At 38.3% G+C, this 57,671-nt stretch carries 52 protein-coding genes and 3 tRNA genes (2 of these 55 cut by a window edge); 13 read left to right on the forward strand and 42 right to left on the reverse strand.

All coding sequences use genetic code 11. The annotated features are described in order from the left end of the window. The 3 genes from LY28_RS09575 to LY28_RS09585 form a co-directional block, all read right to left on the reverse strand. On the reverse strand, nt 1-116 hold the beginning of the coding sequence (locus tag LY28_RS09575; protein ID WP_110461966.1) for a putative bifunctional diguanylate cyclase/phosphodiesterase. 1,786 nt of this gene lie to the left of the window's left edge; the window shows 116 of its 1,902 coding nt (coding positions 1-116); it begins with the start codon at nt 114-116; its stop codon lies off the left edge, out of view. 84 nt (nt 117-200) lie between these two features. Then, a complete protein-coding gene (locus LY28_RS09580) occupies nt 201-398 on the reverse strand; it encodes a hypothetical protein (protein WP_110461967.1) in 198 nt (65 codons plus the stop codon). Nucleotides 399-417: 19 nt separating this feature from the next. Further along, nucleotides 418-927 (reverse strand): YcxB family protein, encoded by a 510-nt coding sequence (locus LY28_RS09585; RefSeq protein WP_165835543.1) that lies wholly within the window; start codon nt 925-927, stop codon nt 418-420. Nucleotides 928-1,266: 339 nt separating this feature from the next. Here LY28_RS09585 and LY28_RS09590 point away from each other — a divergent pair, with 339 nt between their 5' ends. Then, nucleotides 1,267-2,403: an LCP family protein gene (locus LY28_RS09590; protein WP_110461969.1), complete on the forward strand. Its 1,137-nt coding sequence runs from the start codon at nt 1,267-1,269 to the stop codon at nt 2,401-2,403. Nucleotides 2,404-2,511: 108 nt separating this feature from the next. Here LY28_RS09590 and abc-f read toward each other — a convergent pair whose 3' ends face one another. The 5 genes from abc-f to LY28_RS09615 form a co-directional block, all read right to left on the reverse strand. Beyond that, nucleotides 2,512-4,188, reverse strand: a complete 1,677-nt coding sequence (gene abc-f / locus LY28_RS09595) for a ribosomal protection-like ABC-F family protein (protein WP_340162538.1) — start codon at nt 4,186-4,188, stop codon at nt 2,512-2,514. 363 nt (nt 4,189-4,551) lie between these two features. Then, the gene (locus LY28_RS19795; RefSeq protein ID WP_110461970.1) at nt 4,552-4,944 is read right to left on the reverse strand and encodes a DUF2752 domain-containing protein; all 393 of its coding nucleotides are present in this window, start codon (nt 4,942-4,944) and stop codon (nt 4,552-4,554) included. A 38-nt stretch (nt 4,945-4,982) separates the two neighbouring features. Beyond that, entirely contained in the window at nt 4,983-5,795 is an 813-nt protein-coding gene (locus tag LY28_RS09605) for a carbon-nitrogen hydrolase family protein (RefSeq protein ID WP_207658076.1), read from the reverse strand. A 176-nt stretch (nt 5,796-5,971) separates the two neighbouring features. After that, entirely contained in the window at nt 5,972-7,330 is a 1,359-nt protein-coding gene (locus LY28_RS09610) for a PFL family protein (protein WP_110461972.1), read from the reverse strand. Nucleotides 7,331-7,341: 11 nt separating this feature from the next. Beyond that, nucleotides 7,342-7,611 (reverse strand): ACT domain-containing protein, encoded by a 270-nt coding sequence (locus tag LY28_RS09615; RefSeq protein WP_110461973.1) that lies wholly within the window; start codon nt 7,609-7,611, stop codon nt 7,342-7,344. 502 nt (nt 7,612-8,113) lie between these two features. Here LY28_RS09615 and LY28_RS09620 point away from each other — a divergent pair. Continuing rightward, nucleotides 8,114-9,523, forward strand: a complete 1,410-nt coding sequence (locus tag LY28_RS09620) for a putative DNA modification/repair radical SAM protein (protein WP_110461974.1) — start codon at nt 8,114-8,116, stop codon at nt 9,521-9,523. Next, on the forward strand, nt 9,507-10,241 hold the full coding sequence (locus LY28_RS09625) for a TIGR03915 family putative DNA repair protein (protein ID WP_110461975.1): 735 nt from the start codon (nt 9,507-9,509) through the stop codon (nt 10,239-10,241). The genes LY28_RS09620 and LY28_RS09625 overlap by 17 nt, the downstream gene beginning before the upstream one ends. Before the next feature lie 103 nt (nt 10,242-10,344). On the opposite strand, the gene murD is transcribed toward LY28_RS09625, so the two are convergent. Next, nucleotides 10,345-11,742 carry a UDP-N-acetylmuramoyl-L-alanine--D-glutamate ligase gene (gene murD / locus LY28_RS09630; RefSeq protein ID WP_110461976.1) on the reverse strand — a complete coding sequence of 466 codons (1,398 nt, stop codon included), beginning with the start codon at nt 11,740-11,742 and terminating at the stop codon, nt 10,345-10,347. Between the two features lie 280 nt (nt 11,743-12,022). On the opposite strand from murD, the gene LY28_RS09635 reads away from it, so the two are divergent. Then, nucleotides 12,023-12,109, forward strand: a tRNA-Leu gene (locus tag LY28_RS09635). 72 nt (nt 12,110-12,181) lie between these two features. On the opposite strand, the gene LY28_RS09640 is transcribed toward LY28_RS09635, so the two are convergent. The 8 genes from LY28_RS09640 to LY28_RS09675 all read right to left on the reverse strand — a co-directional run bounded on the left by LY28_RS09640 (nt 12,182) and on the right by LY28_RS09675 (nt 19,877). Further along, nucleotides 12,182-12,979: a CheR family methyltransferase gene (locus tag LY28_RS09640; RefSeq protein WP_110461977.1), complete on the reverse strand. Its 798-nt coding sequence runs from the start codon at nt 12,977-12,979 to the stop codon at nt 12,182-12,184. Between the two features lie 343 nt (nt 12,980-13,322). Then, a complete protein-coding gene (locus LY28_RS09645; RefSeq protein WP_110461978.1) occupies nt 13,323-15,350 on the reverse strand; it encodes a bifunctional 4-hydroxy-3-methylbut-2-enyl diphosphate reductase/30S ribosomal protein S1 in 2,028 nt (675 codons plus the stop codon). Between the two features lie 12 nt (nt 15,351-15,362). Further along, nucleotides 15,363-16,037, reverse strand: coding sequence for a (d)CMP kinase (gene cmk, locus LY28_RS09650; protein ID WP_110461979.1), 675 nt, complete (start codon nt 16,035-16,037; stop codon nt 15,363-15,365). A gap of 1 nt (nt 16,038) precedes the next feature. Beyond that, complete coding sequence (gene aroH, locus LY28_RS09655; RefSeq protein WP_110461980.1) at nt 16,039-16,407, reverse strand: chorismate mutase; 369 nt, start codon at nt 16,405-16,407, stop codon at nt 16,039-16,041. 121 nt (nt 16,408-16,528) lie between these two features. Beyond that, the gene (locus tag LY28_RS09660) at nt 16,529-16,957 is read right to left on the reverse strand and encodes a HutP family protein (RefSeq protein ID WP_110461981.1); all 429 of its coding nucleotides are present in this window, start codon (nt 16,955-16,957) and stop codon (nt 16,529-16,531) included. Nucleotides 16,958-17,093: 136 nt separating this feature from the next. Further along, nucleotides 17,094-17,582: a hypothetical protein gene (locus tag LY28_RS09665; protein ID WP_110461982.1), complete on the reverse strand. Its 489-nt coding sequence runs from the start codon at nt 17,580-17,582 to the stop codon at nt 17,094-17,096. Nucleotides 17,583-17,680: 98 nt separating this feature from the next. Continuing rightward, a complete protein-coding gene (locus tag LY28_RS09670; RefSeq protein ID WP_110461983.1) occupies nt 17,681-18,934 on the reverse strand; it encodes a BaiN/RdsA family NAD(P)/FAD-dependent oxidoreductase in 1,254 nt (417 codons plus the stop codon). Between the two features lie 52 nt (nt 18,935-18,986). Beyond that, nucleotides 18,987-19,877, reverse strand: a complete 891-nt coding sequence (locus LY28_RS09675; RefSeq protein WP_110461984.1) for a MurR/RpiR family transcriptional regulator — start codon at nt 19,875-19,877, stop codon at nt 18,987-18,989. A gap of 463 nt (nt 19,878-20,340) precedes the next feature. On the opposite strand from LY28_RS09675, the gene LY28_RS09680 reads away from it, so the two are divergent. After that, entirely contained in the window at nt 20,341-20,985 is a 645-nt protein-coding gene (locus LY28_RS09680; RefSeq protein ID WP_110461985.1) for a hypothetical protein, read from the forward strand. 31 nt (nt 20,986-21,016) lie between these two features. Here the strand turns inward: LY28_RS09680 and LY28_RS09685 are convergent, their stop codons facing one another. The 4 genes from LY28_RS09685 to LY28_RS09700 all read right to left on the reverse strand — a co-directional run bounded on the left by LY28_RS09685 (nt 21,017) and on the right by LY28_RS09700 (nt 26,302). Further along, complete coding sequence (locus LY28_RS09685; RefSeq protein ID WP_110461986.1) at nt 21,017-22,411, reverse strand: tetratricopeptide repeat protein; 1,395 nt, start codon at nt 22,409-22,411, stop codon at nt 21,017-21,019. 255 nt (nt 22,412-22,666) lie between these two features. After that, entirely contained in the window at nt 22,667-24,211 is a 1,545-nt protein-coding gene (locus LY28_RS09690; protein WP_110461987.1) for an oxaloacetate decarboxylase subunit alpha, read from the reverse strand. 75 nt (nt 24,212-24,286) lie between these two features. Then, entirely contained in the window at nt 24,287-24,658 is a 372-nt protein-coding gene (locus LY28_RS09695; RefSeq protein WP_110461988.1) for a biotin/lipoyl-containing protein, read from the reverse strand. Nucleotides 24,659-24,751: 93 nt separating this feature from the next. Next, the gene (locus LY28_RS09700) at nt 24,752-26,302 is read right to left on the reverse strand and encodes an acyl-CoA carboxylase subunit beta (protein WP_110461989.1); all 1,551 of its coding nucleotides are present in this window, start codon (nt 26,300-26,302) and stop codon (nt 24,752-24,754) included. Between the two features lie 230 nt (nt 26,303-26,532). On the opposite strand from LY28_RS09700, the gene LY28_RS09705 reads away from it, so the two are divergent. Next, the gene (locus tag LY28_RS09705; RefSeq protein WP_110461990.1) at nt 26,533-27,024 is read left to right on the forward strand and encodes a DUF5362 domain-containing protein; all 492 of its coding nucleotides are present in this window, start codon (nt 26,533-26,535) and stop codon (nt 27,022-27,024) included. A gap of 56 nt (nt 27,025-27,080) precedes the next feature. Here LY28_RS09705 and LY28_RS09710 read toward each other — a convergent pair whose 3' ends face one another. From LY28_RS09710 to LY28_RS09730, 5 genes are all read right to left on the reverse strand, one after another. Next, complete coding sequence (locus tag LY28_RS09710; RefSeq protein WP_110461991.1) at nt 27,081-27,788, reverse strand: pseudouridine synthase; 708 nt, start codon at nt 27,786-27,788, stop codon at nt 27,081-27,083. Between the two features lie 294 nt (nt 27,789-28,082). Further along, nucleotides 28,083-28,547 carry a GerW family sporulation protein gene (gene ytfJ, locus LY28_RS09715; RefSeq protein ID WP_110461992.1) on the reverse strand — a complete coding sequence of 155 codons (465 nt, stop codon included), beginning with the start codon at nt 28,545-28,547 and terminating at the stop codon, nt 28,083-28,085. Further along, nucleotides 28,495-29,121, reverse strand: coding sequence for a DUF2953 domain-containing protein (locus LY28_RS09720; RefSeq protein WP_110461993.1), 627 nt, complete (start codon nt 29,119-29,121; stop codon nt 28,495-28,497). The genes ytfJ and LY28_RS09720 overlap by 53 nt, the downstream gene beginning before the upstream one ends. A 69-nt stretch (nt 29,122-29,190) precedes the next feature. Continuing rightward, on the reverse strand, nt 29,191-29,763 hold the full coding sequence (gene scpB / locus LY28_RS09725) for an SMC-Scp complex subunit ScpB (RefSeq protein ID WP_110461994.1): 573 nt from the start codon (nt 29,761-29,763) through the stop codon (nt 29,191-29,193). A gap of 27 nt (nt 29,764-29,790) precedes the next feature. Then, nucleotides 29,791-30,594 carry a segregation and condensation protein A gene (locus LY28_RS09730; protein ID WP_110461995.1) on the reverse strand — a complete coding sequence of 268 codons (804 nt, stop codon included), beginning with the start codon at nt 30,592-30,594 and terminating at the stop codon, nt 29,791-29,793. A 499-nt stretch (nt 30,595-31,093) separates the two neighbouring features. Between LY28_RS09730 and LY28_RS09735 the strand changes: the two genes are divergently transcribed. Next, on the forward strand, nt 31,094-31,741 hold the full coding sequence (locus LY28_RS09735) for a site-2 protease family protein (RefSeq protein ID WP_242981207.1): 648 nt from the start codon (nt 31,094-31,096) through the stop codon (nt 31,739-31,741). A gap of 155 nt (nt 31,742-31,896) precedes the next feature. Further along, nucleotides 31,897-32,370 (forward strand): helix-turn-helix domain-containing protein, encoded by a 474-nt coding sequence (locus LY28_RS09740; protein WP_110461996.1) that lies wholly within the window; start codon nt 31,897-31,899, stop codon nt 32,368-32,370. 57 nt (nt 32,371-32,427) lie between these two features. Here the strand turns inward: LY28_RS09740 and LY28_RS09745 are convergent, their stop codons facing one another. The 13 genes from LY28_RS09745 to LY28_RS09805 all read right to left on the reverse strand — a co-directional run bounded on the left by LY28_RS09745 (nt 32,428) and on the right by LY28_RS09805 (nt 47,723). Beyond that, the gene (locus LY28_RS09745; RefSeq protein WP_110461997.1) at nt 32,428-33,654 is read right to left on the reverse strand and encodes a D-alanyl-D-alanine carboxypeptidase family protein; all 1,227 of its coding nucleotides are present in this window, start codon (nt 33,652-33,654) and stop codon (nt 32,428-32,430) included. A 156-nt stretch (nt 33,655-33,810) separates the two neighbouring features. Next, the gene (locus LY28_RS09750; protein WP_110461998.1) at nt 33,811-35,118 is read right to left on the reverse strand and encodes a pyrimidine-nucleoside phosphorylase; all 1,308 of its coding nucleotides are present in this window, start codon (nt 35,116-35,118) and stop codon (nt 33,811-33,813) included. 107 nt (nt 35,119-35,225) lie between these two features. Beyond that, a complete protein-coding gene (gene xerD, locus LY28_RS09755) occupies nt 35,226-36,110 on the reverse strand; it encodes a site-specific tyrosine recombinase XerD (RefSeq protein ID WP_110461999.1) in 885 nt (294 codons plus the stop codon). Nucleotides 36,111-36,530: 420 nt separating this feature from the next. Beyond that, nucleotides 36,531-37,166: a stage II sporulation protein M gene (gene spoIIM / locus LY28_RS09760; RefSeq protein WP_242981208.1), complete on the reverse strand. Its 636-nt coding sequence runs from the start codon at nt 37,164-37,166 to the stop codon at nt 36,531-36,533. Nucleotides 37,167-37,283: 117 nt separating this feature from the next. Beyond that, nucleotides 37,284-37,832, reverse strand: coding sequence for an NUDIX domain-containing protein (locus LY28_RS09765; protein WP_110462001.1), 549 nt, complete (start codon nt 37,830-37,832; stop codon nt 37,284-37,286). 47 nt (nt 37,833-37,879) lie between these two features. After that, nucleotides 37,880-38,314 carry a ribonuclease HI gene (gene rnhA, locus LY28_RS09770; protein WP_110462002.1) on the reverse strand — a complete coding sequence of 145 codons (435 nt, stop codon included), beginning with the start codon at nt 38,312-38,314 and terminating at the stop codon, nt 37,880-37,882. Nucleotides 38,315-38,346: 32 nt separating this feature from the next. Further along, nucleotides 38,347-39,159: a pyrroline-5-carboxylate reductase gene (gene proC / locus LY28_RS09775; protein WP_110462003.1), complete on the reverse strand. Its 813-nt coding sequence runs from the start codon at nt 39,157-39,159 to the stop codon at nt 38,347-38,349. Nucleotides 39,160-39,382: 223 nt separating this feature from the next. After that, the gene (locus LY28_RS09780) at nt 39,383-40,978 is read right to left on the reverse strand and encodes an L-lactate permease (RefSeq protein ID WP_110462004.1); all 1,596 of its coding nucleotides are present in this window, start codon (nt 40,976-40,978) and stop codon (nt 39,383-39,385) included. A gap of 161 nt (nt 40,979-41,139) precedes the next feature. Continuing rightward, on the reverse strand, nt 41,140-42,129 hold the full coding sequence (locus LY28_RS09785) for a hypothetical protein (RefSeq protein ID WP_110462005.1): 990 nt from the start codon (nt 42,127-42,129) through the stop codon (nt 41,140-41,142). A gap of 413 nt (nt 42,130-42,542) precedes the next feature. After that, entirely contained in the window at nt 42,543-44,174 is a 1,632-nt protein-coding gene (locus LY28_RS09790) for an MBL fold metallo-hydrolase RNA specificity domain-containing protein (protein WP_110462006.1), read from the reverse strand. 132 nt (nt 44,175-44,306) lie between these two features. After that, on the reverse strand, nt 44,307-45,317 hold the full coding sequence (locus LY28_RS09795; RefSeq protein WP_110462007.1) for a M42 family metallopeptidase: 1,011 nt from the start codon (nt 45,315-45,317) through the stop codon (nt 44,307-44,309). 136 nt (nt 45,318-45,453) lie between these two features. Continuing rightward, complete coding sequence (locus LY28_RS09800; protein WP_110462008.1) at nt 45,454-46,509, reverse strand: M42 family metallopeptidase; 1,056 nt, start codon at nt 46,507-46,509, stop codon at nt 45,454-45,456. Between the two features lie 170 nt (nt 46,510-46,679). Next, the gene (locus LY28_RS09805) at nt 46,680-47,723 is read right to left on the reverse strand and encodes a M42 family metallopeptidase (protein WP_110462009.1); all 1,044 of its coding nucleotides are present in this window, start codon (nt 47,721-47,723) and stop codon (nt 46,680-46,682) included. A 331-nt stretch (nt 47,724-48,054) separates the two neighbouring features. Here LY28_RS09805 and LY28_RS09810 point away from each other — a divergent pair. The 4 genes from LY28_RS09810 (at nt 48,055) to LY28_RS09825 (ending at nt 52,934) form a co-directional block, all read left to right on the forward strand. After that, a tRNA-Ile gene (locus LY28_RS09810) sits at nt 48,055-48,131 on the forward strand. A 320-nt stretch (nt 48,132-48,451) separates the two neighbouring features. Then, a tRNA-Tyr gene (locus tag LY28_RS09815) sits at nt 48,452-48,536 on the forward strand. Between the two features lie 718 nt (nt 48,537-49,254). Next, nucleotides 49,255-51,105, forward strand: coding sequence for an ABC transporter ATP-binding protein (locus LY28_RS09820; RefSeq protein ID WP_110462010.1), 1,851 nt, complete (start codon nt 49,255-49,257; stop codon nt 51,103-51,105). Further along, entirely contained in the window at nt 51,105-52,934 is a 1,830-nt protein-coding gene (locus LY28_RS09825) for an ABC transporter ATP-binding protein (protein ID WP_110462011.1), read from the forward strand. Before LY28_RS09820 ends, LY28_RS09825 begins: the two co-directional genes overlap by 1 nt. A 158-nt stretch (nt 52,935-53,092) precedes the next feature. Here the strand turns inward: LY28_RS09825 and LY28_RS09830 are convergent, their stop codons facing one another. After that, the gene (locus LY28_RS09830) at nt 53,093-53,869 is read right to left on the reverse strand and encodes an MBL fold metallo-hydrolase (protein WP_110462012.1); all 777 of its coding nucleotides are present in this window, start codon (nt 53,867-53,869) and stop codon (nt 53,093-53,095) included. 192 nt (nt 53,870-54,061) lie between these two features. Here LY28_RS09830 and LY28_RS09835 point away from each other — a divergent pair, with 192 nt between their 5' ends. Then, nucleotides 54,062-55,363: a nucleotidyltransferase gene (locus LY28_RS09835; protein WP_110462013.1), complete on the forward strand. Its 1,302-nt coding sequence runs from the start codon at nt 54,062-54,064 to the stop codon at nt 55,361-55,363. Nucleotides 55,364-55,456: 93 nt separating this feature from the next. Here the strand turns inward: LY28_RS09835 and LY28_RS09840 are convergent, their stop codons facing one another. Beyond that, nucleotides 55,457-57,124: a ribonuclease J gene (locus LY28_RS09840; protein WP_110462014.1), complete on the reverse strand. Its 1,668-nt coding sequence runs from the start codon at nt 57,122-57,124 to the stop codon at nt 55,457-55,459. Nucleotides 57,125-57,224: 100 nt separating this feature from the next. Next, nucleotides 57,225-57,671, reverse strand: partial view of a glycosyltransferase family 4 protein gene (locus LY28_RS09845; RefSeq protein WP_110462015.1) — the 3' end only. It continues 744 nt past the right edge of the window; the window shows 447 of its 1,191 coding nt (coding positions 745-1,191); the start codon falls outside the window, past its right edge; the stop codon is at nt 57,225-57,227.

The following is a 57,671-nucleotide window of genomic DNA, read 5'->3' on the forward strand; positions in this document are numbered from 1 at the left end:
ATTAAACACAAGATACATGTTACAATTTTAAAATACGACATATATTTGCTTTCAAAGAGATGTTCCTTTTTTTCAAAATAACGATTTAAAAAATTGTCATCTGTCCTATTCGGCATATCCTAATCCCCCATAGATGTACTAAATATCCTTTATTTTACCATAGTATGCCATTAAAAGAAATAGTTATTTTACAAAATATATTAAACTTCCCTATCAGTTTCTAATTTTCTCTCATTTTGCCTGCGCTTTTTCTTGTTTTTTAATTCATTTTCTTGCACTCTGGTTCTGGGATTAATAACCCAGCTTCTCCTGATTTCCTTCATCAAATCTGTCATCTTACGCTTTTTCACCATATCAGTAAGCTCCTGAACTTCTTCTGTAATAAAAAAATCATTCAATACATAATTCTTCAAATTATTACATTTTATTCAATTTTTTTATTTTACTTGAAAATAATTTTTCTATTTGTTCAACCTCGGAAAAATTATTAAAACACCTCTTTGGGAAAATGTAATATATCATTTTAAAATCTGACAAAACAAATGTCTGGGGCGTTTCATAAAACCCCATAAATTTATTCCATTCAAAAATTTTTGTATCACTTTGATTAACAAGCTGTATCCCCTCGTCGGAAAAAATATAAGTATTCTCTTTTCTTTTCCTGTAATAATCCAAATAACTGCTGACCGGCCTTTTATATAAAATGGTATAGAGCAATACTGTCAACAGTAAGCAGACTGTTAATAATATTAAAAAATAATTATTAAATCCATTATTTATACCATAAATAATATTACCAATTATTATTATAATAGCAACAGGGAATATATTCCAGCTTTTTTTTACATAATTGATAATATAATATACTGCTTTTTTAACATCCTCGTCATTGCACAAAACCTTGACCTTTATCTGAGTATCTGACATATATTCACTCCTGATACAGCTATTTATTTTAAAATTTTTATAGTGCAACGGTGGCATCAAATCCATTATATACTAATTTCTGCTAACCAGCAACTTTATGTGTAACAATGTTTTTATTATTCACAGGCATGAAAATACAATTTCTGAGCATCTATAATAATAAGTATTATTATTTAGCCAATTATGATTTGAAAGCCCCTTATATTGTTTTTCAGGTAAATATTGCATTTAGGCCGGCTTTCCGACCTATAGCAGCTGATTTTTGTTTAAAATTAAATAGTTTACATATTACTAAACCTATAGTATATTGAATATAGATCGGAATAAGGAGTATTATTAATGAAGTCGGTAAAATTAATCTTTTTGTGCAGTTTTATAAGCGGTATTATTTTATTTTTTACAGGCATATTTTTTATGGCAGATATAAGGACAGCTTCTCCGGACAATCAGCAAACTCTTCCAACCCCATCAGGCAATACGACAGATACAGGCTTAAAGGATACTATCGACAGTTATGCCGGTAAGGATCCGATAAATTTTTTAGTGCTTATCAAAGAAGCCTCCGGTTTGAATACGGATACCATTATTATTGCCAACTATAATCCAGAAACAAAGCAAATAAGCCTATTAACAGTTCCCAGAGATACAAAGCCCAGCGGTAACGCATCCTATAAAATAAACTCCTTTTATTATTTAGGTTTAAAAAAATATGAAAATAAAAAAGAGCTTTCCCAGTATGAGGCAAAGCATAAAGCAACAGAATATACAGCTCAATCTATCAGCAATTTAACCGGTATATCCATAGATTACTACATTTATCTTGAGATAGATACAATAAAGGAAATTGTAGACCGATTAGGCGGAGTATACTTTGATATTCCGGCAGACCTGAAATACACCGATCCTACACAAAAGCTGTATATTAATTTAAAAAAGGGATATCAATTGCTTGACGGAGATAAAACAGAGCAATTTTTACGTTTCAGAAAGTCAAATTCACGTGCATCCTCTGAATGGAAAAAATATTACGATGGCTCTGATTTAAAAAGAACTGAAATGCAAATTAAATTCGTAAATGAGTTAATAAAGCAGAAGGTTAATTTATTGCAATTGCCAAAGCTTATTCCCATAATTAACTACGCCTTTGATAACGTAATAACAAATGTTTCTCTTTCAGATACGCTATCTCTGGTTAATGCCTTTACAGAATCGTCCAGACCTGAAATGAATACCTTTAAGCTATATGGTGTAGACAAAAGGATTGATAATATTGATTATTTTATCTATATAAATAAGGTGGAGAATACTAAGACAAACAAGGTTATTAACTCAAAGGAAGTATTTGACACCTATTTTGCATCGAAATCATATCTGGTAATTCCTGACAAGAACAAAAGCTACGATTTTGAATCTATTTTAAATAATCCGTCAAATTCAGAAACCGATACTTATGGAGATAATGCAGATAAGCCGTAAAATACTGCCGCATATATTCCAACCAACAATATGCACAGGTTGCCGTCGCGTTTACCGGCACCTGCGCATATTGCAGTTATATGGGTAACAGGGCTTTCTTATGGCAGGCTACAGCCCTCTAAGCTTTGCAAGCAGCTCCTGATATTCATTTTCAAGCCTTTCGTTATTTTTATCAGATTTTGATAACCTTGCCAGTACCTCGGTAATGCGCATCTGCAGCAAAAGCTTTTGCGTTTTAGTATTTTCCTGCCTTTTGGACATATTATTTTCATAGTCCCTTAATTTACCGTCAAACTCAATTATATGATTATTCTGAATTATAAGCAGCCTTTGCGCTATTGCGTTTACAAAGCCTCTGTCGTGTGAGACAAACAAAACAGTTCCCTCATATTCCGAAAGTATATCCTGCAAGGCTTCAATTGACCTCATATCAAGATAATTTGTAGGTTCATCAAGTATCAGAATATTTGCATTTGAAACAATGAGCTTTGCGAAGCTGACCTTTATTCTCTCTCCTCCGCTTAATACCCCGACTTTTTTATATACATTATCACCGGTTAAAAGCAGCCTTGCCAGTACTGTTCTTACAGTAGTTTCATCTTGTATGCTTTCCTCGATGGCATTTTCAAGAACTGTTTTTGAAGCATTCAGATTCTCCAGCCCTTGACAAAAGTATCCTATTTCAGCCTTTGGGACAATATTAATCCCGTCTGAATTTTCCTCTGCATTAAAAGCATTTGTTTTTTTCTCAAAAAAGCAGGAATAAATCCGGTTTAGCAAGGTGGTCTTGCCTGAACCGTTTTCTCCTATAATTGCCTGCTTTTTGCCATTATAAACATTAAAAGCAGCCTTATTATATAATTTTTTATCCCCATAGCCAAAGCTGAAATTATTACCGGAAATTATTATATTATTTTTCGGAGGATTTGTAAGTGAGAAATCAAGCCGGATACTTGGAGGTGTCATGGGCTTTTCCTTGACTTCCAGCTTGTTCAGCCTTCCCTCTGCTGCCTTTGTCGCACCGTGTATTTTTTCCTGCATCTCATTGGAATGGCGCCGGTGCAATCTTGCTTCAGAATTGCCCATCCTCGCAGGAGCTTTTTTGATTGCTTCAGCACGTGCCTTACGGTTTATTACAGCCTCTTCAAGATGCCTTTTCTCACTAATGTAGCTTTCATACTCGAATAATTCTCTGTTAATAATTTGCTGTCTTCTCTGCTCATAAAAGGAATAGTTTCCTTCAAAGCCCGTTATTTCTCCGTCAGCCACCTCTATTATTTTGTTGCATGTGCTGTCAAGAAGCTCTCTGTCATGGCTTATAAGCACAAGTGTTTCAGCCGCCAGAAGCTTTTTCCTTAAGATTTCTATTCCTTTCAAATCAAGATTTGCAGTGGGTTCATCCGCAAACAGCAGCAAGGTGTTCCTGCTGAGAGCAGCCGCTATTTTCAATCTGGTATGCTCTCCGCCGCTGACAATCAGCTTATTGACCTTATCCCGGACGTTAAATTCGCTCAAAGCCTTGTCGTCTGCCTCAAGTCCTGTATCCGGCATTTGCTTTATATATGCTATCTCACAGAATCTTTTTACTATACCCTCATCCGGAAGCTGTTCCCCGGCCAGAATATTCAGCAGAGTGGTTTTACCTGCACCATTACGTCCAACAACACCTATTTTGTCACCTTTTTTAATTTGAAGCTTCTCAAAAGATAAAATTTCCCTGTCACCAAAATTCATTTTAATATTTACAGCCTCTAAAATAAGCATAAAAAAATCTCTAATAAGCATAAAAAAATCTCTCCTTTTATTAGCCGGAAAGATTAAATAACAACTTTATAAAAACCTAGCCAGTCTGAAGCAAAAATACTTTCACAAAAAGCATCGGCATATCTTTAGATACTGCCGCTTTTCAGCAGAAATAAACTTTTTATCAGACTATATATGTGTTATTAACTAATCCAGCAGAAATAAGGGCATACTGCCCAAAATAAATCCCATTTGATTTGTAAGCTGAATCAGTCAATTCTCATTATCCCGCTACCTTGCCCTTTCAAATAGTTTTTTTCATGCGGCAAGGCATATATTGCCCGCTGCATCACATAAATTTCATGTATTTTTAATTATAATACAAAACTGAAACTTAATCAATTGTCAATATAAAGGAATAAAGTTTCTTATTATAAAATACAGTAAAAATATAAATATTACAACAGCCCAAAATCTTTTATTTCTCGGTAAAATACGAGCCGGCAGTCCAAATATATAAAATATCAGCTCCAAATATGCGAAAGCACCTACTATTATAAAGAACACAGGAGTAATATTGTATTTTAAGGAACCAAGCATATCTCCGTTCAGCAAATTCTGCACACTTCTGGTATTCCCGCAGCCGGGGCAATATATGCCAAAATAATTGTATATGGGGCAAGCGGGGAAATGTGTGCTCAAGTTATATATATAATTCTTAAATATATAAACAAGGGCGGCTGCAAAAATCGGCAGAACGCAAACAATTAATTTCATCAAAAAAGGCTTTTTGTGCATAATTCCCCCAGCTTAATCCGGCATAAATGAGCCAACGGTCAGTTAGCTTTTTCAGCAGATAGTTTTGCCACAGGTATTTGTTTCCGGATACTATCCACCAAATCCAAATTAATTTCAGAAATAATAACCTGTTCATTTTCATCTGCTCTCGATATAACTGTCCCCCACGGGTCGCAAACCATTGAGTTTCCATAAGCAATATACCCTGCCTTATTGTCCCTTGCGGGTGATACGGCTGCGTGGAACAGCTGATTGTCAAGAGCTCTTGCTCTTACCAGCAGCTCCCAATGTGCCGGTCCTGTTATCATATTGAAGGCCCCGGGTGTTATGATTATTTTCGCACCCGCTTTGCACATTTCACTGTAAAGTCCGCAAAAACGCATATCAAAGCAAATTGCAATACCTATTTTGCAGTATTCGGTATCCACAACAGTAACTTTATTCCCGCAGGATAATACATCAGACTCTTTAAAGGATATACTCTTCCTGATATCTATGTCAAAGAGGTGAATTTTTCTGTGCCTTCCGATGATTTTGCCAGTTCTGTCAAATACAGCACAAGTATTATAATATCGCTCTTTATCAAGCTCAGGAATTGAGCCTGCAATTACATATATATCATTATACTCCGCCGCCTTTGAAATGACTGATAGAGTTTCACTGTCTCTCAATTCCTCGGCATACAGAGGAAAGTTTTGCGTACCGTAAGGACACGTAAACATTTCAGGTAGCACAGCTATATTTGCATTCCTGTCTTTGCATTCTTCAATCATACGTGCTGCTTTTTCCAGATTATACTGCTTATCACCGGTAACCTTCATCTGACACAGACCAAGCCTTATATTATTCATCAAAACCTCCGTCTAACCCGCCCAATGGTTAAATATCAAATTATAAAATTATTTTACTGAGGAGCCTATCAATGGTTTTCCGCAAAAATATGCAAATAGCTGCCGGCATTTAATCGTCATGTCAACAGCTATTTTACTTTAATTCAGAATAAAGCATAATTTGCCTATATATAATTTTAATTTTTCAGACTGTGTAAAGGAGCCGGTATTCGTCCGCCTCTTTTTATAAACTCGGAGCTTCCGAATGAACTCACCTTCATTACAGGTCCGGAACCCAGAAGACCTCCAAACTCAACTATATCGCCTATTTTTTTGCCCGGGGCAGGTATAATTCTGACAGCTGTAGTTTTAGTGTTTACAACTCCGATTGCAGCCTCATCTGCTATAATTGCTGAAATTGTATCGGCTGATGTATCCCCCGGAACAACAATCATATCAAGTCCAACCGAGCACACGCAAGTCATTGCCTCCAGCTTTTCAAGGGACAGTGCACCGCACTTTACAGCTGAAATCATTCCTGCATCCTCACTTACAGGGATAAATGCTCCGCTCAAGCCTCCTACAGAGGAGGAAGCCATAACTCCTCCCTTTTTAACCGCATCGTTCAGAAGTGCCAGAGCAGCAGTAGTTCCGTGAGCACCGCACTTTTCCAGCCCCATTTCCTCAAGAATATAGGCAACACTGTCTCCGATTGCAGGTGTAGGCGCAAGGGATAAATCAACTATTCCAAAAGGTACCTCCAGCCTGCGGGATGCCTCTCTGGCAACCAGCTCGCCCATTCTTGTTATCTTGAAGGCAGTCTTTTTTATTGTCTCGGCAACCGTGCCGAAATCTGCTCCCTTAACCTTTTCAAGGGCACATTTTACCACACCCGGACCGCTGACACCTACATTAATAACACATTCCGGTTCTCCGATACCGTGGAAGGCTCCTGCCATAAACGGATTATCCTCAACAGCATTTGCAAAGACAACCAGCTTTGCACATGCCAAAGCTCCGTTATCTGCCGTAAGATCGGCACATTTTTTGATTACTCCTCCCATTTCTGCAACTGCATCCATGTTTATGCCCGCTTTTGTGGATGCCACATTTACGGAGGAGCACACCATTTTCGTAGTACTCAGTGCTTCGGGAATTGACGCAATAAGCTTTTTATCACCCTTTGTATATCCCTTCTGCACCAATGCGGAAAAGCCTCCTATGAAATTTACGCCGACAGTTTCGGCGGCTCTGTCCATTGCCTTTGCAAACCTAGTATAATCCTCACTCTCACAGCTTTCAGCAATCAAAGCTATAGGTGTTACAGAAATTCTCTTGTTTATTATCGGAATACCATATTCTTTTTCAATGTTTTCACCTGTAATAACAAGCTTTTCAGCATACCTTGTTATTTTATCATATATTTTATTACAAGAGATATTTATATCGGAATGACAGCAATCTCTAAGGGAAATTCCCATTGTAATTGTTCTTATATCTAAATTTTCCTTCTGAATCATATCTATTGTTTCAAGTATTTCAAAAGTTCCTAACATCTGCTCTCACCTCATATCCTATGCATGGAATTAAAAATATCTTCATGTTGAATCTGAATCTTAAGTCCCAGCTCAACTCCCTTTTTGTCAAGCTTCGCTGAAAGAACGTCAAATGGAATATTGCAGCCGGAAATATCAACAAGCGTAATCATTGTAAAAACATCCTGCATTATTGTTTGAGTTATGTCAAGTATATTTACATTACTTTCGGCAAGAATATTGCTTACTCCCGAGATAATACCAACCCTATCTTTTCCTAGCACCGTAATGACTGCTTTCACGATAAAATACCTCCAATTATATAAACTTATTTTCTGTACTGCTCAAATTGAAAATTCTTCCGTTACTCTGATTAAAACCAGAATTGATTATAATTATATTACTTTGTTATTTAAATATCAATTATAATTAATCTTATTAACTCAACTTTCCGTTAATAAATGTGAGTACCTGCTATTTCAACCGGAAAAGCCGGGCTGATAAAAAATAAATCCCTGCTTAACTCAGTTAAAAATGCCAAAATAAGTTTGTATTGTTATGACGAAATTACAGTATAATAACTGCGGAGCACTCTCCATCCACAGTATTTCCATGTGCCGATACTATGCAAACCGAAAACACAGAACATATGTTTGATTTTTAATATATTATATGCTATAATTTAAAAAACGGTAATTATACGGCTTTGGCAAAAGCTTTAATTTGTTATATAAAAATAGGCATGAAGGTTAGCCACAGTTGCTTTATAATATTTTGCGCCGGTGCCCGGCACGGGGGGGTAATATGAATTTATTTGATAAACTCGGTATACTTGCTGATGCAGCTAAATATGATGTTTCCTGCTCCTCAAGCGGCGGAACCAGAAATAATAAAAACGGGGTCGGCAACAGCCATGCTGCCGGTATATGTCATACCTGGTCTGATGATGGCAGATGTGTTTCTCTTCTTAAAATTCTGCTGTCAAATGAATGTATATATGACTGTGTATACTGCGTCAACAGGGCTTCAAATGATGTACCACGGGCGAGCTTTACTGCAGATGAGGTCATTGAACTCACAATGAATTTTTATAGGCGTAACTATATAGAAGGACTCTTTTTGAGCTCAGCCGTTCTGAAAAACCCCAGCCACACTATGGAATTAATGCTTGATATAGTCAAAAGGCTCAGAAATGAACATGGCTTCTACGGATATATTCACATAAAAGCCATACCGGGTGCCGATGAAAGGCTTATAAATCAAGCCGGCATGTTTGTTGACAGAATGAGTGTCAATATAGAGCTGCCGTCTGACAGGGGCCTTGAGGTGCTTGCACCTCAGAAGCCCAAAAAAGCTTTGCTAAAGCCTATGCAGCAGATAAGCAATAAAATAATCCAGCTCAGAGACGAGCGAAAAATATACAAAAGGGCAAGTTCCTCAGGCTCCTTAAAAAGAGAGCTCTTTGTTCCTGCCGGTCAAAGCACCCAGCTTATAGTAGGTGCCACCCCCGATAAAGATTTAAGTATCCTGAAGCTTTCTGAGGCCTTGTACGGCAGCTTTAATCTGAAGAGAGTATATTACTCTGCTTTTGTTCCCACCCTGACAGATCCAAGGCTCCCGGCTTTAATAAAGCCTCCTCTGCTCAGAGAGCACAGACTTTATCAGGCTGATTGGCTTCTGAGATTTTATGGGTTTTGTGCTGATGAATTACTCAGCAAAGCAAACCCTGACTTTAATCCTGAGCTTGACCCAAAGTCGGATTGGGCTCTCAGAAACCTTCATTTATTTCCGGTGGAAGTTAACTCTGTTGAATATCAAATGCTCCTGAGGGTTCCGGGCATAGGTGTTAAATCAGCCCAAAGAATACTTGCGGCAAGAAGGGCCGGCAAATTAAGCTTTGACAATCTAAAAAAAATCGGTGTTGTTTTAAAGCGAGCCGGACATTTTATCACCTGTCAGGGGAAAACCTATGATACTTACAGCCAGAACGAATCTCTTGTCAAGGAATCACTTATGTCTGCCAGACTGCTTCCTCAAAACAAAAAATATATACCGGGACAAATGTCTTTATTATCAACAATTAATGAAAGCGGAAGCAATGAAAGCATGTCAGATTTATATGTCTTTGATTCTCCTCAAAGCACAGAGCAATGGCTTAGTTACTACAACCAGCCGCAGGATGGGAGGCTTTTGCTGAGTGATATACATTTATGACGGAACATGGGATTGCTTTTTGACAGCAATCCACCATTATTATTATGACAGGCAGGATGTTGCCGATATGGAGTCTTCTGTCTCCTTTTGTGCGAATCTTATTGATGAATACCGGGAGATTAATACCGATATCGATAAGGCTAAAACGGTTGAACAGGCAATACTGACCAAAATATCCAGCGAAAGCCTTGATAATATAATCAGGTGTTTTTTTTCCGAAATCAAGGGGTGTGAAATGAGTATTCTGAATTATATAAAGCTTGGCTTTAAAATCGGCAGCAAAATAGACAGCATGCTTGGCACGCAAGCTGTTTTAGACGTTTTGATACCTGCACGAAAGGTAAAGGTTGAGTCACATCGTATGCTTGGTTTGCTCCGCTTTGAGCTCCTTGAAAATGACATTTATTATGCGCCTATCCAGCCTGACCACAATATAATTACCTTCATAGCACCGCATTTTAAAAGCCGTTTTGCAGATCAGAACTGGGTTATCCATGATATAAAGAGAAATCTTGCGGCTTTGTACAACAAAAAAAACATGATTATTTCATATATGGACCTAGACAATATTCCTGACCGTCATGCTGATGAGCTAAAATTTCAATCACTCTGGAAAAACTATTTTAACCACATTGCAATAAAAAGCAGAATAAATCCCAAGCTCCAGAAGCAGTTTGTCCCTAAGCGTTATTGGAAGCACCTTACAGAAAAGAAATAAAATAAGGAAATTCCTCTGCCACTCTATAATATATATCAGCCAATACTGATAGTTATTGATTGATATATATTATAAGCAGACAAAGACCCATTTATATATTGGCTTACTTCAGTTTATTAACCAGCTCCTTGAATGTATTCCCCCGGTGTTCGAAATTCTTGAACATGTCAAAGCTGGTACTTGCAGGTGATAAAATTATGCAGTCTCCCGGAGCAGCTTCCTCATAAGCTCGGCTTACTACCTCTTCATACGTGTTGCAATGAATTATTTTCACTTCACATTCACTATCCGTTTGATTTATATAGTTACATAATGCTTCTTCTATCTTGGGAGCAGTAGCACCAATCAATAAAAGGCATTTAACCTTTTCAGCTATTATCTGTCCTATTGAATCATATGGTATTCCTTTGTCTTTGCCTCCTGAAATCAGGATTACTTTATTTTTAAAGGTACTCAGTGCGGCTATTGTTCTTGATGGACTGCTGTCTATTGAACTGTTATAAAATTTAATGCCATTCAGCTCCCTTACAAGCTCAATCCTATGCTCAACCCCGTTAAATGAAACAGCTATTTTTTTGATAGTTTCAGGCTTGACATAATCTATGGTTGCAGCAGCTGCAGCCATATAGTTTTCAATATTATGAACGCCGGGTATTATAATGCTTTCAGCATCGACTATCTCAATCTCTTCATTTTCATTTTTTACAACAATCTTATTTTCTTTAAATATAACACCGGTATCAACTTTATTTAATCTGGAAAAGTATACGCATTTTCCTTTTGCCTCACTCCCAAAGCCTCTGGTAATGTCATTATCATAATTTAATATTAGTTTATCGTTTTCAGTCTGGTTTATAAAAATATTTTTCTTCGCATCAATATACTCGTTTAGTGACTTGTGTACATCAAGATGATTGGGAGAAATATTTGTTATTACAGAGACAGAAGGGCAATTCCCAATAGTCATAAGCTGAAAACTGCTTAGCTCAAGAACCACCTTGTCGGTTTCCTTCACCTTATCTATTTTACTTAATAGCGGTGTGCCGATATTGCCGCCTAACCAGCAATTGTAGCCCTCCTCTGTCAGTATTTTATAGATTAGTGTCGTAGTTGTTGTTTTACCGTCACTTCCCGTTACAGCAAATATCTGTGCAGGACAAAGGCTTATAAAAACCTCCATTTCTGAGGTAAGCTCAGCTCCTTTTTCTACCGCATTTAATAACTGAGGCAAGTCCGGTCTCATACCGGGTGTACGGAAAATCACGTCAAAGCCCTCAAGCTTCTCCAGATAATCACTGCCCAAGCTATACCGAACCGGAAGCTCATTAAGCTCTGAAAATGCATCAGATAGATTTTCAGAGGTATTTTTATCAAAGGCGGTAACATTGACACCTGATTTAACCAGATATTTTATTAATGGGATATTGCTGATGCCAATACCCAATACCGCTACCCTTTTATTTCTGATGCTGTTTTTAAACTGTTCCAGCTTATTGTTCATAATTATGTCCAGGCCCTATATATGACATGGCATCAAATACCGGCATGGACTCGCTCCCCCTTTTCTTTTTTTAGTGGATTACTGCATAATTGACCATAAAACAATATCTATCGTCCGAAGACCTGAACCAAAATTGACTTTAGTCAATTTATTCAATATTAGCTTCAATCCTCTATCATTTTAATGTTTTTATATTAAATAATCTATAATTTAATTTTTTTAAATCTTCTATTGCATTATTATTTCATTTATAGTAAAATACATATTGCAGTCAACTTACGCGGATATGGCGGAATTGGCAGACGCGCATGGTTCAGGTCCATGTGAAAGCAATTTCATGCAGGTTCAACTCCTGTTATCCGCACCAAAAGAGTTTGAAATTTATTTTTCAAACTCTTTTAATTTTTAACCCATTCTTTAAATTTTATAACTTATTTCCTTAGTTTAGAATATTAAAGTTAAAATTGTCTTCATCTTTCTCATAGAAAAATGTTTTAATAGATTTGAAGTTATATTTATTTGCCATAATCAATTGCTCAGTACTGCCGACAAATAAAATCCCCTGTGAATTCAAGGACATGTTAAATTTCTTGTAAATATCATTCTTTGCTTCATCTGTAAAATAAATAAGAACATTTCTGCAAACAATCAAATCAATTCCCTTTGGATATGTATCCCTTAAAAGGTTAAATTGTTTAAACTCAACACAGTTTTTTACTTCATCCTTAATTCTATAGCTGTCACCTATTACAGTAAAGTACTTTGACTTCATATCCTTAGGCAAGTTTTCCAGACTTTTAGATGAATACACACCCATTTGAGCCTTCTCCAAGGCCTCCAAATCAATATCCGTAGCAAGTATTTTTATAGAACTCAGCGGCAGCAACTTATTCAACACCATTACAAGAGTATACGGCTCGTCGCCTGTAGAGCAAGCAGAGCTCCAAATTGATATTTTTTTCTTTTTAATCAGAAGAAGAGGAAAAATTTCTTTTTCGAGGACTTCCCACTGATCGGGATTTCTGTAAAATTCCGAGACATTTATGGTAAGATATGTAACAAACTCTTTCAGCAACTCCTTATTCAGCTTTAAAGCATATACATAATCTGAATATGTATCAAAATTATTCTTTTTGATTAAGGCATCAATTCTTCTCTTCATCTGCTTCTCTTTATAAAGAGAAAGATTAATTTTCGTAATTTTAAGTATTTCTTCTTTAAAGCTCTCGTAATCCATAATAAACCACCTCATAAGTATAATAATCTGATAGATGCATCCCATAGTCAATTAATATCGGCTGATCACCTCCATATTTTATCGTGCGGGGATTTCAGCCATAATTGACTTTATGAAGGTATTTCTGTACGTCTGTTCATATATAATAAGGATGTACCTAGGTACATCCTTATTTATATTAACAATACAGAATACAAATTCAGGCAGTTTCTCTAACTCCGCCAGAGTCGCTATTCAAATCTATGCTGATACAGCTTTCAAAATTAAATAAAATTCAATTACTATAGGCTTAATCCGCCTGAAAAAACGGTATATCCTCGTGATAGCTGAACCGTAATTAATTTTAGTCATCATTCAAGCTGGTCAAATTCTCGGCAATTGTATTAGTCATATCCTCTTTATGTTCAGTCAGAAGCTCTTCATCAGCAGCTGCAGCAGGCTCTTCCTTTTTTGAGCCGACAGGATCAATCGGATTGACTTCTTTTATGCTGAGGCTAATCTTTTTAGCTTCCATATCAAGCTCTGTAATCTTTGCCTCAATCTCCTGACCTATTTTGAGAACATCTCCGGGCTTACCTATTCTTACTGATGATATTTGTGAAATGTGTACAAGCCCGTCAAGTCCCTGCTCAATTTCTACAAAAGCACCAAATGGTACTAACCTGACTACCTTGCCCTTAATAACATTTCCAACCTCATATTTTTTAATTGCACTTACCCAAGGATTATCCTCCTGCTTTTTATAACCAAGGGAAATACGCTTCTTTTCCTTATCAAAATCAAGAACAGATACAGTTATGTCATCTCCAACCTTTACAACCTCAGACGGATGCTTTATTTTATTCCATGACAGCTCTGATAAATGAACAAGCCCGTCTACTCCGCCTATATCAACAAAGGCACCAAAGTCCATAAGACTCTTGACCTGTCCCTTGTAAACCTTGCCGATTTCTATTTTATCCCAGATCTCACTTGAAGCAAACTCTTTATTCTTCTCAATTAATACTCTGGAAGAACCTACTACCTTCCTCTTTTGCTTGTTCATTTCAATTATCTCAATCTGCAATACTTGCTTTACGTATGATGATAAATCCTTTATAAACCTATCACTGATTTGAGATGCAGGTATAAATATTTTAACGCCGTGTGAATAACCAATAACACCGCCGTTTACTTGTTCATTGATTTTTACGGATATCGGACGCTTAGCTTCAAAAGCCTCTTCAAGAACATCCCAGCCTTTAACGGCATCAACCTTCTTTTTGCTAAGCATTACATTTCCTTCGCCGTCATTAACTCTTACTACAAAAACATCAACTTCGTCTCCAACTTTAAGTGATTTTTCAGGATCAAAGTCTGTGTCATCAGAAAACTCCTGCATTGGAATAATACCATCTGATTTGAAGCCCAAGTCAACATATACTTCATTCAAATTATATCCAATAATCCTTCCTTTCGTGATTTGGCCAGTTGTCAAAGTAACTAGCGAGCTTTCAAATGCATCAGCAAAGCTCATCTCTAAATCCTGTTTATCTAATTCACTCATGTTATGAATAACCTCCTTGATTACCCAGTCAGGTGTTGACGCCCCCGCAGTAATACCAATTTTTTTAATTTTTTTTATATCAACCGGTGGAATATCACTGGCTGTTTGTATTTTAAAGGTTCTCGGACAATTATCTTTGCAAATCTCATACAGCTTATTGGTATTTGAACTGTTCTTTCCTCCGATAACTAAAACCATATCCACTTCTCTTGATATTTTTTCAGCTTCGGTTTGCCTTTTGTCCGTTGCATTACATATTGTATCAAATTTTAAAACATTTTCAAACCTTTTATTTAAACTCTGTATAATTTTTTCCCATTTTTCTCGAATAAATGTAGTTTGGGCAACCACACATATACTTTTTTTTATCTCCGGCAGCGAACCCACCTGTTCGCTGCTGTCAATAATCAAAGCACTGTTGCCGCACCAACCGTTTATTCCGATAATCTCCGGATGCTGTTTGTCTCCGATAATTATTATTTGATAGCCTTCCTTGTGCTTTCCGTAAACCAAACGTTGTATTTTTTCAACATAAGGGCAGGTCGCATTTATAACCTGAATGCCTTTATTTTCAAATTCCGAAATCACGCCGGGACCTACACCGTGAGCTCTGATTACAACCTTAGCAGGCACCTCTGCATCTTCCGGATTATCAATGGCAGTTATACCGTGCTCCTCTAATTTGTTAACCACCTGATCGTTATGAATTATAGGCCCGAGGGTATATATTTTGTCCTCTGTTCTTTCTGCCAGATCAAATACTATTTTAACGGCATTATTCACACCGAAACAAAAGCCGGCAGTACTTGCCACAACTAAATGCATTTTTACCTCCATTTAATTTGAACAGCAGTAATTATTATAAAAATACATAATTCTGTCAACCACTTCATCTATTGTCATTGAGGTTGAATCCACCTCAATTGCATCAGAGGTCCTTACAAGGGGTGCAAAGGATCTGGAGCTGTCATTGCTGTCTCTTGCCGCCATATCGGATTTAACTTCGTCAAAGCTGACCTTCTGTCCCTTTTGCATCAGCTCCTCAAATCTTCTTCTGGCTCTTTCATCTGCTGCTGCCGTCAAAAATATTTTTAAATCCGCATTAGGCAAAACATATGAACCTATATCCCTTCCGTCCATCACTACATCCCTGTCGGAAGCTATTTTCCTCTGAAGGTCAACCATTTTCAGCCGTACCTCCCTGAAAACCGCAACAGCTGATGCACCGGAGGATACCTCAGGTGTTCTTATTGACTCGGAAACATCAATACCGTCAAGAAATATCTTCTGGATATTGTTTTCATGTGATATGCTTATATCAATATCCTTAATCAATTTTGCCAAATCCGCCTGAGATTTGGTATCCATACCGCTGCTTATGGCTTTTAAAGCTACTGCCCTGTACATCGCCCCTGTATCCAGATAAATAAATCCAAGATTTGCAGAAACTTTTTTTGCTATAGTACTTTTTCCGGCTCCTGCAGGGCCGTCAATAGCTATACTTTTTGACATACTAACCTCCCGCGCTTATATCAGGTCTTAGAATCTTTGCACCCTTGAGATATACATGATTTATTTCATTATTTGCCTTTTCTGTGTTAAAATGTATCAATACTCTGATACAGCTTTTCAGACTGTCAGGTACATTTATTTCATTGGTACACATTAATGAAATATCCTTCCAGCCGATTTCTCTGGCAGCAACTGCCGGAAACGCCGCATTTAAATCATGGGTAACCGAAAATATCACACTGATTATATCTTCACTGTCTAATCCGTTTCTTTTTATTATTTCGACAAGAAGTTCATGAGTTCCTTCTAAAATTGATTTTTTTGTATTTTCGGCAACAGTTATTGCCCCTCTTATAGATCTTACAGGCATTACATCCTCCAGCCTCCAATGCTTGCTATCCGAACGGTATTGTTTATGACGTATTCTATGACGTTATAACAAGTTAACAGCTCTATTCCGAACGGCAATATTGGATTAATATTAAATCTATTTATACAACCCTGTGTCCAAGTCCAATTGCAACTTCATTTAAATTCAACAAGCCGATTCCAAAAAATATAGCTACGCTGATATGATCTTTATATCTTGCAATACCAATCTTTCCTCCCACATTAAGTCCGATTGCCTTTGGCATTATCTGAGATATGGCTTCTCTTGTAGCTCCCGCAACAGCACCCTGCTCAGCATGACTTTCAGATATGACACCTTCGCGCTTGGAGGCTACAACTGCCCTCTCAACTATTTTCATGACAGATGTGATAAATTCGCCGCCATAATCCACAGCAGCAGATTGAATGCCAATTTGATTAAACTCCAACTGGAGTTTCTTTTCGGAAGCTCTGTCATTAGTAAGCGCTATCTTAATGGCCGCACCTGAAATATCCTTACTTCCGTAAGCATAAGCCTCATCCTTTTCCATACTAACCTCCACGCCCAATCGGGTACAAAAATTTGGTAAAGGCTTCGTGACGGTGAAAAGCCAAAAAACCTATAAGACTTATTATATAGGTTTTTTGGCAATAAAACAATGATTAACTTTATATTGATTAAGCATATTAATAAAATTTTATTTTAACTAATTTCTGAATATTTGATTCCACCTTTGCAACAGTACCGGCGCACTTGCTGTTTATATTTTGAGATACTGCGTCAACTTTTACCATATGCCCTGTCAAGCAGTGACTGCCATCTATTTCGATAACATCCCCTTCATTAACCTTAACATTCATTATCAGATTTTCAAACATTGCCACAGTATCACCGTTCACTAAAATTTGTACAGTGGGATCAGCTTCCGTACCAATCATTTTTAAAGTTATCTGGCCTTGCTTATAAAGATAGTCATCCTTATCCAGCGGCACACCCAGACTTTTATCCGTCAGCTTAAAGGTCTCCCTGACTGAGGGCACCCCCAGCACTATTTGAATAGCTACCAAAAGAAGGAAGCTTAAAATACATATGCCAAACAGCAAATTTTCAAAGATTGTATGCTTATCTTTTTTGCTTTCATTTCTTTTTTTCAACCTAAAAAAATTAATTTTCATTTGCATGCCCCTAATTTGTATACTAATGTACAAAAACAATAATATTATTTGTTAATAGTATGCACAAATTACAGACAGCTTACACATTATTTCCTTATTTAATCAGCTTCAGCCTCAGCTCCGCAGCTTATTCCCGCCAAATATCCGGTTGAAAAAGCAATAGTAAGGTTAAAGCCTCCGGTATAAGCATCCACATCTATTATCTCACCCGCAAAAAATAAGTTTTTCACTTTCTTAGATTCCATTGTTGAAGGATTGATTTCACCTGTTTTAATTCCTCCCGCAGTAACTATCGCCTCTTTTATGGGTCTGGCTGCAATAATGGTTGCTTCCATGCTTTTAAAAAGAGCTGCCAGTCCTTTTCTCTCTTCCCTCGTAATCTGATTAACAGCCTTTTCTGCATTTATTCCTGACAAATAAATTATAACCGGAATAAGCTTCTGCGGAAGCAAATCATCTAAAGCATTCTTAAATTGCTTCCTTGAGTATTTATCAAAATCTCTTTGGATTCTTTCATCCAGCTTTTCCTCCGAAAGAGCCGGCTTTAAATCTATAGAAAGCTTTATATCCTTAAAGTCATACGAAAGAAGATGCCTGCTTGCGCTCAATATTACAGGACCGGATACTCCGAAATGAGTAAAAATCATCTCACCGAAATCATTATAAATTTCTTTGCCGTTGGGATTTCTGAATTCCACCGCTACATTTTTTAATGATAAGCCTTGCAGCTCCCTTGCCCATGCTTCCTTAACAACCAAGGGAACCAGCGATGGCTTTAAATCAGTTATTGTATGGCCTGCTTTTTTTGCAATCTGATATCCGTCTCCCGTCGAGCCTGTTCCGGGGTATGACATTCCTCCAACAGCAAGAATAACAGCGTCTGCCTCCATAATCCTGCCGTTAATGAGTTCTACCCCCTTGGCATTGCCATCCCTTACCAGTATTTTTTTAACGGCAGATTCCGTCATTACCTTAACCTTACTATTATTTAAAAACGTGTGAAGTGCATGCATAACATCCTTGGCAGAATCAGATGCCGGAAATACCCTTCCTCCCCGTTCAACCTTCGTATTAACACCAAGCTTATTTATAAATTCTATCAAATCCTCATTTGAAAAGGTATAAAAGGCCGAGTACAAAAAATTACCGTTTCCGGGTGTATTCTCAATCAAGCCTTCGATATCTGTGGCATTTGTTATATTACACCTTCCTTTGCCGGATATAAGGAGCTTCTTTCCAAGACGTTCATTTTTCTCCAGTAAAACAACCTCACTGCCTCTTTGGGCAGCAATGCCTGCAGCCATAATACCAGCAGGGCCGCCGCCTACAACTATTACCTTGTTTCGAGTCATACCTATCCTTCCTTAAAGCCATAAAAGTCAATTAATATCGGCTGAAGAAGCTCTACAGCTTGCCGTCATGATTGTCATCCTTGTCATAAACATTATATTCATCCCAAACCTTTTCAAGATGCTCAAAGGTATTGTATACTTCGTTTTTTCGCCTCATACCAATAGCGGCAATAAGTGCGTTTATAACACTCAGCGGTGCAACAAGGGAGTCCACAAATGAAGCCATATCACTTCTTGCAAGCAAGGACATGTTTGCACACTGTGCAACAGGAGACTCAACACTGTCCGTCAAGGCAATTGTCTTAGCTCCCTGATTCCTTGCAAACTGTAACGCGTTGATGGTTCTTTTTGAGTAACGGGGATAGCTGATACCAATAACAACATCCCCCGCCTGAGCCCGCATTATCTGTTCAAACATTTCGCTTACACTTGTTGTATGGACAAGCCTGACATTGTCAAATATTAAATTGAAGTAAAATCCGAGAAAACTTGCAAGAGTAGCTGAGCTTCTCACTCCAAGAATAAAAATTCTGTTTGCCTCCAAAATAGTCTCTACAACATTATTAAAATCATCAAGGTCAATTTGATCCAGTGTTATCTTTATTTTCTCTATATCTGACTGCAGTACGCTTTTTAAAACATTATCCTCGTTTATTCTGTTTGAAGAAACCTCTATTCTCTGCACAGATGTAAGCTTGCTCTTTATAAGCTCCTGCAGCACCTTCTGAAGCTTTGGATAACCGTCATATCCCAGCTCTATGGCAAATCTCACAACTGTTGATTCACTGACTCCAACAATCTCTCCGAGTTTGGCTGCCGTTACATATGCCGCCTTATCGTAATGATCGACAATATAATTGGCAATAAGCTTCTGACCTTTGCTGAAGCCTTCATAACGCTCTTGTATTATGTTCAATAAATCATTATTCTTTTGTGTATTCATAACCTCACCAGCCTAAACATTAATGTAATATATTATTCTGTATGCAAATAACCAAACTCAAATAAAAACTTACTTACATTCTACCTTTTTGCAAGCTAAAAATCAAGCTCTTGCAAATTATGTTTATTTATTAATAGGACTTACATTCTCAAAGGTTTAAAACTGATTATTTCCAGGAAATACAAGTAAATTCATAAATACTTACGAATAAAATTTCTGTATTTGACAAAAAAGATAACATATAAATAAAAAATATACTAATAATAAAAATTAAACACTCTGCTTTCCCAATGAAAAATCTACCGGTGCCCAAACTTATCAAAGGCCTGCTTTAAAATTATTGCTTGAATAATGGTTCCTGCGATTATTTCTAACCTGTCCTTCATTTAATAAGTTTGCACACCTTAAATTTTCAGCCGTAAGGAAGTTTGTTTAAGTATTCCAACCCTGTAGGAGAATTTTTATGATACAAATAGATGATGCAGGAAGCGGCAGCTTTGTCGGAGGAACTTGTATCGGTTTTTATAGGCCGGAAACAAATGAATACTATTTCGATATTATTCCTGTTGAATTATATAGCTTTGAAAACTTCAAAAAAAAGCTTTATCTGGAGGATGTCCTTGCTATAGCAATTAAAGCCTTTGAAGCTCTTAATGTAAACAAAAATGAAACAATAGAAATTTGCAGGGGATATATGTTTGAAAAACTCAAAGGCTGGTTGTCTTCGCAGGGTTTCTGCTGGTATGTAACCCAGATTACAGGCAAAATTCAGGATGTTGTTGAAAAAAACTTTGAATTGTATACAATAAATCTAGGCCTTCCGGCTGAATATATAAAATATACAAGATATCCCTTTCATTTTCATAAGCTTTTGAGATGGGTTCTGTCTGATTATGACAACAGGATATCCTTATGTAAGGTTGGATGGAAAAGCTGGCAAAGGCTCAAGGATATAAAAACAACTGTTTCTTACGGAAAAATGAAGCATACCAATTTTTACTGTCTGAAATGCGGCAAGCGCATAAAAGCCGGCACAGATGTTGCTGTTCTGGAATTCTTCAGTAACAAGCGTAATTATATATATTTGCATAAGAAGTGTAAAAATTAATTTGCTTCCCGTAATTTATTAAAACTTCTGATTATTTATTTTTATATTTATCTATAAGCTCCTTAAACCTTTGTGTGTTTTTGTATTTATCATATACGGGGTCTGCTTCTGACAGCTCCCAAACAGGACAATCATTCTTCAAGGCCAGCTCAACATTTTCATAAAAGCCAGCTTCGTTTTCTTCCGATGCGTATATTTCCGATAAGGTGGAATAAGCATATCCGTTTTTGCTATTTAATCCGATAGCCTTATTAACGTCATCTAAAGCTAAGCTCATATTTCCCATGCCTATGTATGAAACAGCACTTCCGTTATATAAATCAGACAGCTCCTCTCTGTTATCTTCCGGTATTAGCTCTAACGCCCTTTGATAATCCTCTATTGACTTGTTAAGACTCTCATTATATTTTTCAAGTTCAGATGCTTTTTTATACTCCATGGCTAAATCACAGAACGTGCTGGCTCTGTTTATAAGATATAATGAATCCTTTGGAATGAGCTTAAGGGCATTATTATAGTCTTCCATTGCTTTATGGTATTTTTTCTGCTCAGAATAGGCATTTCCCCTGTTATTATATGCCGCAGCATGCTCCCTGTCATATTCGATAGCCTTTGTATATAAATTTATCTTCTCGTCAATATTATCAGAATTATAGGCTTTATTAAAATACTCTGATGCTTTTGCCTTATTTTCGGATTCCTTTGCCTTATTTTCGGATTCCTTTGCCTTATTTTCGGATTCCTTTGCATTATCAGCCAATTCGTTTACTTTAGCTATAATAGCTTCCAATTCACCCTTGGTTTTTGTATAATTAGCCTCCAACTCCTTTATCCTGTCATCAGCCAAGGATTGAAAGCTTGTCTTTATTCCCTCCAAATCTATCGCTATTGTTTCATAGCCTTTTTGCACACCCTCATATGAATCCTGTGTTGCCACGGCACATTCAGCCGCCGTCCTTGCTTCCGTTTTTACGGTTTCAAATTCCTCCTTTGATTTATCATATTCTGTTTTTGATTCATTGAATTTTAGTATGGAGGTATTATAATCAGCTTTTGATTTATCAATTTCTTTTTCTAATAAATTGAACCTATAATTTTGAAGAATAAAGGTTCCCACTGTTGAAACAGCTACTATTATTGCAATTATTACCGAGAGCAGTGTCAGCAGGGAATTTATTCTATTTATGGTGTTATCGGCAGATGCCAGAATATTATTCTCCTTATCAATCAATAGCTTGTTAATATCCGCCTGAACAGCTAATTTATCTGATAATTCAGCTTTTTCCTTATTAAGCTGCTCTATTTTCTGCTTTAACTCCTTTACCTGTGTATCCTCATTACTATCTGCACGGCAAATCTGAGTAAATGAAGCAAATATAATAAGCATAGCAAAAAACAAGCAGACACATACAAAATTTCTTTTCATTCTCTCACCTCCTTAAATAACTTGATATAACAAATAAGTTATTTCAACATATAATTTCAAATTCCTTTATTTTATGAATTTTTTTGAACACTTTTAAAAGGCTTCCAGCATATTGAACGCTGAAAGCCTTTTGGAAGGAATATGTGTATTTGTATCCGTATTGCAAGGAATTCCTCTTAACAGATACTTTTAATTGCCAGATTATTTAGTTCCTGCTTACGGTGGCAGCATGTATAAATACAATTTTTATTCAATTTATATTTTTGTTCTGAATCTCTCAAGCATACCATACAGGCCCCATTTATTCTGATTGTTAATCCTTGAGATATTTCCCACGCAGTACTGCTTGCCGTCTCTTTTGCCTATTTCGGAAACTGCGGCTGAAATTGCGGCGACTACCTCCGGATTTATATCGCCCTTTGCCTTTGGAGCGTTTTTAGCGGCTTCAGACTTTTGTCTGTCCTCTATTCTCTGCTTAAAGAACTTTTCGGCAACCTGCGGAAGCATAGCATATGACAAGACATCCTCCTCCTGTTCAAGGAAGTCCTTTATTTCTCCTTTTATCTTTTCAAGCTCAGGCTCGATTAAATCCGCCGGCCTGCATGTTATAGGCTTTTCATCCCCTAAAATCTTTTTCATAATTTCTTCGCTGACAGGTGCGGGGGTCTTTCCGTATTCACCCTTGACAACGCCCTTTGATTCCTTCGGAACCATCTTGTATCTTTCACCTGTTATAACATTAAGAACAGCCTGTGTTCCGACAATCTGGCTTGAAGGCGTAACAAGAGGAGGATAACCGAAATCTTCCCTTACTCTGGGTACCTCCTTCAAAACCTCTTCATATTTATCCAGGGCATTTGACTGCTTCAGCTGGGAAACAAGGTTGGAAAGCATTCCTCCTGGAACCTGATATATGAGAGCATTCACATCAACACCCATAACCTTTACATCAAGCAAGCCGCTTTCAATATACTTTTCCTTTAGTGGTCTGAAGTAATCTGCAATCTCACTGAGCTTTTCCAGCTCCAGTCCAGTGTCATGGGGTGTGTTCTTAAGAGTTGCAACCAACGGCTCGGTAGGCGGCTGTGAGGTTCCCATTGCCATAGGGGATATTGCACAGTCAACCACATCAACACCTGCCTCAATTGCCTTCAAATATGTCATTGAAGCAACACCGCTTGTATAATGGGTATGCAGCTGTACCGGCACGCTTACATTTTCCTTGAGTGCCTTGACCAGGTCATATGCCTGATAGGGAACTAACAGTCCCGCCATATCCTTAATACAGATTGAATCAGCTCCCATGCTTTCAAGTCTTTTTGCATCCTTCACAAAAAGCTCCAGACTGTGAACAGGACTTACAGTATAACAAATACAGCCCTGTGCATGTCCGCCTTCCTTTTTGCAGGCCTTCATTGCTGTTTCTATGTTTCTGGGATCATTCAGTGCATCGAATATTCTCATGATATCCATACCGTTGGCAATGGCCTTTTGTACGAAATATTCCACAACATCATCCGCATAATGCTTGTATCCCAAGAGATTCTGACCTCTCAGCAGCATTTGAAGCTTTGTTTTTTTTGCAGCATTTTTTATTTTTCTGAGTCTCTCCCAGGGATCCTCATTCAAAAATCTCAAGGATGCGTCAAATGTAGCTCCGCCCCATGCTTCTAACGAGTGGTAGCCTATATCATCAAGCTTCTCGACAATCGGAAGCATATCCTCTGTTCTCATTCTGGTTGCAATAAGTGACTGATGTGCATCTCTGAGCACTGTTTCAGTAATTCTTACTCCTGCCATGATTTGTCCCCCTTTTCTAATTATTTCAGCTCTTTCAGACTTCCCGGCATAAACTGTAACCGGGCTTGGTCCTTTTTATTCAATAACAGCCATAACTTCACGCGCAACAACAGACTGACCCGCGCTTACATTTAATGCGGCAACCCTTCCGTCTATCGGTGAAACTATCTCATTTTCCATTTTCATAGCCTCAAGTATCAGCAATACCTGTCCTTTTTTAACAGTATCTCCCGCGGCAGCCTTAACCTTTAAAACCGTGCCGGGCATAGGAGCAATTACCTCTCCTGTATTGCCTGAAGCCGGCTGTGCTGTTTTTGCGGCACGCGGCGCGGCAGATTTCGACGCCATTCTTGCTGCAGGTGCGGCAGCATTTGAGGCCGCTCCGCCAACTTCCTGAACCTCTACCTCATATGGGTTTCCATTAACCTTTATAATATATTTGCTCATAAGCTATTACCTCCGTTTTGCCTCAGCGGCATCTTTTATCATACATCAGGCACAAATATGTGCGAGACTTAATTTGCAGTATCTTAACAGATATCAAAGCGGAATATTACCGTGCTTTTTAGCAGACCTGTTCTCTCTCTTTGTATTGAGCAGCTCAAGAGCCATGATTATTCTTAATCTTGTTTCTGACGGCTCTATAACATCGTCAACATAACCTCTTGCGGCAGCGACATATGGATTTGAAAATTTATCTCTGTATTCTTCTATTTTTTCTTTTCTGGTTTCAGCAGGATTTTCAGAAGCAGCAATATCCTTTTTGAAAATTATGTTTGCGGCTCCGTCAGGCCCCATTACGGCTATTTCTGCTGAAGGCCATGCAAACACCATATCTGCTCCTATTGTTTTGCTGTTCATTGCGATATAAGCTCCACCGTATGCCTTTCTCAAAATGACATTTACCTTTGGAACCGTTGCCTCGGAGAATGCATACAACAGCTTTGCGCCATGCCTGATTATACCGTTGTGCTCTTGTGCCACACCCGGTAAAAATGCCGGAACATCCGTCAAGGATAACAGCGGAATATTAAAAGCATCACAGAAGCGTACAAAGCGAGCAGCCTTATCTGCCGCATTCATGTCTAATGAACCTGCCATTACCTTTGGCTGGTTTGCAACTATACCAACAGATTTTCCGTTTAACCTGCCAAAGCCTATTATAATATTCTGTGCAAAATAGCTCTGTATTTCCATAAAATTGCCGTCATCGACAATATGCCCGATGACCTCGTACATATCATATGCCTTATTTGACTCCTCAGGAATAATTTCATTAAGACTGTCAGCTATCCTGTCTGCACTGTCAGTTACGCCATAATACACGGTATCTGAAACATTGTTGTCGGGAATAAAGCCGAGCAGTATTTTTATATCCTCAATACATTCCTGCTCATTTGCACACTTGAAGTGTGCCACACCGCTCACTCCCGTGTGTACCTCTGCACCTCCGAGAGCTTCTGCGGAAACATCCTCACCTGTTACCGACTTAATTACCTGAGGTCCTGTTATAAACATCTGGCTGGTTTTGTCAACCATAAATATAAAGTCTGTGATAGCAGGAGAATATACGGCTCCGCCTGCACAAGGCCCCATAATTACTGAAATCTGAGGTATAACACCCGATGCAAGCGTATTCCTGTAAAAAATATCCCCATAGCCTGAAAGCGCATCCAAGCCTTCTTCAATTCTTGCTCCGCCCGAATCATTAATTGATATAAACGGTGCTCCCATTTTTAACGCCATATCCATTACCTTTGTAATCTTTTTGGCATGCATTTCACCCAGTGAACCGCCTATAACCGTAAAGTCCTGCGAGGAAACAAATACCTTTCTTCCGTCAACTGTACCGTATCCTGTGACAACACCGTCACCCGCAAGCTTCTTCTTCTGCATGCCAAAGTCAAAGCATCTTGATTCAATAAAAGCATCTACCTCTACAAAACTGTTTTCATCAAATAACAAATCTATTCTTTCTCTGGCAGTCAGCTTTCCATCATTATGCCTTTTATCAATCTTATCCTTTCCACCGCCTAATGCAATGGAACTTTTCAAGCTTTTCAAGCTCTCGATTTTTTCACTCTGTGACATTTGCCAATCACCTCTTTAAGAAAATTATATATGACCAATACTTATTATTAGTTATTATTACCTAGTAATAAGTATATAATATGCCATTATATAGTGTCAAGGTATTGAATTGAATAATTATAATAAAATATATTTTATAAATTAACAAATTTTATTCTTTTGTATCATATTGACTAATGCTATAATTTACGTGTAATATTTTAAACAGATACTTCAGGGAGTGTGAATAAATGGATAATCCAAACGAAACAAATCCTAACAAAGAATACGATTCAGACATGCACGATATGCAAGCGAACAGACAAAGCAATTTTTACGGTATGGACAATCAGCAAGACCCTTACAGCATGAACGGATATCAGCAGACAGCCTTTTTTATGAATTCCATAATTGACAGTCTTTCAGGATGGATGAGGTTTATGGGCATATGCACGTTCATATGCGGAATACTGTCATGCTTAGGCATAATAACAGCGGTTATAGGTGTACCCTTAATTTTTGCAGGAATTGCTCTTCAAAAGAGCTCAAAAAGCCTTAAAGCATACAAACAGTACAACAACTCCTATATGCTCAACGAAGTCTTTATATCCATGAATAAGTACTTTAAAATTCAGGGGATACTGACTATCGTTGCGGTTATTGTTTTGATTATCTGTATTATAGTATCTGTATTTTTTATGATTATGGCATATTTTTCATTTAATAATTACTACTATTATTAGTACCGGTAATAAAACTACAGGTTAGCATCAGCGGGTATATACGGGCTGAAAAAACCTCAGCAGAGGCTTTTCAGCTCTTTTTCCGAAAGCCTTCTCCACTTTCCCTCCGGCAGCTCGCCAAGAGCCACAGAGCCTATTGATATTCTTTTTAATGAGAAAACCTTATGACCTATTGCTTCACACATTTTTCTCACCTGTCTGTTTTTCCCTTCATGGATTGTTATATGAACTAATGAATTGTTCCTTAAGCTGCTTATAATTTCTATCTTTGCAGGAGAAGTAGTATAATCCTCTATTTTAAGCCCCTCCTCAAACATTTTTATTTCCTTTTCGCCGGGAGCCCCTGAAATAACAGCCTCATATACCTTATTAATCTCGTGCTTCGGGTGTGTCAGCTGATATGTAAAATCTCCGTCATTGGTCAGCAGTATAAGTCCCGAGGTATCATAATCAAGCCTGCCTACCGGATATAGCCGTATATTGATATCCCTTACAAGATCCAATACCGTAAGCCTTCCAAACTGATCCTTTGCGCTTGAAACATATCCCGCAGGCTTATGAAGCATTATATATATTTTTTCCTCTTCAAGAACTACAGGTTTCCCGTCTACGGCAACCCTGTCCCCGGAGGAAACCCTGACTCCCATATCTGTAACTGTCCTTCCGTCCACGGTAACTCTGCCCTGCCTTATAATGCCTTCGGCTGCTCTTCTTGAAGCAATGCCTGCATGTGCTAAAAATTTCTGCAATCTCATATCTTCCATTTATATAATATCCTTCTTGACTAAATATGTATCAAATGTATTTTATTATTCGTTAATGACAGAGTCAATATAAAGTTTTAGATTAGTCTGAAAGCAAAACCCGAACTGCTTTAAAAAGGACACATATCATAAAGTCAATTACGGTTGAAAACTTGTACTTCAGAAGGCTTTCAGCCGATAGTAATTGACTTCCGATATTTTATCGTGCGAAGGCTTGAACCGCATTGACTCTTCCGGCTATTACCGGCAAAAAGACGAGAACTTTCAGTTCCCGCCTTTAAATAAAACACCTTTTTAAGCTTCCTCATCTTCCTTGTCTTCTTTATCCTCTTTTTTCTTTTTCTTATTGCAGCCGCCGTTATCCTTTTTATCGGAATGTCTTGAACATAAGATGTCATTGATTTTATCAACTACTCCCGGTATAAGATCTAAAACCTTATCTATAGATGTATTTATATCCACAGGCAGCAGCTTTACCTGATTTTCACCGCATACCATAAATGCAACCGGATTAATTGAAACTCCTGCGCCGCTGCCTCCGGCAAAGGGCAATTTGCCCGGCCCCTCTTCACTGCTGCCTGCTTGCTGGCCATAATCACCGCCTCCGGCAGCAAATCCGAAGCAAACCTTGGATATGGGAATTATCACCGTCCCATCCGGTGCCTGAACAGCATCTCCTACGATAGTATTTACATCAACCATTTCCTTAATACTTTGCATTGCTGTAGTCATTAAACCTTCTATTGGATGCTCTGACATCACCATCACCACCTTTTCTGTTTTTCAGATAAAATATTAATAATTGTTTACACATAAGTATAATGTTTACAATTCTTATTCTAAATATGCAGCCTATATTTAATTTCCACATTTTTTCCTTGAAATCCGCTTCAATTATAATTTTTTTATTTTTAACAATAAAATTACTGCAAACAGCTGTCTCCAGCAATCCCGATAAATTCCACAGCAATCCATACAGAAAGGCAGTGTTAAAAGCATCTCCGGTTCCTTCCTTGAGATAAACCTCTATTTCTTTAATGGTAACTCCCTTTTTCAATATTTTTAACGCTTTTAATATATCAGGAAAACTCTTTTTAAATATCTTAAAATCTATTTTCTTACCGTAACTTTTCTTCTTTTTCTTATTTTCCTTTTTCCTTGCAGGATAAACCGCAATATCCTTCTTAAACTTATCGCCAAAAAAGTAAACCGTTACGGAGACATTACAAGCAAGGCTTTCCATAATAAATGAAAAACCCAAAGTAACCCTGCCCCATATTATTAATATAATTACAGTAAAAGCAATAGCTGAAAATACATAAAAAATAACCAAGAGTGAAATCACCTCCTGGTTATTTTTGACACTTTACAATGATTTAAATCATTATACATACAATAAACATTATTTATTCACAATTAAACTCTCTGCTTCAAGAAGCTCCTCAAGATTCAGCTCGCTTAAATCCTGAATATCCAGCATAGGTAAATCCCGGATGGACTTAAACCCGAAGCATCTAAGAAACTCATCGGTAGTTTCATACAGTCTCGGCTTACCCGGTGCATCAAGCTTTCCGGCTTCTTTTATAAGATTTCTTTCTAACAGTCTCGTAACGGCACTGTCAGAATTAACCCCCCTTATTTGTTCAATCTTAGCCTTTGTAAGAGGCTGGTTATAGGCGACTATTGATAAAACCTCATATGCGGCTTGAGACAAGGCTTGCTTTTGCCGTATCTGATACAGCTTCGATACATATTCGAAATTATCAGGCTTAGAGCACATCTGATATTTATCATTTATTTCTCTTATAATAATACCTCTGTCGGACTTGTTATATGTATCCATCATATTTTTAATCAGATTTCGAGCCGTTTTCCTGTCAAGCTCTAGTATCTCACATATCTTATCCAAGGACAAAGCATCGCCGCAGGAAAAAATCAGGCTCTCAATAATGCTTTCTATAGTACTTATTTCCATTCTTACCTCCACACCCCGTCTGGGAAACTAAAACTCATTAATATTTTCTTTAATATCATTATATATCTGATATTCATCAATTTCCTCATCGGAATTACTGATAACCTGTATTTCAGAAAACTGCTTATTTTGAACTATCCTTACCCTTTTCATCTTTGCCAGCTCAAGTATTGCCATAAATCCGGTAACCACCTCTGTTTTAGACCTGCTTTTCAAGGAAAACAGCTCTGAGAATATAAAAGAGGTCTTGTTTATTAATTGTTTTACTACTTCTCTGATTTTACTTCTCAAAGAAACCTTTTCGTGCTCAATAAGCTTAGTTATATTCTTTGCCCCTGCGTTCATTTTTTTCCTATTTCTTTCAAGCAAGGAGATATATTGTTTTCTGAGAACCTGAGGATCTATTTCCAGTACCTCTTCTATTACAGGCAGCTCTAACGGCTCCGGCAACCTGTAAACAGCAGTCTCCCATTTCTTTTCCATTTCCCTCAGCCCGGCGGTAAATTCCTTGTAACGCTTATATTCTACCAATCGCCTTACAAGCTCTTCCCTTGGGTCAATTTCCTCTTCCTTCTCTTCCTTTTTGTCAGGCAGAAGCATTTTTGACTTAATATGCAAAAGCGTAGAAGCCATAACCAAAAACTCGCTGGCAATCTCTAAATCAGGACTCTGCAAATCATACAGGTAGTCCAGATATTGATCTGTAATAACATTTATAGGGATATCATAGATATCCACCTGATTTTTTTCAAATAAATGAAATAATAAATCAAACGGCCCTTCAAAGTTGTCAAGTTTTAATTTACATGCATTTGTAAGAGAGCTTTCCATCCTTACCACCCAAAAAATTTTTTAGATAAAACGAACTACTCTAGTTTATCATAATTAGGACAATGTTTACAATAATATTAAGGGGAATAACACGTAAATCAATTCTGTGCATGCTAATGCAAGCCATTCCGGCAAATCAATAAAATGAGCCTAAAAGCACCTTCCTTGACTGGTTTAGGATTCAAGTCCGGCAGTTTGTGAATTTTCCTGCATATTTATAAGCAGTGTGGATTTTTGTGGAAATCATATTTTTTTATATAGACATTTAAAGGAACTTAACGTACAATTAAATATCAATCAGAAGTACAATTTATTTCCTGATATCGGAAATATGAGCTTGAACAAACATAGTTCATTTTCAAGCTGCAAAATCACAAATGGGTTTTGGCATGTGCGGCTGTATATATATTAAAAATTGATATGTACCCTGCGAAGCAGAGGTTTTCCAAAGAAAGCTTCACCAAATTTTTGTGCCGGAAACCCGGCGTGGGAGGTTAATATGTTTAGTAATATGTTTACTCAGGAAGCCATGATATATAATTTAATGATTTTACCGGGAATCCTTTTGGGCTTTGTCCTTCATGAATACGCACATGCATTGACAGCAGACAGGCTGGGAGATTCCACTCCGCGCTCCATGGGAAGAATAACCTTAGACCCTAGGGCACATATAGATATAATAGGCTTTATTTTAATACTTATAGTGGGCTTCGGATGGGCAAAGCCTGTAATGACAAATCCTCGCAATTACAAAAATCTCAGAAGGGACAGTATACTTGTTTCTCTGGCAGGACCGTTGACAAACTTTCTACTTGCCATTGTTTTTATTTTATTATTAAAAATATTTATGTTTACAGGTGCTTTTTCGTCAAACGAACAGCTTCAGATTAATATAACCCGGATGCTTTTTTACTCCGGACGTATAAATATCCTCTTATTTGTACTAAATTTACTGCCCATTCCGGCATTGGACGGATACCATGTGCTTACAAGCCTTTTTAACACTTGGAAATACCGTATTTTCAGCATATTGGAGCAATACGGCATGTTTATCTTTATGCTTTTGGCTTTTACTAATATATTGGGCAGGATAATAAATCCAATAACCCAAAATATTTATGACTTACTAATCAAATTGATATTGTAAATAATTAATTTTTACTTAATTTACCTAAAGAGACAATATATCGTCGCGAAGGCTTGAACCGTAATTGACTTTAGCTAAGAACAGGAGGTACAGCCGGTGCGAACAGTTGAGCAGTATTGGTTGGACTTTGAAAAAATAGGTTTTATAAAGGAACTTTGCGATCAGCTCAAAAACTGCCAACTGAATGGAGAAGCGCTGAAGATTTTTGTCGGGGCAAAGCACTGGAGGCCTTTGCAATTACTCTGGATTATATCTGTACCAATAAAAAAGAGCCTTCTGTTCGGCTCTCACCCTTTGACAGAAAGGCTCTGGAAAATGTTCGGAAGCAATTATCGGAGTGCTTGCTGAATCCTCCTCAAATCAAGGAGCTGACACGTATCACTGGACTGAATAAACAGAAGCTGATGTCCGGTTTTAAGCTGCTCAACGGTATAACCATTTATGAATATGTGAAGCGAGTTCGAATGCAAAAGGCGCTTGAGCTTTTAATGGAAAGTGATATGCCTGTTCTGGAAATTGCCAAGAGCGTCGGTTACTGCGGCGACGGGCATTTTCACAAGACCTTCCGTGATGTGTATGGTACAACGCCGGGAAAACTGCGAAAGGCAAGTCAGGAAAATATGAAGTAACAGGTACGAAATGCCGGACAGTCCAAAACTGTTCAATACTTCGTACCTGCTTCAGGTTCAAGCTCTTCCAACATTAAACCATCTTAAAAGCAAACGGCTGAACAGCTTCATAAAAGATATTCTGCTTACGGCCTCATTTGCAACCAAGTCAAACCTGCCTACCTCATTACCGTCAATCTTATATACAATATCTCCAACCTTTTGATTCAGTTCAACCGGTGCAGTCAGCTCAGGTGTGAGTACTACTTCTTTTTCTATTTTACCCTTTTCGCCCTTTGCAACCAATACACTTGTGTCACTGCCATATGCCGCGCTTACTATCAGCTTTGTACCCTTTTTAACAGATATATTGCCAACCAGACTTCCCTTCTGATCCAGGCTCACGACTTCATAATTAGCAAATCCGTAGTCCATAAGCTTTCTGGCTTCTGCAAATCTGGTATTTGAATCTGGTTCTCCCAGAACTACTGAAATAAGTCTTAAATTATTTCTTTTTGCGGTTGCCGTTAAATTAAAGCCTGCTTTGCTTGTAAACCCTGTTTTAAGCCCATCGGTATTGGCATAAAATCTAATTAATTTATTTGTATTATCCAGATTAAAGGTGCCGTTTCTGAAGGTATCATGCCGTATGCCTGTAAACTCAAGAATCTTAGGGTGCTTGACAATAAGCTCTCTGGACATAAGTGCGACATCATTTGCAGAGCTGCTGCCGTCATCCTCCAATCCTGTACAGTCCAAAAAACGGGAGTCCTTCATTCCCAGCTCCTCAGCCCTTCTGTTCATTTCGGCAACAAAGGCCTCCTCGCTGCCGCAGACCTTTTCCGCCAATGAAACAGTTACGTCATTGGAGGAATGTATTGCCAGAGCCTTTAACATTTCAGTAACAGTGAATTCCTCTCCCGCTTCTATATACGCTTGGGAGCCGCCCATTCCTGCCGCGTATTCCGACACAGTAACCTTATCGTCAAAGGAAAGTTTCCCAGAATCAATGGCTTCCATAATCAAAAGCATAGACATAACCTTTGTTACACTTGCAATAGCCAACTTTTCATGACTGTTTTTTTCAGTTAGTATCTTTCCTGAAGCTGCATCCATAAGCACAGCCGATTTTGCCTTTAAATCCAAAACATTCGTTTTGGCAACGAGTTTATTTACAGCTACTTCGTCAAATTTTGCCGATGCCTCAACAGCTTCTTCATTAAAATCGGCAAAAACATTAACCGGCATTGCCGTTAAAAGTATAGCCATAATAGTGATGTATGCTATTAATAACCTTCTTTTCACTATGGTCCCTCCAATATTAACTATATAGTGTATAACATAAGATTAGTCCTAGTTAATTTTTATGCAGAACCATAATGGTATATTCTGTTTATAATAAATTTTATTTTAGTCTCCGTACCAAAGAATATTGTCATTTGAAGCCCTGTATCTGCCAAATCATTTATTGTCGATATAGGCCAAAATCAAAGGTTTTATTTCAGGCTTGCTTTCACAAAAATGAATAGCCTTATCCAATAGAGCACACGCCGGGGATATCTTTTCCTGCTTGTTTGTATATAGGCTGGCTATTATATCCCCCTTTTCCACATGATCTCCGGTTTTTTTTCTGAACAATATACCTGCCGCATAGTCGATGCTGCTTTCCTTTGTTTCTCTTCCTGCTCCAAGCTCAAGAGAAGCCACTCCTATAGTGTCTGTTTTCATTGATGCTATATATCCGTCATATTGGGATATATAATCATATTTATATGCCGCCTGAGGGAAAAGACTGTAATCATTAATAACTCTTTTATTTCCGCCCTGTCTTTCGATTAATTCCTCAAGCTTTAAAATCGCTCTTCCGCTTTCAACAGCCTCCCTCACCATTTGCTTACATTCATCAAGGGTGCCAAGCTCACAAATCTCCAGCAGCCGTGCAGCCAATTCAAAGGACACCTCCATTAAATCGCGAGGTCCTTTATTTTTTAATGCTTCAATAGCCTCAATAATCTCCAGAGAATTACCAACAGCATACCCTAAAGGAATATCCATATCAGTTACCACTGCAACCGTACGTCTCCCTGTGTTCTCACCTATTTTAACCATTTCCCGCGCCAGCTTTACAGAATCCTCCAGCGACTTCATAAAAGCGCCGCTGCCGGTTTTAACATCAAGTACGATTCTGTCCGCACCTGAGGCCAATTTCTTGCTCATTATACTGCTTGCTATCAGAGAAATGTTATTAACTGTGGCAGTTACATCTCTGAGAGCATAAATTTTTTTGTCGGCAGGGGCCAGATTACCTGTCTGTCCTGCAATTGAAATGCCTGTTTCCTTTACGTTTTTAATAAAAACCTCGCGTGAAATTGCCGTATTAAAGCCCGGAATGGCTTCCAGCTTATCTATTGTCCCTCCGGTATGTCCCAAGCCCCTTCCGGACATCTTTGCAACCGGAATCCCGCATGCAGCAACTATCGGTGCCAGAATAAGAGTTGTCTTGTCTCCCACACCTCCCGTACTGTGCTTGTCCGCTTTTATTCCCGGGATTTCCGACAAATCAACCATATCGCCCGAATGAGCCATTATGGTAGTTAAATCAGCTGTTTCTCTCTCATTCATACCCCTTAGGAAAATTGCCATTAGCAATGCTGCCGCCTGATAATCAGGAATATTACCGCTGCAGTATTCCGTAATAAAATATCTGATTTCTTCTGAATCCAGTTCAAATCCGTCTCTCTTTTTTTCAATAATATCATACATCCTCATTTTAATTTCCTCCATAATGAAGCTGCTTATCCTTTAAACACAGCCGGTTTTTTCTGTATAAATAAAAAGGGAGTACTCATAAGGAGTATCCCCAATATAATGCTAAACTAAGCTCTCGGATGGGTCTTTTTGTAAACCTCTTTAATTTTATTCTTTGCCATCTGTGCATATATCTGAGTTGAGGATATATCCGAATGTCCGAGCATTTCCTGTATTGATCTTAAATCTGCGCCGTTTTCAAGTAAATGTGCTGCAAAAGAATGTCTTAGAGTATGAGGCGTAATATCCTTATTTATGTTTGCCTGATTTTTATAGTGCTTTATAATTTTCCAAAAACCTTGTCTGGTAAGCCTTTTACCGTTTATATTCACAAACAGGGCTTCGTCATTGGCATCCTGCAGCAATAATTTTCTGGACTTTGTCAAATATTCCTGTACTGCGGCTACAGATATCGTTCCAATTGGAATTGTACGCTCACGGCTGCCTTTATTACATGTAATATAGTTAAGCTCCAGATTTATGTCATCTATATTCAGCGAAATAAGCTCAGAAACCCTGATACCTGTGGCGTAGAGCAGTTCCAGCATGGCTTTGTCCCTGATACCCTTTAAATCAAGACACTTAGGCTGTTCAAGAAGCAGCTCCACCTCCTGAGTCGACAGTATCTGCGGAAGCTTTTTTTCAACCTTGGGTGATTCAAGCTCATTTGTGGGATCAGTGTCAATAACCTTGTTTTTATATAAATACTGATAGAAAGATCGAATAGAAGCTAAATTCCTTGAAATTGTCGAGGTTGCTCTCCCTTTCTTCTGCAGATGCAGAAGATAAGCAATCACAGTGGTTTTATTCGTCATGGCAATGTTTGTGACATAAATATCATGGAGATATGAAATATACTGTTCTATATCCCTCTTATATGATTGAAGCGTATTGAGGGACAGTCTTTTATCACTCTCAAGGAAACTAATAAATGGTTCTATGTGGCCTTCCATTAACAACGACTCCTTTTATTATCTATTTAAGCACTAACTCCAATATTTCAAATCCATTGGTTTTCATAATGTCTAGTTGCTTTTCACTTTATATTCTAATACAAATATTTCTATTTTTAAAGGATTATTTTGTATTTATATCTAAATATATCAAAAGGACTAAATTAACAAACCTTTACACCCATTTCAGGAATAAAATTCAAGGAATCCGTCAGCGGAAAACCTCTTTCAGCTGTAATTGATTAAAGTCAATTACAGTTCAAGCCTTCGCGACAATATATCGTCTTTTTAGGCGAATTAAGCTTTCAAGCTAATTTTAAACACAGTTTGGGTTTGAATTTGTTTTGACTTTAGGGGGCTTCAGCCTCAAACCCAAACTATCGACCGATGAAATCGGTTTTCAGCCGATAGTAATTGACTTTATGAATTAAGAAAAAATAATGTTCCTGAAGAAATATAGGTTTCAAATATTGTTGCAAGAAACAGAAATATAGAAAAAAACACTGTTACAAAGCTATAAGGCCCTATTTTTTGCATAACTCCGTTTTCATCCTTAATTGACTTTTTCAGCCAGCTTTTAAGGATACCCCGTGATAATTTTATCCCGTTAACCCCAAGTGCAATTAAGCAAGGAATAACAATAATTTCTTTTGGAAGAAAGCAAAAAGCCGAGATAAATATTCCCTTTGTCCCTAACACTCCCATAATGACTCCCGAACTGAACCCGGTTGTAAAGCCCCTCATGCCTATAATCAAATAGTATACCGGAATACCAATTACAGTAAACCCAAGTCCCCAGAACAACACCAGTAGTTTAAAATTATCCGATAACGATATCTTGAACAGTGATATCCTGTTAATTTCATCGCTGTTAAGAATCTTCAAAAAGCCATTCAGATATTTTGTCATATCATCCTTCTGCTGAAAATCCAAATCATTAACGGCAAAGGCACCCAGTATAACACCTATTATGTAAAACAGGAACAATCCTATATAAGTATGCTTATTGCTTTTTAGGTGGTTTTTTATAATATATCCAAAATTTTTATCAGCCATGTAATCCTCCGGCATATATCTTACTAAAGTATCTTTATGCTTTAATAAAATATATGCGGATTACATACTCTATATTACATTACATAATACATAATTTATTTTCATTCTGCCGAATGCTTATCCATTATTATTTCTCAGGCTTCTTTCAGCCATTAAAACACCTATTATTGTTTTCGCATCAGTAATTTTATGGCTCAATATCATATCCACCAGCTCACCGACAGGAATCCTTTCAACATTCAGAAATTCATCCTCATCAGCGCAGGACTCTCCCTGAGTCAAATCAGTTGCCGTATACATATGGATAACTTCATTGCAAAAGCCGGGAGTTGTGTGAATGCTGATCAAATGCTCGATTTTTCCGGCTCTGAGGCCTGTCTCTTCCATCAGCTCTCTTTCAGCACAAACCCTTGGATCCTCATCAGGAGAATCCAGCTTTCCGGCAGGCAGCTCAAGAGTGGCAGCATCAAGCGGCTTTCTGAATTGCCTCACCATGTACAGCTCACCCTTTTTACTGATAGGAATAACGACAGAAGCCCCCGGATGCAAGACAATATCCCTGGTTGCTTCCTTCCCGTTGGGAAGGCTGACAGTCAGGTTTTGTACTTTTATTATGTTGCCGGTATATATATCTTCAGTTTTAAGTGTTTTCTCAGTATAGTCCATTATGACTCTCCTCCGTCAATTCTCACAAATCAAGTTATTTACAACAGCTAAAGCTTCTTTATTTCTCCGGTTGCAAGCTTGTCACACAAGTTGTTATACTCATTGTCGGCATGTCCTTTTACCTTTATCCATGTAATCCTGTGATATTCGGACAGTCTCACCAGCTCCCTCCAGAGCTCGGTATTCTTCACCTCTTCGTTTTTATTTCTTTTCCATCCGTTCTTAATCCACTTATCAAGCCAGCCCTGTCGAAATGCATTTACCAGATATGCACTGTCGCTGTATAAGTTCACACAGCATGGCTCTTTAAGCCTTTTTAAGGCTTCAAGTGCGGCTGTCAGTTCCATTTTGTTATTTGTAGTTTCTTTTTCAGAACCGGACAGTTCAATTTTATGCTCACCATAAATGAGTATTGCCCCCCATCCGCCCGGTCCCGGGTTTCCCGAGCAAGCTCCGTCCGTATATATTTCTATCTGTTTCATATGCCTCCCCATTCAAAAAACAATACTATTTTTCAACCGTAAATATTGCCAAGCTCCCGAGCCCTTTTTGTACACTCGTTCATAGCTTGTATCACAGAATTTCTGAATCCGTTCATCTCTAAAGCAGCAACAGCCTCAATAGTAGTTCCCGCAGGAGAGCATACCTGGTCTTTTAGTTCACCGGGATGCTTTCCTGTCTCAGCCACCATTTTTGCGCTGCCTGCAACTGCCTGCGATGCCAGCCTGTAAGCCGTTTGCCTTGGAATACCCGAAAGTACTGCCGCATCTGCCATTGCTTCAATCAACATAAAAATATAAGCAGGACTGCTTGAAGTCAATGCAACCACCTCGCTCATAAGCCTCTCCTCCATACATTCAACCTTGCCCAATGCTCCTAGAATACTTACAGCATTATTTATATCATCATCCTTAACACATCCGTCAAAGCTTATAAGTGTCATTCCTTCACCGATAATAGCCGGAGTATTCGGCAATGCCCTTATAACCTTTCTGCTTTCACCCAGTATACCCTTATATGTTTTCAACGGAATACCGGCGGCAATGCTTATAAAAACCTTGTCATATGAAAAGACATCCTTTATCTCTGATAATACCTTTTTAACTATATTGGGCTTAACAGCCAAAACTGTATAATCACATGCTTTTACCACTTCAATTGAATCGGCTGCCGCATTTATGCCTGTTTCCCTGCAAAGAAGATTCAACTTTTGCTTATCCACATCGTATACAAAAATATCTGAAGGTGTAACAATTTCAGCTTTTATTATTCCTTTTATCATCGCCGAGCCCATTGCACCGGTTCCTATAAAACCTATTTTATTCATAGCTTTTTTCTCCTTACCTGCTTTTATTTGTAATAATACTATTATAATACTAATTACAGGTAAAATGCTAGCAGCCTGTAAGACTATACCTGAAAGAATTAAAAATTATCGCGGGCCGGAAAAAAGGAAGCAAATAAAATGACACAGGTCATACAGCCTGTGCCACAATATAATCTTCCCAATATAAGCTAAAAATCCCGAATTTATTTTCAATACATAAGCTTTATATGCTTATACCTATCTTTAATAGCATTAATGCATACAATGAAGTTATTATTATCAGTATCAGGGCAAATACAAAGGCCATCTTAATTACCTTGTTTTCTTCACCCAGCTTGTCAATCGAGGCTGCCGCATTCTGAAGCTTTGCCGGAGATATGACACTTGCCAGACCGCCGCCGAAAGCCAAAGCCGCCGTAACTATTATTAACCCGTTTGTTCCCAGATTTAATTTAGTCGCTGTCTCCATTGTATAGTTGGCAAACATTGCAATAGTAGAAGCTTCACTGCCGGAAATAAATCCTCCGAACATCCCTATAAAGCCTGTAATAAATCCATAAGCATTGTCAAACGCGTTAGCAGAAACATCCGCCAATACTCTTATCATACTGCTTGTCTCATATTTCATTGACTCAATACTCCAGCCGGAATAGTTCATTATTTCCCCTATTGCAAAGAAAATCGCGGCAGAGAAAACAGGTCTTGGAGCTCTTTTCCACCATACCTTTACAGAAGCCTTTACTTCTGAAAGCTTTGGCTTCATAACAAGCATTGACAAAAAGACTGCTACTGCAATCCATGTATAAGCATTCCACAAGGCTCTCGTTGCAATAGGCTTTCCGTCTACAGCAATACCGCTTATGGGCAGCTTCAGATTATACAGAAAATCATATACGGACCTTGGAAGATTCAGCGCCAGAATAAGTCCCACCAAGATAATCCACGGGCTCAAAGCCTTCCAAAGAGGATACTGCTTCTCATATGCCTTTTCCTCTTCTGTCAGCTTGCTCCTGTCAAACAGCTTTTTACCCGTCAATTTCAGGTAAAGAGCCATAACCAGTATTACAGCAATACCGCAAAGCACACCTGTCAGGGTTACTAAATTGTCAACCTTATTTGTAAAATATGCAACAACGGCAATAGTACCGCCTGTCACTATACATGGCAGGAAGCCCTCTTTTATTCCCTTCCATTTGCCCACAATATATAACATGCAGAAACCAATCAAGGTTGATACCAGCGGCAGGAAATAGTAAAAAACACTGCCCGCCTGTGAAGGGGTTATTTCCTTGCCGGGGCCTAAAAATCTGTTTGCGAAATCCAGAAAGGCAACCAGCGGAGCACCCAGTAATGAATATGTGCAAAGCGAATCATATCCTATGGCAGGCAAGCCTATTGCAACAGTTGTCGAATATCCCATAGCCAAAAGAATTGGCGGCAGCAGGGAAACAGGTGTTGCTCCCACGGATACCATCAGGGTTCCGAATCCGATATTTATCATCATTATCTGAACAGCCTTATTATCACTTGAAATTGTCTTTATCAGTATGATAATTCTCTTCAACGCCCCTGTTTTTTCCATATATGCCATCATAAACAAGGAAGTCAGAACAATCAATGAAACTGGAAAGGATCTGAGAATTCCCGATGCCGTAGATTTAAGAACTACTTCAAGGGAGGTTCTGAAAAAAAGAACAGCAACTGCCGAAACACAAAGCCAGCCAACGATACCGCTGACATCCGCCGACTTTTTAAAAATTACAAGCATACATACTATTACCGCTATAGGTAACAATGTCAATAATAACTGACCTACCATTTTAACCGTCCTCCGTAAATAAAATTTCACACCGTTTTACAAAAAGTCAATTACTGTCTTCTTGTAATTAACTTTGCTTCAGACACTATTTTAATACAAATTATTATAAAAATAAAGTGTAATTTAATAATTACACTTTATTTTGACATTAATATTGAAATCTATCTTCCGGCTTTGCATTCATATAATCTGGAAATAATCTGATAATACTTATATGTCTCCTCGGCATACTTTTCCTTTGTTTTAACGGGACCTATTGTTTTAGCAATATTTGATTGGTTATACTCTTCTAATATTTTATGTAGCTGTTTTTCGTCCAGCTTGCTCAAATCAATGTCTTTATTTCCTGTCAGGGTTATAGCCCTTGCCCTCAGCTGAACCGCGCAAAAATACACAGCCTGGTTGGGGTTCTGAAGCATTTTCCTTATTTCATCATCGGTCTTACCGGCAATTATTGAAGCCTTTCCATGAACGGTATTTTCATTAAACCGGACATTTTCAATGCCTATCTGGCAAAGGCCCATAGACTTACCGCCTATAAAATTAATACCGTCAAGAAGATCCTCCTGCCCCAGAAACATCATTTCTCTAAATAATACTGATGTAACTAATGCCTTTGGCATTTTCTGAGCTTTTGCCGTTTTTTCTATTACCGTATCCAGCTCTTTCAGAGCGTCCATTGTATACTCATAATTAAAAATATAATAAATTCCAAATTTTTTATTTCTGTATGAATCCGCTTGAACCTGATTTTTTAATTCGTCTGATATGCTTTGATATTTCCTGCATTCTTCAATATAATCATTTATTGATACAGGTATGTCTTTTTTCTTGTTTTCCAGCAGCAAGTAATCTTTTCTGTCTTTTTCACCGTCTGAGGAGGTGCTTTCTTCAGATACCTTAACAGCATCCTGCTGGTATACTATATTATTAACAGAATAACCCGCGGTATTCTCATAAGAGTAATCATCGCTCAAGGTGCCAATCTCCCCGAACATGTACTTCATTTCTTTTTCTTTTATCGATTCTGCTTTTTCATCAATAAACCCGGTTATATTAAAAATACTGTTTGCAATATAAAGCATTATACAACATATCATTAGCGCAATTAAAGAAAAAGAAGCTTTTCTCTTTAACCTGTATATTTTCATAATATTTTACGTCCTCCATTAATGCATCAATCAAAATATATACCAAAAGTTAAATACTTACAATGTTCTTCTCTAATCCCCTTAATTGTTATACATATAAATCAACTATTTGTCAATTATTTAAAACATTCAAAAAACACAAAAAAGCAGTTTCTGATATTAATTATATTCATATTCAATAGAAAAGGTGAGTTTTCCTTTCATCTGTTCAATATTCCTCAATTCCTTGTATTTCCTATGTTTTATGGCTAAAAAATACACAAAAAGCAATGGTAAATCCCATTGCTTTTTGTGTATTTTCGCCTGAAATTCTTAACCCAGATAGAATATAGTTTTTTCAGGCAATAGTGATTGACTTTTTTAACTTTTTGATAAAAAACATGCAGTGCTCCTGCAAAAAATAAAAATCTTGTTTATTTTAGTGCCTCAAGAAATGCCTTTTCTATCAGCTTTAATTTTGCCGCAACCTCATCAATTTCAACATCCGATTTTTCTTGCTTTAAGTCAGTTTTAAGAATTTGTGCCAACTCATTGAACTCTTCTTTCAAATTCTCAAGCATATTAACAACGGTAAGCCTCTTGAACTTATGCTGCAGCTCGGCGCTCGGAACATTTTCGTATACTTTGTCGGTACTTACAACAAAGCTGTCACCTCTGGCCGGAATAATACATTGAATTCCAAATTCCCCGGTAATTGTCTCCGCAAATACAGGCATTGTTTCCTTTTCACCGTGAACAATAAATACTTTTTTAGGCTTGCGGTTGAAGCTTCCTATCCACGATAGCAGGCCTTCCTTATCAGCATGTCCTGAAAATCCGTCTATCACTTCAATTCTGGCATTAACAGATATTTCCTCCCCAAATATCTTTACCTTTGGAGCTCCGTCAATAATTCTTCTTCCCAGACTGCCTTCTGCCTGATACCCCACAAACAGGACGGTAGAATCCTTTCTCCAGAGATTGTGCTTGAGGTGATGCTTAATTCTGCCCGCATCACACATTCCGCTGGCAGAAATTATTATAATACTGTCCTTCCTTTCATTCAGCTTTCTTGATTCTTCCGGAGATTTGGTAAACTGAAGTGTCGGAAAATCCAGAGGATTGTCTCCGTTAGCTATGTATGCCTTCGCTTCCTCATCAAAGCAGTCCAGATTTTCTCTGAATATTTGTGTCGCGGATGTTGCCAGAGGACTATCTACAAAAACCGGTAAATCCAATATTTTATTGACCTTATCACTGAAAACATCCATATACTTGTTTAATTCATATATGATTTCCTGAGTTCTGCCGACAGCAAAGGAAGGAATAACAACATTGCCTCCCATTGCAACAGTCTCTGTAATTATGTTTATAAATTTTTCTATTCTTTCAGCGCCCTGCTTATGGGAATGCAGCCTGTCGCCATATGTTGATTCAACAACCAGATAATCGGCATCACTTATTAAAGAGGGATCCTTTAAAATCGGCATATCCTTGTTTCCCAAATCGCCGCTGAATACTATTTTTGTATCCTTTCCGCTTTCATTGACCCATATTTCTATTATGGAAGATCCCAGAATGTGCCCTGCATCGTTAAACCTCACCTTAACATCTTCGCTTACTTTAGTGACTTCATCATACTTCACGCTTTTGAAGAGCCTCAGACAGTCCGTAGCTTCTTTTACAGTATAAATCGGTTTAACAGCTGACTTTCCGGCCCTTTGCCTTTTTCTGTTTGTCCACTCGTTTTCTGTCTCTTGAATATGCCCGCTGTCAGGCAGCATTATTCCGCAAAGCTGTACAGTTGCTTTTGTAGCATAAATATCACCCTTGAAGCCATCCATATAAAGCTTTGGAATTCTGCCGCTGTGATCTATATGCGCATGAGACAAAAGCATAAAATCCAAGTCACCGGGATTAAAGGAGAAGGGCTCGGCATTTAAAATTGCTTCGTTTTTACTGCCCTGAAACATTCCGCAATCAACCAGAAACTTTGTTTCCCTCGTTTCAACCAAATAGCATGAACCTGTTACCGTTTCCGCTGCTCCTAGAAAAGTAATATTCATAACAGCACCTCGATTCAAAAATTTTAAATAATATAATATTTAATAGACAAATATTTTCATCCGTTTTATACGGATTTAATTCTGCATCTCAATAACAAAATCCTTCTTGATTATATATTTAAGTACTAATATTCACTTCTTTATAAATAATTCGACCAGCTTTACACAGTTTTTTAAATCTTCCATGCTGACCATTTCTGCAGGGGAATGGGTATATCTGCAAGGTATCGAAACTCCACCGCATGGCACTCCAGCACCTGCTGCCTGAATTGCCCCCGGATCGCTTCCTCCTCTGTCCAGCAATTCCAGCGTATACGGAATATTATTGCTGCCTGCCAGTTCCTCAAGCTCTCTGCGTATCTGCGGATGAGCGATATAAGCGCTGTCCTTTACTTTAATCGCAGGCCCTGCGCCAAGCTTCACCTCTCTGCTTCTGCACTGAGGTGTATCCCCTGAAAATGTAACATCAACAGCAATGGCACAATCCGGCATTATACCGAATGCTGCGGTTTTCGCTCCTCTCAGTCCTACCTCCTCCTGTGTCGTAAAAACATAATAAACCTCATTATCTGTTTTAGGCTGTGCCTTAATCACTTCAATCAATACAGCACATCCGCTTCTGTCATCCATCGCCTTTGAAATCATACGATCCCCATTAACATAAAAATCTCCTGTAAAATTGGCCGCATCACCGATTCTTACCAGCTTCTCCGCTTCTTCTCTGCTTTTGCAGCCTATATCTATATACATTTTTTCCAGCTTAAGATTTTTATAATCCTCCAGCTGTTCTTCAGCATTTATGCAGCCTATTGTACCGTTTTTGAACCTGACCCTTTGAGCCAATGAATTAAAAGCTGACACACCGCCTAAATTCGAAAACCGGATGAAGCCTTTTTCATCAATAAAGGTAGCTATGACACCTATCTCATCCATATGTGCAGCCAGCATGATTTTTCTGCCGGGAAAAGCTCCTCCGGATTTTGCACTGCTTTTGCCCTTTTTTACGGCAATCAGGTTTCCCATAGCATCAATCTTTATTTCATCAACATATTTTTCGATTTCAGAAGTTATGACCTTCCTTATTTCTTCCTCATTTCCGGATACTCCAAAAGCTTGAGTAACCTTTCTCAATATATCCTGCATGGCATCCTCCAAAATTATAAATTTTTATTATAATATTATAAATCTGAGCTAAACCGCATCAAAAGTCAATTACTATCGGCTAAAAAACCGATTTCATCGATTGATAATTTGGGTTTGAGGCTGAAGCCTCCTGAAGTTAATTGACTTTAGTCAGATTTTTCAGAAACTCCCTATCCCTGTTCATTTCGTTTAATGCTGCAAGGGTAAGCCTTTCAACACTTTCAAAATCACTTCTGCTCATAACAGAAACCGGTGAATGAATATATCTGCAAGGTACGGATATCGACGCCGTCTTAACCCCTGTGCCGGTTCTCTGTATCTGCCCCGCATCATTTCCCCCTGTGGTGGTTTGCTTGTATTGAAATCTGATGTTGTTTTTTTTCGCAACCCCGCTTAAAAAGCTTACCATTTCTTTATCACAATAGCAGGTTCTGTCCACTATTGTAAGCGCGGCACCGTTTCCCAATATTGTTGAGCATTCATAAGGCTCAACCTCCGGAACATCGGCACAGGTTGTTCCCTCCAGAACTAATGCCACATCAGGCATAACCCTGTAGGCTGCAACCTGAGCACCTCTTAGTCCTACCTCCTCCTGTACGGTAAAGCATACATACATGTCAAAATCAAAGCTGTGCTTTAAAACTTCAATCAGTACCGCACACCCAACTCTGTCATCAAGTGCCTTTGCTTTTATACAGTCCCTTCCCAGCTCTGTAAATTCACTGTCAAAGGATATGAATTCTCCGAGAGGAGCCAGCTTTTCCGCTTCCTCCTTTGAATCGGCACCTATATCAATGTATAAATTTTTTATCTTTGTAATTTTATTTCTTTCATCCTTATCCTGCTGATGAATAGGCTTTGAACCTATTACACCGGCCAGCCTCTTTTTTCCCGCAGCTACCCTTTTCCCCGGGAGTATTCTGTCGTCTATTCCTCCCACCGCCTTAAACTTGACAAAGCCCTTTTCCGTATGACCGGATACAATAAACCCCACCTCGTCCATATGTGCCGAAAGCATAACCTTCAGCTTTTCCTGCTTACTGCTTTTACCGCTTTTATATGCGATAATATTTCCGATGGAATCAACCTTTATTGAGTCACACAAATTATTTATTTTATTAAGGATAAAATCTCTCACTTCTTTTTCATTTCCTGAAACACCGTTTAAATCTGTCAGCTCTTTTATAAGCATATTGACCTCCCATACCAAGTTACGGCATAAAAATTTAGTAAAGCCTTCTGTGGAGAACCTCTGCTTTACAGAGGCACACATCAATTTTTAATATATACCTACACACACGTCAAAAACCACTTGCGGTTTTTGCAGCTGAAAATGCACTATGCTTGTGCCTTTTCCAGCCTTCAAGCCAGTTTCTCCAACTGTATGCTGCTTATCTTTGCAAACTCTGCCGCAAGCCTTGCGGTATATTTTATATCCTCGATGCTTACTGTCTCAACCGCAGTGTGCATATATCTGACAGGAACAGAAAGCAAAGCCGTCGGAATACCGGTTCTGCTGACCTGCGTGGCCCATGCCTCTGTTCCTGTATCTCCTGCCTCAACCATTTTCTGGCAAGGAATAGAATATTCCTTGCCTAATTCAAACATTTTATTGACCATTCCAGGATGCAAATTTGGACCTATTGAAATCTCCGGCCCCTTGCCCGGTGTTGAAGAACAGTCCTTTGACAAATCAGGGATATCACCATGACAGGTGTCTATAACAATAGCCGCATCAGGCAAAAGCGCATATGAAGCGGTTTTCACACCAACCATAGAGGTTTCCTCCTGGGTTGAAGCCACAAATATAATATCATTTTCATGATTAAAATCCTTTAAAATCTCCAGAATCTCCAGCAGGCACACAACACTGGCCCTGTTGTCAAATGCTTTTCCGCTTGCTTTTGAATCATTCATAACGGAAACCTTTGATTTAAACGAAACGGTATCTCCCACAGAAACGAGCTTTTTCAGCTCTTCCCCGCCGTATCCTGTGTCTACATATAAATCACTGATTTTAAGAGCCTTACCGGCATCCTCGGCTTTCAAAAGATGCGGCGGAGTAGCACCTATTATGCCTGTTATATTCTGTTTACCGTGAATTACAACCTCCTGTGCCAATAAAATTTTGCTGTCTATCCCGCCTACGTTCACAATTCCAATAAAGCCCTTATCATCAATTGACCTTACTAAAAAGCCTATTTCATCAAGATGCGCTGTTATCATAAGCTTTTTTGCCTTCTCATCAGTGCCTTTTTTCAGACATCTGACATTAAAAAACCTGTCAACCTCTACATGGGCTGAATAGCCCTTGAACAAATCTGCCACTTTTTCGGCAGCATCCTTTTCAAATCCGGCAACAGCAACAGTCTCTGATAAATATTTCAGTTTTTCAATTATATTCATGTATAAATCCTCTCTCCCCATAAAAGCCCTGATAAATAGGCTGAAATCATTTTTTAAGTAAATTATGCCTTTAATCAGAAAATATCAGTACACAGCATGCTTCCTTGTTAATTTATTATATCTGATATATTAAAGTTTTATGAGATATATTCTGCCTTTATTGAAACATGCCCAGTTACATCAAATACACTTACACATATAATATTTTAACAAAAATTTCATAGCTTTCCCATATAAAATTGAGATGAAAAATAAGAATAAAAATATTTTTTAAAATTCCTATTGACATAAATTACTTTTTTTATTATACTAAAGTTCGTTCGTTTCTTAAGGGCCTTTAGCTCAGTTGGTTAGAGCAACCGGCTCATAACCGGTTGGTCCGGGGTTCGAGTCCCTGAAGGCCCACCATTTTGCTCTTTTTGAAACGTACAGTTCTCCGCAGTGCGCAACTCCAATCCGCAGATTATTCCAAAAAATATTTTATTTCTACCGGCTGCAAATCCAATAATCATTTGAGCTTCAAGGCTTTTTTTATCCCTTCGCGACATTTTACATTTAATCTTATTTATATTAATTTTATTTGTTTACAATTTGCTGTAATAATTACAATTTTACACAAAATATATTTATTTTAAATATAGTAAAAAAGTGTTGACATTTTAAGCAAATTAATGCATAATCTTATTTGTTGCGAAAATATGTCGCTGACAACAAGAATCATAAGTTTTGGAAGGGTTCCCGAGTGGCCAAAGGGGGCAGACTGTAAATCTGTTGCGTCTCGCTTCGATGGTTCGAATCCATCTCCTTCCACCAATAAAGCCTTGTACCTTTGCATTGCACTGTGTCCAAGGTTTTTATTTTTTTGCCCGTCATGCTGTATTGTACAGCTGTACTCATTTTAATATAAAGCTTACATTCATAAAACCTTCTATATTTTACAAATTCATTACATGCATTGACATATCTTTCATAATATAATACCATATCATCATGTCGCTTTTGTTGACTAAAGTCAATTACGGTTCAAGACTTCGCGACGATATATCGGGACGATATTCTATCGTTTTTCAGGCGAATTAAGCTTTCAAGCTAATTTTGAACATAGTTTGAATTTGTTTTGACTTTAGGAGGCTTCAGCCTCAAACCCAAACTATCGACCGATGAAATCGGTTTTTAGCCGATAGTAATTGACTTTAAATAAACGGTGAAAGGAGTGTTTATAAAATGGAAACAGCTAAAATCAATGAGGTGTTTCATCAATAATTCAATATCGGACCTTTAGCTAAGCACACTTTTTAGGCTTTCTTTTGGTCAGCATTTGAGTAACCGTCATTTACAGTTAAAATATGTTTACATATTATTGAACACGATGCATGAGTTATCGTGTTTTTTTGTTCCCTGTTTTTATTATTTTTCGTTTCTTTAAATGATATTTATTCAATGGTAAACAATATTATATGACTAAGGTCCGTAACCCCGGCCAAGAAAGCTTTAATTGTTTTGTGCCGGAAGTCCGGCGTGGGAGGTTAGTATGCAATTTAAAAACAAAGGTAAATTAAAAATGCTTTTATCATTTATTAAGGGCTATAGATGGTTATTTATTGCCGCAATTTTTTGTACAATGCTTGCAATTGCTTTTAACTATCTTTTGCCTCAGATTACCAAAATAATTATAGACTCAATTATCGGAACCGAGCCACTAAAGCTGCCAAAGCCCGTCCTTGAGTATATAAATCTGCACGGCGGAAGAGATATGCTCAGAAGCAACCTTCTTATATGCGCTTCTGCAGCTGTTGTTTTAGCCGTACTATCAGGTATTTTTACATATCTGTACAGAGTGTGCATAGCCAAGGCATCGGAAGGTACTGTCAGAAAGCTTAGAAACCATCTGTTTAACCATATTCAGAAGCTTCCCTACAGCTGGCATGTAAAAAATCAGACAGGAGATATCATACAGCGCTGTACTTCTGATGTTGAAGTAATCAGGAATTTTTTGCTGCTTCAATTTATAGAAATGGTCAGGACAGTATTTCTGGTTACCTTTTCTCTCTTTCTTATGTTCATGATGAATGTTAAGCTATCGTTGATTGCACTTGCATTTATTCCAATTGTAATTGCTTATTCCGCCATTTTTTATAAAAAAATTGCCGATAGATTCAAGTACGCCGATGAAGCCGAGGGAGCACTTTCAGCCATGGTTCAGGAAAACTTTACGGGCGTGCGTGTAGTTCGTGCCTTTGGGCGTCAGGCTCATGAGATTGAGAGCTTTGATGTGAAAAACGATTATTTTGCAAATTACTGGATTAAGCTGGGCTTTGTACTCAGCAAATATTGGGGCATAGGTGATTTCTTCTCCGGGCTTCAGGTAATGCTAATAATTGTTTTCGGCTCTATTGAAGCTGCACACAGTTTGGTTACCCTCGGAGAATTTCTGGTGTTTATATTCTATAACTCCATGCTGGTTTGGCCAATAAGGAACTTCGGCCGGATATTATCGGAAATGAGTAAAACAAGCGTTTCTCTCAGTCGTATCAAAGAGATTATTTCCGAAGAGGAGGAAAAGGATTCTGAAGGTGCTGTAACTCCTGATATGTCAGGAGATATTGAATTCAAAAACGCAACCTTTAACTATGAGGGTGTTAAACCTGTTTTAAAAAATATATCCTTTAAAATCAAATCAGGCACCACCTTTGGCATCTTGGGCGGCACAGGATCAGGAAAATCAACAATTATGTATTTGCTTGACAGGCTTTACGAGCTTCCTGACGGCTGCGGAGCAATTGAAATCGGCGGTGTTGATATCAAAAGGATTAAGCTTGACTATTTGAGAAGTAATATCGGGTTTGTACTTCAGGAACCCTTCCTGTTTTCAAAAACCATCAGAGAAAACATTGATGCCTTTGAGCATACCGGAGATATGGAGCTGATTCGCCACAATGCATCAGTTGCTGCGGTCGATGATGCTATCATTGCATTTTCTAAAGGCTATGACACAATTGTAGGCGAAAGAGGAGTCACACTGTCAGGCGGTCAGAAGCAAAGAGTCGCTATTGCCAGAATGCTCATGCAGAAATCCCCTGTTATGATATTTGACGATTCTCTTTCAGCCGTTGACTCGGAAACAGATGCAAAAATACGTGCTCAGCTTAATGAAAATACGGCAAACAGTACTGTAATTCTTATATCACATAGAATAACGACATTAATGCATGCTGATGTAATAATGGTTTTGAGTGACGGTCAGATTTCTGAAGCAGGCTCTCATTCCGAGCTTTTGAAAAACGAAAACGGAATATACAAAAAAATATATGATATTCAAAACAGCTTTGAGCTTGAGCTTTCAGACTCTGTTCAGGCTGTTTCCTCCGGAGGTGGTAATTAATGGCTTATTTAGAAGAGGAAGAGTACAAAAAGCCCTTTTCACTTAAAGTCTGGGCTAAAATAATACCCTTTGTACAGCTATACAAAAAGAATTTTATTTCGGCAGTAGGTTTTTTGATTTTGATATCTGTTATAGATGTAACTTACCCGCTTTTTCAAAGATATGCGATTAACAATTTTATAATACCGGCTTCAGTTTCGGGCATTGGTAGGTTTACCTTTTTATACAGCTGCGTTCTTTTGTTGCAGGTAATTGCAGTAATAGTGTTTATTCAAAATTCAATGATTGTTGAGCTGAATGTTGCCAAGGCTATCAGAAAAGCCGCGTTTGTCCATCTTCAAAAGCTCTCTTTCAGTTATTACAATACTACTCCTGTCGGCTATATGATGGCAAGAGTAATGAGCGATACAGGGCGCATCGGCCAAATGGTATCCTGGGGCATGACGGATATTCTTTGGGCGGTTGTTTATGTACTGGGTGTTTTTATTGCAATGCTTTTCCTGAATTTTAGGCTGGCATTGCTGGTTATGTGTGTAATCCCGATTATCGCACTTATTACAATGTATTTTCAGAAAAAAATACTTAATGTGAACAGAAAAATCAGAAAAATAAATTCAAGGCTGACAGGAGCTTTCAATGAAGGCATTACCGGCGCAAGTACCTCTAAGACACTTGTTATAGAAGACAAAAACCTCAAGGATTTTTCCGTTATAACAGATAATTTTTACAATTCCTCCATACGCGCCACCGTTCTTAATGCAGTATTTATCCCCATAGTGCTATGCTTCAGCACTCTTGCAGTATGCATAGTTCTTGTCCGCGGAGGTTATCTGGTTATTAATGATGCAATGGAATTCGGAACACTTTCTGTCTTTATTACTTACGGAATAAGCATTTTTGAGCCGATACAGCAAATTGCACGTGTGTTTGCCGATTTTGTATCCACACAGGCCAATATTGAACGTGTAACGGGACTGATTGAAACTCAGCCGGACATTACCGATACACCTGAGGTTATTGAAACGTACGGGGACAGCTTCAATCCTAAAAGGGAAAACTGGGAAGCAATAAAAGGAGATATTGAATTCAGGAATGTTTCCTTCAAATATCCTGACGGAGATGAATATATATTAAAGGACTTCAACCTCACAATACCGGCAGGAACCACCGTTGCAATTGTCGGAGAAACAGGCGCAGGAAAAAGCACTCTCGTGAATCTTGCCTGCAGATTTTTTGAACCCACGGAAGGTCACATACTGATTGACGGAAAGGATTACAAGGAACGTTCACAGCTATGGCTTCATACCAATATAGGCTATGTGCTGCAAAGCCCTCATCTTTTTTCGGGAACAGTTCGCGAAAACATAAAATACGGGAGAGCATCCGCATCGGAGGAAGAGATTGAAGCAGCCATTAAGGCAGTTTCTGCCCAATCCGTCATTGATGGCATGGAAAACGGTCTGGACACAAATATCGGTGAAGGCGGAGACAGGCTCTCCACCGGCGAAAAGCAGCTCATATCCTTTGCCCGTGCAATTATAGCCGACCCGAGGATATTTGTACTGGACGAAGCCACCTCATCAATTGACACACAGACAGAACAGCTTATTCAGGATGCCATTATGCACATATTAAAAAACAGGACTTCTTTTTTAATTGCTCATAGGCTATCCACTATTAAAAAAGCAGATATCATACTGGTTGTCAAGAATGGAAATATTATCGAGCGCGGAACCCACAAAGAGCTATTGAAGCAAAAGGGCTATTACCACTCCCTGTATCAGAAGCAGTTTGAAGAAGAAACAGGTGCCTCTGTGCTGAACAACTAAGCTGCCATCGATTGAAGAACCGAGGATATCAACCGATAGCTTTGCTTTGAAGCCGATTTGGTTTCTAATTAAAGTCAATTACTGTCAAAGCCTTATCCCGATAGTAATTGGCTTTAATCTGAACCTGTCCTGCTTCTCTCAAATCAAACGATATTGTATTATCTGATTCTTTCAGGATTATATACCACCTCACACCTCCCACGCTTATAAATAAGCCCGCTGTGGAATTGATTGTCATACGGCCTTCCGGTGCATCCTGATAAAATATCCTTAAGAGCATTTTCCAGTTCATCAATAAATGAAACATTTTCGTTGTTCCTATGTCCCATATAAATATTATCAAAATCTTTGCGGTAGCCCTTTACTTCCTTTACCGTTTCAAGGTATTCCGCAAGCGTTGTTGATTCCCCGAGCTGCATCCATACATGGGATATTATTCCGTCACCCGAAAAAAGAATTCTGTGCTTTCTGTCCAAAATTCCGATACTTCCGGGGGTATGACCTCTAAGAGAAATCACCTCAAGAATATTTCCGCCTATATCAAATGTTTTTCCGGCTGAAATAAACTCCAATGCTGCATTACTTTCACACCACTCCTGCACCTCCTTGTCCGTCAGATTGTATCGCTTCTTTATATCGTCCTTCATAGCGAATTTAATTTGTTTATGCTCCTCGTACAAAGAAATATCGTCCTTGCTTATGTAGGCTTTGTCAAAATAATGGGCACCGAAGGCGTGATCTATATGCCCGTGTGTGCACACAACTATCAGCGGCTTTTTAGTTATCTCTTTCACCGCCTCCTTAAGGTTCAGACAGCCATAGCCGGTGTCTATCACCATAGCGGAGGTTTCCCCCTCAATCACATAAATGCTTGTATCTGTATCCTCTATCTCCGTTACCCCCGGAACAACCTGAAACATCTTATATCCGTCCATTTCTCCACCTCAAAATATAATATATTTATTCCTCACACATAATTTAGCATTTACATGGGCTTATGGCAAGCAATATTCTGCGCAGATTATATACAAATTTCAGGTTGAGAATTAATTGCTTAGTTGTTATAATAGCCATAGCGCTTAAGGCGTATAACCGAACAGAATAGCTTTATAAATCGCGGAGGTTTTATGAAAGTACTGGGTATTATTGCCGAATATAATCCTTTTCATAACGGACACAAGTATCACCTTGAGCAGTCAAAGGAGCTTACCGGCTGTGATGCGGTAGTTTGCGCAATGAGCGGTAACTTTATACAGCGCGGTGAGCCTGCCGTTATAAATAAGTTTGCCCGTGCAGATATTGCACTTCAGAACGGAGTCGATCTGGTTATTGAATTGCCTCTTCCCTTTGCTATGTCAAGCGCTGAGTCATTTGCCTTCGGAGCCGTAAAACTTTTGGACAGCATAGGAATTGTAGACTGTATCTCATTTGGCAGCGAACAGGGTGACCTTGAGGCTCTTGAATTTATTTCCGACATTCTGGTCAATGAACCGGCCGAATACAAAGCCGAGCTGAAAAAACAGCTTTCTCTGGGACTATCCTTTCCGGTTTGCAGGCAAAGAGCAGTATGTAAATATATGGAAAATAAACCTGCCGCAAACTTTTCAGCTGCTTTGCCAACCGTTTTGGAAACCTCAAACAACATATTAGGGATTGAATATCTGAAAGCACTCAAGCGGCTTAAAAGCAATATCAGACCCTATACTGTCGAAAGAATAGCAAACCTGTACAATTCAAAAGCCTTTACCGGTAATATTTCAAGTGCCACCGCAATCAGAAACAGCATTTGCAGCGCAGATGCCCTGAATACCCCTTCATTATGCAGCAATGCCGCACAAGCTGTTCCTGATATTTCCAAAACAGTTATTGAGAAGGAATTTAATGAAGGAAGAGGCCCCGTTAATATATATAAATATGAAAATATACTTCTAGCCCTTATAAGAAATACAGATATTTGTAAGCTTGGCAAAATAGCAGGTATCTCGGAAGGCCTTGAATACAGAATAAAAAAAGCTGCCGAGCTTTCAGGCAGCTTTGAGGAGCTCTTATCGAAGATTGGTACAAAAAGGTATACCAAGACCAGAATTCAAAGAATTCTTTTATCTCTTACGGCAGGTATCACAAAGCGTGATACAGAATTATTCATGCAATACGGCGGCCCTCAATATGCAAGAATATTAGGCTTTAACAAAACCGGCAGAGAGCTTCTATCAAGAATGAAAAGGACCTCTATCCTTCCCGTTATCACCAAGCCGGCAGCTTTTAAAAATTCCTGCAACGGACTTCTTGCAAGAATGCTTGAAATCGAAGCCCAGTCTACTGACATATACGTTCTGGGATACAGCAATTCCTCCTGCAGAAAGGCAGGTCAGGAATATACCAAAAACATGATTATTTATAAGCAGGACCCTTGCACTTCTAAATTTTAGCCAATAAGCAAGCTTTAAACCGATTTTGATACCTCGAACAAAAAAGCCCTTTGTAAAAGCTGTATAATACTGTTTTTACAAAGGAGCTTCTTTTTATATTTCCATTATTATAGGCAAAATCATTGGCTTGCGTTTTGTTTTTTCATAAATACAATCTTTCAAGTCCTCACGAATGGCGGATTTTCTGATGGACCAATCGCCTCGGCTTTTTCCGGCGCTCTTATTTGCAGCCTGCTTTGCAATTTCTTTTATTTGTTCCATAAGGTCTTCAGACTCACGCACATAAACAAAGCCTCTTGAGATTATATCAGGACCTGCAACCACATTGCCGGTATCACCTTCTATAGTTATTACAACTACAATTAAGCCATCCTGTGACAAATGTCTCCGGTCTCTCAATACAACATTACCAACATCACCGACACCCAGTCCATCCACAAGAACCCTGCCTGCCGTAACACTTCCGTTGATTTTTGCAGAATCATGAGTCAGCTCAAGCACCTTGCCGTTTTCAAGAATAAAAACATTTTCGTTTGACATTCCCATTTTTACGGCTAAATCTGCATGTTGCCTCAAATGCCTGTGTTCGCCGTGTACAGGCATGAAAAACTTTGGCTTGACCAGATTGTGTATAAGCTTGATTTCCTCCTGACAAGCATGCCCTGAAACATGTATATCAGCTAAAGCCTCATATACTACCTTTGCACCCTTTTTAAACAATTCATTTACAACTCTTGATATAAGCTTTTCATTTCCAGGGATAGGAGAAGCTGAAATAATAACCAAATCACCGGGTATAATTTCCACCTTTTTGTGCTCTCCGAAGGTAATTCTTGTCAAAGCAGACATTGTTTCACCCTGACTGCCTGTTGTGATAATAACAAGCTTATCCTGAGGTACTTTGTCCATGTTCTCAACATCAACAAGCACACCCTCCGGAACGCTCAGATATCCAAGCTCCATTGCTACATTTACGACATTTACCATGCTTCTTCCTATTACAGTAACTTTTCTTCCGAACTTAACCGCGGAATTTATTATCTGCTGAACTCTGTGAACATTAGATGCAAAGGTTGCAACCAAAATCCTGCTCCTGCATTCTGCAAATATTTCGTTAAAGGTTTCTCCCACAGTGCGTTCAGACATTGTGTAGCCTTCGTTTTCAATATTGGTGCTGTCACACATCAATAACAAAACACCTTTTTTGCCAAGCTCGGCAAATCTTGCCAAGTCTATAGTTTCTCCCTGTATTGGTGTATAGTCAATTTTAAAATCCCCAGTATGGACAACAACTCCGATTGGTGTGTGTATAGCCAACGAAACTGAATCCGCAATACTATGAGTAGTATGAATAAGCTCAACCTTAAAGGGATCCAGATCAATGGTCTGTCCTGCTGCAACAGTCCTTAAATCAGTGGTATCCAGTAAATTATGCTCTTCAAGCTTGCATTTTATTAAGCCTATCGTCAGTTTTGTCCCGTATACGGGCACATTCAGCTCTCTCAAAACATACGGCAAGGCACCGATATGATCCTCATGACCATGTGTAAGGACTATAGCTTTAACCTTTTCCTTGTTTTTAACCAGATAAGTAACATCAGGTATAACTAAATCTATTCCCAGCATTTCATCTTCAGGGAATGAAAGTCCGCAATCAACAACAACAATATCATCACCATATTCAAATGCAGTGATGTTTTTGCCGATTTCCTGCAATCCACCCAGTGGAATTACTTTTAACTTTTTTTTACTTTTTGACACAATTAAACCTCCAATTTTAACAATAAAAAATAACTACTTAAAATAGAGCAACTAAATATTCAGTTTTTGCTTTGGAAATATTTCCTTATAAATAAAGCAACTATTTAGCCTCTGCTGAGCTGTCAAATTGAGAAATAACATACTTGTATTCATCAGAAATCATCTTTGATATATTATTCCAATTATATAGCTTATGTACCTTCTCCATTGCCGAAGAGCATATCTTTTCAGACAAAGCTTCATCCTTTAGCAATTCTAATATGCAATCAGCCAAAGAATTTGAATTCCCGTTATAAAACTTCATTCCATCTTCTTTATGGGTTACTATCTCGTTGAGACCTCCAGCATCCGAAACCACAACAGGAATGCCTGCAACCATTCCTTCAAGCGCAACAATGCCAAAAGGCTCATATGTGCTCGGAAAAACCGCCATATCCGAACATTTATATAGGTGTAATAAGACCTCCTCACTTACAAAACCAGTAAAATATACCTTTTCGTTAATATTAAGTTTCTGGCTGAGTTCTATAAGATTATTCAAACACGG

This window comes from Ruminiclostridium sufflavum DSM 19573, from assembly GCF_003208175.1.
In the GTDB taxonomy this organism is placed as follows: domain Bacteria; phylum Bacillota; class Clostridia; order Acetivibrionales; family DSM-1351; genus Ruminiclostridium; species Ruminiclostridium sufflavum.

Excerpts from the sequence above, each read along its gene's own strand:
- LY28_RS09585 (WP_165835543.1), bottom strand. The coding sequence starts at position 927 with ATGTCAGATACTCAGATAAAGGTCAAGGTTTTGTGCAATGACGAGGAT.
- LY28_RS09590 (WP_110461969.1), top strand. The coding sequence starts at position 1,267 with ATGAAGTCGGTAAAATTAATCTTTTTGTGCAGTTTTATAAGCGGTATT.
- abc-f (WP_340162538.1), bottom strand. The coding sequence starts at position 4,188 with ATGCTTATTAGAGATTTTTTTATGCTTATTTTAGAGGCTGTAAATATT.
- LY28_RS19795 (WP_110461970.1), bottom strand. The coding sequence starts at position 4,944 with ATGCACAAAAAGCCTTTTTTGATGAAATTAATTGTTTGCGTTCTGCCG.
- LY28_RS09605 (WP_207658076.1), bottom strand. The coding sequence starts at position 5,795 with ATGAATAATATAAGGCTTGGTCTGTGTCAGATGAAGGTTACCGGTGAT.
- LY28_RS09610 (WP_110461972.1), bottom strand. The coding sequence starts at position 7,330 with ATGTTAGGAACTTTTGAAATACTTGAAACAATAGATATGATTCAGAAG.
- LY28_RS09620 (WP_110461974.1), top strand. The coding sequence starts at position 8,114 with ATGAATTTATTTGATAAACTCGGTATACTTGCTGATGCAGCTAAATAT.
- murD (WP_110461976.1), bottom strand. The coding sequence starts at position 11,742 with ATGAACAATAAGCTGGAACAGTTTAAAAACAGCATCAGAAATAAAAGG.
- LY28_RS09640 (WP_110461977.1), bottom strand. The coding sequence starts at position 12,979 with ATGGATTACGAGAGCTTTAAAGAAGAAATACTTAAAATTACGAAAATT.
- LY28_RS09645 (WP_110461978.1), bottom strand. The coding sequence starts at position 15,350 with ATGCATTTAGTTGTGGCAAGTACTGCCGGCTTTTGTTTCGGTGTGAAT.
- cmk (WP_110461979.1), bottom strand. The coding sequence starts at position 16,037 with ATGTCAAAAAGTATAGCTATTGACGGCCCTGCAGGAGCCGGAAAAAGT.
- aroH (WP_110461980.1), bottom strand. The coding sequence starts at position 16,407 with ATGCCTGTAAGATCTATAAGAGGGGCAATAACTGTTGCCGAAAATACA.
- LY28_RS09660 (WP_110461981.1), bottom strand. The coding sequence starts at position 16,957 with ATGGAAAAGGATGAGGCTTATGCTTACGGAAGTAAGGATATTTCAGGT.
- LY28_RS09665 (WP_110461982.1), bottom strand. The coding sequence starts at position 17,582 with ATGAAAATTAATTTTTTTAGGTTGAAAAAAAGAAATGAAAGCAAAAAA.
- LY28_RS09670 (WP_110461983.1), bottom strand. The coding sequence starts at position 18,934 with ATGACTCGAAACAAGGTAATAGTTGTAGGCGGCGGCCCTGCTGGTATT.
- LY28_RS09675 (WP_110461984.1), bottom strand. The coding sequence starts at position 19,877 with ATGAATACACAAAAGAATAATGATTTATTGAACATAATACAAGAGCGT.
- LY28_RS09680 (WP_110461985.1), top strand. The coding sequence starts at position 20,341 with ATGATACAAATAGATGATGCAGGAAGCGGCAGCTTTGTCGGAGGAACT.
- LY28_RS09685 (WP_110461986.1), bottom strand. The coding sequence starts at position 22,411 with ATGAAAAGAAATTTTGTATGTGTCTGCTTGTTTTTTGCTATGCTTATT.
- LY28_RS09690 (WP_110461987.1), bottom strand. The coding sequence starts at position 24,211 with ATGGCAGGAGTAAGAATTACTGAAACAGTGCTCAGAGATGCACATCAG.
- LY28_RS09695 (WP_110461988.1), bottom strand. The coding sequence starts at position 24,658 with ATGAGCAAATATATTATAAAGGTTAATGGAAACCCATATGAGGTAGAG.
- LY28_RS09700 (WP_110461989.1), bottom strand. The coding sequence starts at position 26,302 with ATGTCACAGAGTGAAAAAATCGAGAGCTTGAAAAGCTTGAAAAGTTCC.
- LY28_RS09705 (WP_110461990.1), top strand. The coding sequence starts at position 26,533 with ATGGATAATCCAAACGAAACAAATCCTAACAAAGAATACGATTCAGAC.
- LY28_RS09710 (WP_110461991.1), bottom strand. The coding sequence starts at position 27,788 with ATGGAAGATATGAGATTGCAGAAATTTTTAGCACATGCAGGCATTGCT.
- ytfJ (WP_110461992.1), bottom strand. The coding sequence starts at position 28,547 with ATGTCAGAGCATCCAATAGAAGGTTTAATGACTACAGCAATGCAAAGT.
- scpB (WP_110461994.1), bottom strand. The coding sequence starts at position 29,763 with ATGGAAATAAGTACTATAGAAAGCATTATTGAGAGCCTGATTTTTTCC.
- LY28_RS09730 (WP_110461995.1), bottom strand. The coding sequence starts at position 30,594 with ATGGAAAGCTCTCTTACAAATGCATGTAAATTAAAACTTGACAACTTT.
- LY28_RS09735 (WP_242981207.1), top strand. The coding sequence starts at position 31,094 with ATGTTTAGTAATATGTTTACTCAGGAAGCCATGATATATAATTTAATG.
- LY28_RS09750 (WP_110461998.1), bottom strand. The coding sequence starts at position 35,118 with ATGAGGATGTATGATATTATTGAAAAAAAGAGAGACGGATTTGAACTG.
- xerD (WP_110461999.1), bottom strand. The coding sequence starts at position 36,110 with ATGGAAGGCCACATAGAACCATTTATTAGTTTCCTTGAGAGTGATAAA.
- spoIIM (WP_242981208.1), bottom strand. The coding sequence starts at position 37,166 with ATGGCTGATAAAAATTTTGGATATATTATAAAAAACCACCTAAAAAGC.
- LY28_RS09765 (WP_110462001.1), bottom strand. The coding sequence starts at position 37,832 with ATGGACTATACTGAGAAAACACTTAAAACTGAAGATATATATACCGGC.
- rnhA (WP_110462002.1), bottom strand. The coding sequence starts at position 38,314 with ATGAAACAGATAGAAATATATACGGACGGAGCTTGCTCGGGAAACCCG.
- proC (WP_110462003.1), bottom strand. The coding sequence starts at position 39,159 with ATGAATAAAATAGGTTTTATAGGAACCGGTGCAATGGGCTCGGCGATG.
- LY28_RS09780 (WP_110462004.1), bottom strand. The coding sequence starts at position 40,978 with ATGGTAGGTCAGTTATTATTGACATTGTTACCTATAGCGGTAATAGTA.
- LY28_RS09785 (WP_110462005.1), bottom strand. The coding sequence starts at position 42,129 with ATGAAAATATACAGGTTAAAGAGAAAAGCTTCTTTTTCTTTAATTGCG.
- LY28_RS09790 (WP_110462006.1), bottom strand. The coding sequence starts at position 44,174 with ATGAATATTACTTTTCTAGGAGCAGCGGAAACGGTAACAGGTTCATGC.
- LY28_RS09795 (WP_110462007.1), bottom strand. The coding sequence starts at position 45,317 with ATGCAGGATATATTGAGAAAGGTTACTCAAGCTTTTGGAGTATCCGGA.
- LY28_RS09800 (WP_110462008.1), bottom strand. The coding sequence starts at position 46,509 with ATGCTTATAAAAGAGCTGACAGATTTAAACGGTGTTTCAGGAAATGAA.
- LY28_RS09805 (WP_110462009.1), bottom strand. The coding sequence starts at position 47,723 with ATGAATATAATTGAAAAACTGAAATATTTATCAGAGACTGTTGCTGTT.
- LY28_RS09820 (WP_110462010.1), top strand. The coding sequence starts at position 49,255 with ATGCAATTTAAAAACAAAGGTAAATTAAAAATGCTTTTATCATTTATT.
- LY28_RS09825 (WP_110462011.1), top strand. The coding sequence starts at position 51,105 with ATGGCTTATTTAGAAGAGGAAGAGTACAAAAAGCCCTTTTCACTTAAA.
- LY28_RS09830 (WP_110462012.1), bottom strand. The coding sequence starts at position 53,869 with ATGGACGGATATAAGATGTTTCAGGTTGTTCCGGGGGTAACGGAGATA.
- LY28_RS09835 (WP_110462013.1), top strand. The coding sequence starts at position 54,062 with ATGAAAGTACTGGGTATTATTGCCGAATATAATCCTTTTCATAACGGA.